General features: G+C 69.9%; 38 protein-coding genes (1 of these 38 running past the window's edge). 19 read left to right on the top strand and 19 right to left on the bottom strand.

Annotated elements, in window-relative coordinates:
• Nucleotides 1-353 carry the 3' portion of an HSP20 family small heat-shock protein gene (locus tag AB0B35_RS34750; protein WP_361053911.1) on the top strand. It extends 133 nt beyond the left edge of the window, so only the last 353 of its 486 coding nucleotides appear in the window; its start codon lies beyond the left edge, outside the window; its stop codon occupies nt 351-353.
• 76 nt (nt 354-429) lie between these two features.
• Nucleotides 430-783, top strand: a complete 354-nt coding sequence (locus tag AB0B35_RS34745; protein WP_361053909.1) for a MerR family transcriptional regulator — start codon at nt 430-432, stop codon at nt 781-783.
• A gap of 169 nt (nt 784-952) precedes the next feature.
• Here AB0B35_RS34745 and AB0B35_RS34740 read toward each other — a convergent pair whose 3' ends face one another.
• From AB0B35_RS34740 to AB0B35_RS34720, 5 genes are all read right to left on the bottom strand, one after another.
• Entirely contained in the window at nt 953-1,345 is a 393-nt protein-coding gene (locus tag AB0B35_RS34740) for an ATP-binding protein (RefSeq protein WP_361053906.1), read from the bottom strand.
• 52 nt (nt 1,346-1,397) lie between these two features.
• Entirely contained in the window at nt 1,398-2,267 is an 870-nt protein-coding gene (locus AB0B35_RS34735) for an MEDS domain-containing protein (protein ID WP_361053903.1), read from the bottom strand.
• A gap of 426 nt (nt 2,268-2,693) precedes the next feature.
• Nucleotides 2,694-2,960 carry a hypothetical protein gene (locus AB0B35_RS34730; protein ID WP_361053901.1) on the bottom strand — a complete coding sequence of 89 codons (267 nt, stop codon included), beginning with the start codon at nt 2,958-2,960 and terminating at the stop codon, nt 2,694-2,696.
• A 504-nt stretch (nt 2,961-3,464) separates the two neighbouring features.
• Entirely contained in the window at nt 3,465-4,547 is a 1,083-nt protein-coding gene (locus AB0B35_RS34725; RefSeq protein WP_361053898.1) for an ice-binding family protein, read from the bottom strand.
• 312 nt (nt 4,548-4,859) lie between these two features.
• Nucleotides 4,860-5,963, bottom strand: a complete 1,104-nt coding sequence (locus AB0B35_RS34720; protein ID WP_361053895.1) for a PKD domain containing protein — start codon at nt 5,961-5,963, stop codon at nt 4,860-4,862.
• Here AB0B35_RS34720 and AB0B35_RS34715 point away from each other — a divergent pair.
• Nucleotides 5,887-6,633, top strand: a complete 747-nt coding sequence (locus AB0B35_RS34715; protein ID WP_361053893.1) for a Na+/H+ antiporter NhaA — start codon at nt 5,887-5,889, stop codon at nt 6,631-6,633. The two genes, AB0B35_RS34720 and AB0B35_RS34715, sit on opposite strands and share 77 nt — an antisense overlap.
• A gap of 423 nt (nt 6,634-7,056) precedes the next feature.
• Complete coding sequence (locus tag AB0B35_RS34710; RefSeq protein WP_361053890.1) at nt 7,057-7,368, top strand: HPF/RaiA family ribosome-associated protein; 312 nt, start codon at nt 7,057-7,059, stop codon at nt 7,366-7,368.
• A gap of 309 nt (nt 7,369-7,677) precedes the next feature.
• Here AB0B35_RS34710 and AB0B35_RS34705 read toward each other — a convergent pair whose 3' ends face one another.
• From AB0B35_RS34705 to AB0B35_RS34685, 5 genes are all read right to left on the bottom strand, one after another.
• On the bottom strand, nt 7,678-8,625 hold the full coding sequence (locus AB0B35_RS34705; protein ID WP_361053985.1) for an ornithine cyclodeaminase family protein: 948 nt from the start codon (nt 8,623-8,625) through the stop codon (nt 7,678-7,680).
• Nucleotides 8,626-8,630: 5 nt separating this feature from the next.
• Nucleotides 8,631-9,761, bottom strand: a complete 1,131-nt coding sequence (locus AB0B35_RS34700) for a DSD1 family PLP-dependent enzyme (protein ID WP_361053887.1) — start codon at nt 9,759-9,761, stop codon at nt 8,631-8,633.
• The gene (locus tag AB0B35_RS34695) at nt 9,761-10,444 is read right to left on the bottom strand and encodes a helix-turn-helix transcriptional regulator (protein WP_361053885.1); all 684 of its coding nucleotides are present in this window, start codon (nt 10,442-10,444) and stop codon (nt 9,761-9,763) included. Before AB0B35_RS34695 ends, AB0B35_RS34700 begins: the two co-directional genes overlap by 1 nt.
• Before the next feature lie 485 nt (nt 10,445-10,929).
• Nucleotides 10,930-12,063 carry a lytic polysaccharide monooxygenase gene (locus tag AB0B35_RS34690; protein WP_361053882.1) on the bottom strand — a complete coding sequence of 378 codons (1,134 nt, stop codon included), beginning with the start codon at nt 12,061-12,063 and terminating at the stop codon, nt 10,930-10,932.
• A 246-nt stretch (nt 12,064-12,309) separates the two neighbouring features.
• The gene (locus AB0B35_RS34685) at nt 12,310-12,861 is read right to left on the bottom strand and encodes a hypothetical protein (protein WP_361053879.1); all 552 of its coding nucleotides are present in this window, start codon (nt 12,859-12,861) and stop codon (nt 12,310-12,312) included.
• Nucleotides 12,862-12,917: 56 nt separating this feature from the next.
• Here AB0B35_RS34685 and AB0B35_RS34680 point away from each other — a divergent pair, with 56 nt between their 5' ends.
• On the top strand, nt 12,918-13,079 hold the full coding sequence (locus AB0B35_RS34680) for a hypothetical protein (RefSeq protein ID WP_361053877.1): 162 nt from the start codon (nt 12,918-12,920) through the stop codon (nt 13,077-13,079).
• A gap of 100 nt (nt 13,080-13,179) precedes the next feature.
• Nucleotides 13,180-13,863: an HAD family hydrolase gene (locus tag AB0B35_RS34675; RefSeq protein ID WP_361053982.1), complete on the top strand. Its 684-nt coding sequence runs from the start codon at nt 13,180-13,182 to the stop codon at nt 13,861-13,863.
• A gap of 74 nt (nt 13,864-13,937) precedes the next feature.
• Here AB0B35_RS34675 and AB0B35_RS34670 read toward each other — a convergent pair whose 3' ends face one another.
• Nucleotides 13,938-14,204, bottom strand: coding sequence for a TraR/DksA family transcriptional regulator (locus AB0B35_RS34670; protein WP_361053874.1), 267 nt, complete (start codon nt 14,202-14,204; stop codon nt 13,938-13,940).
• Between the two features lie 204 nt (nt 14,205-14,408).
• A complete protein-coding gene (locus AB0B35_RS34665) occupies nt 14,409-14,933 on the bottom strand; it encodes a hypothetical protein (protein ID WP_361053871.1) in 525 nt (174 codons plus the stop codon).
• Nucleotides 14,934-15,182: 249 nt separating this feature from the next.
• Here AB0B35_RS34665 and AB0B35_RS34660 point away from each other — a divergent pair, with 249 nt between their 5' ends.
• From AB0B35_RS34660 to AB0B35_RS34630, 7 genes are all read left to right on the top strand, one after another.
• A complete protein-coding gene (locus tag AB0B35_RS34660) occupies nt 15,183-17,117 on the top strand; it encodes a dynamin family protein (protein WP_361053868.1) in 1,935 nt (644 codons plus the stop codon).
• Entirely contained in the window at nt 17,110-18,798 is a 1,689-nt protein-coding gene (locus AB0B35_RS34655) for a hypothetical protein (RefSeq protein ID WP_361053866.1), read from the top strand. The genes AB0B35_RS34660 and AB0B35_RS34655 overlap by 8 nt, the downstream gene beginning before the upstream one ends.
• Nucleotides 18,795-20,774: a dynamin family protein gene (locus AB0B35_RS34650; protein WP_361053863.1), complete on the top strand. Its 1,980-nt coding sequence runs from the start codon at nt 18,795-18,797 to the stop codon at nt 20,772-20,774. The genes AB0B35_RS34655 and AB0B35_RS34650 overlap by 4 nt, the downstream gene beginning before the upstream one ends.
• Nucleotides 20,775-21,062: 288 nt before the next feature.
• A complete protein-coding gene (locus AB0B35_RS34645; RefSeq protein ID WP_361053860.1) occupies nt 21,063-21,443 on the top strand; it encodes a hypothetical protein in 381 nt (126 codons plus the stop codon).
• Nucleotides 21,440-22,369: a hypothetical protein gene (locus AB0B35_RS34640; RefSeq protein WP_361053857.1), complete on the top strand. Its 930-nt coding sequence runs from the start codon at nt 21,440-21,442 to the stop codon at nt 22,367-22,369. Before AB0B35_RS34645 ends, AB0B35_RS34640 begins: the two co-directional genes overlap by 4 nt.
• Nucleotides 22,366-24,690, top strand: a complete 2,325-nt coding sequence (locus AB0B35_RS34635; RefSeq protein ID WP_361053854.1) for a tetratricopeptide repeat protein — start codon at nt 22,366-22,368, stop codon at nt 24,688-24,690. Before AB0B35_RS34640 ends, AB0B35_RS34635 begins: the two co-directional genes overlap by 4 nt.
• A gap of 27 nt (nt 24,691-24,717) precedes the next feature.
• Nucleotides 24,718-30,732 (top strand): CHAT domain-containing protein, encoded by a 6,015-nt coding sequence (locus tag AB0B35_RS34630; protein ID WP_361053851.1) that lies wholly within the window; start codon nt 24,718-24,720, stop codon nt 30,730-30,732.
• A 125-nt stretch (nt 30,733-30,857) separates the two neighbouring features.
• On the opposite strand, the gene AB0B35_RS34625 is transcribed toward AB0B35_RS34630, so the two are convergent.
• The 3 genes from AB0B35_RS34625 to AB0B35_RS34615 all read right to left on the bottom strand — a co-directional run bounded on the left by AB0B35_RS34625 (nt 30,858) and on the right by AB0B35_RS34615 (nt 45,985).
• Nucleotides 30,858-33,641, bottom strand: a complete 2,784-nt coding sequence (locus tag AB0B35_RS34625) for a BTAD domain-containing putative transcriptional regulator (RefSeq protein WP_361053848.1) — start codon at nt 33,639-33,641, stop codon at nt 30,858-30,860.
• Nucleotides 33,642-33,728: 87 nt separating this feature from the next.
• Entirely contained in the window at nt 33,729-39,377 is a 5,649-nt protein-coding gene (locus AB0B35_RS34620; RefSeq protein ID WP_361053844.1) for an RHS repeat-associated core domain-containing protein, read from the bottom strand.
• A 14-nt stretch (nt 39,378-39,391) separates the two neighbouring features.
• Nucleotides 39,392-45,985 (bottom strand): LamG domain-containing protein, encoded by a 6,594-nt coding sequence (locus AB0B35_RS34615; RefSeq protein ID WP_361053841.1) that lies wholly within the window; start codon nt 45,983-45,985, stop codon nt 39,392-39,394.
• 311 nt (nt 45,986-46,296) lie between these two features.
• Between AB0B35_RS34615 and AB0B35_RS34610 the strand changes: the two genes are divergently transcribed.
• Together AB0B35_RS34610 and AB0B35_RS34605 are read left to right on the top strand one after the other, a co-directional pair.
• Nucleotides 46,297-46,605, top strand: a complete 309-nt coding sequence (locus AB0B35_RS34610) for an STAS domain-containing protein (RefSeq protein ID WP_361053838.1) — start codon at nt 46,297-46,299, stop codon at nt 46,603-46,605.
• 6 nt (nt 46,606-46,611) lie between these two features.
• A complete protein-coding gene (locus AB0B35_RS34605) occupies nt 46,612-47,004 on the top strand; it encodes an ATP-binding protein (protein ID WP_361053835.1) in 393 nt (130 codons plus the stop codon).
• Nucleotides 47,005-47,033: 29 nt separating this feature from the next.
• Here the strand turns inward: AB0B35_RS34605 and AB0B35_RS34600 are convergent, their stop codons facing one another.
• The gene (locus AB0B35_RS34600; protein ID WP_361053832.1) at nt 47,034-48,611 is read right to left on the bottom strand and encodes a SpoIIE family protein phosphatase; all 1,578 of its coding nucleotides are present in this window, start codon (nt 48,609-48,611) and stop codon (nt 47,034-47,036) included.
• A 141-nt stretch (nt 48,612-48,752) separates the two neighbouring features.
• Here AB0B35_RS34600 and AB0B35_RS34595 point away from each other — a divergent pair, with 141 nt between their 5' ends.
• Entirely contained in the window at nt 48,753-50,762 is a 2,010-nt protein-coding gene (locus tag AB0B35_RS34595; protein WP_361053829.1) for a hypothetical protein, read from the top strand.
• Nucleotides 50,763-50,790: 28 nt separating this feature from the next.
• Nucleotides 50,791-51,186 carry a hypothetical protein gene (locus AB0B35_RS34590; protein WP_361053826.1) on the top strand — a complete coding sequence of 132 codons (396 nt, stop codon included), beginning with the start codon at nt 50,791-50,793 and terminating at the stop codon, nt 51,184-51,186.
• Between the two features lie 144 nt (nt 51,187-51,330).
• Here AB0B35_RS34590 and AB0B35_RS34585 read toward each other — a convergent pair whose 3' ends face one another.
• Nucleotides 51,331-52,455 carry a hypothetical protein gene (locus AB0B35_RS34585; RefSeq protein WP_361053823.1) on the bottom strand — a complete coding sequence of 375 codons (1,125 nt, stop codon included), beginning with the start codon at nt 52,453-52,455 and terminating at the stop codon, nt 51,331-51,333.
• A gap of 367 nt (nt 52,456-52,822) precedes the next feature.
• On the opposite strand from AB0B35_RS34585, the gene AB0B35_RS34580 reads away from it, so the two are divergent.
• Nucleotides 52,823-55,318, top strand: a complete 2,496-nt coding sequence (locus tag AB0B35_RS34580; RefSeq protein ID WP_361053820.1) for a tetratricopeptide repeat protein — start codon at nt 52,823-52,825, stop codon at nt 55,316-55,318.
• Nucleotides 55,319-55,351: 33 nt separating this feature from the next.
• Here the strand turns inward: AB0B35_RS34580 and AB0B35_RS34575 are convergent, their stop codons facing one another.
• Nucleotides 55,352-56,116: a methyltransferase domain-containing protein gene (locus tag AB0B35_RS34575; protein WP_361053817.1), complete on the bottom strand. Its 765-nt coding sequence runs from the start codon at nt 56,114-56,116 to the stop codon at nt 55,352-55,354.
• A 175-nt stretch (nt 56,117-56,291) separates the two neighbouring features.
• On the opposite strand from AB0B35_RS34575, the gene AB0B35_RS34570 reads away from it, so the two are divergent.
• On the top strand, nt 56,292-56,942 hold the full coding sequence (locus AB0B35_RS34570) for a hypothetical protein (protein WP_361053814.1): 651 nt from the start codon (nt 56,292-56,294) through the stop codon (nt 56,940-56,942).
• Nucleotides 56,943-56,999: 57 nt separating this feature from the next.
• On the opposite strand, the gene AB0B35_RS34565 is transcribed toward AB0B35_RS34570, so the two are convergent.
• Nucleotides 57,000-57,524 carry a YbhB/YbcL family Raf kinase inhibitor-like protein gene (locus AB0B35_RS34565; RefSeq protein ID WP_361053812.1) on the bottom strand — a complete coding sequence of 175 codons (525 nt, stop codon included), beginning with the start codon at nt 57,522-57,524 and terminating at the stop codon, nt 57,000-57,002.
• Nucleotides 57,525-57,671 lie beyond the last annotated feature (147 nt).

The raw sequence follows: 57,671 nt of genomic DNA, 5'->3' as shown, positions 1-57,671 counted from the left end.
TGCCGGGCATCGACGCCGACAGCCTGGACGTCTCCACCGAGAACAACACTCTGACCGTGCGCGGGGAACGCCACCGCCAGGACCCCGACGACGTCACGTACCTGGTCTCGGAACGGCCGTCGGGCACCTACCGCCGCCAGCTGGTACTCGGCGACGGACTGAACCTCGAGCGGGTACACGCCGACTACCACGACGGCGTCCTGACCCTGACCATCCCGGTCGCCGAAAAGGCCAAGCCCCGGAAGATCCAGATCACCCGAGGCGACGCGTCCACGGCGATCGGCACCCACGAGGGGCGCCGCATGATCGGCGGCGAGGCGGCCAGCCGCGAGCCGGCCACCGTCACCGCATGACACGCATCCCGGCGGTCGTGGTGCGGCGCGTCCTGCCGCACCACAACCGCCGGCCCAGCAGGCTACGGCGGCGGACATGACCGAACCCGCGCGTACCGCCACCAACACCGGCCCACTGGACGACGCCGCCTACCCCGCCTACGCCATGGGCCCGGCAGCGAAGGCCATCGGCGTGACACCGGGATTCCTACGAGCAGCCGAGACCGCAGGGCTGTTCGAATCACACCGCTCCGAGGGCGGCCACCGGCGCTACAGCCGCGACGACCTGCGCCGCGCGGACCGTGCCCGCCACCTGGTCGACGAAGGCCTGCGGATGGACGCCGTGGTACGCATCATCGACCTCGAATACCAGCTGGCCGCCGCCTCCGCCATGATCGAGATCCTGCGGCAACGTCTGGACCGCCGGCAGAGCAGCCCTCCGGCCGGCTGACGTTCTCGAATCGCGGCCTTTCGATGCCGGCACCGGTCGCGGCCAGGCCATCATGGTCGGCTCCCCCCTAGGCATGCACGGCCAACGACATGGCCGTGCATGCCTAACCGGCCGAGGCCGGCGTCCTTGCGACCTCGGGCTCGGCCGTGCCGGGCGTCCGAACGTGGAGTCAGCGCTGGAAGGGGATCATCGCGGTCACGGTGGCGCCCGCGGACCCGCCGTAGCCAGCGGCGATGTGCATGCTTTCGGCGAAGGTGCGCACCAGCCACAGGCCGCGGCTGCCGGGCGAACCGGGTTCGGGACGCACCTTGCCCTCCACACCCGCTGGGATGCCCGGACCGTCGTCGGAAATACGGCAGTAGACGACGTCAGCCGCCGCCCACAGCTGCAGGCGGCCCGAGCCACCGCCGTGACGTACGGCGTTGGTGGCCAGTTCATAGGCGACGAAAACGAGCGTGTCGACGCGGTCGGCGGGCATTCCGGCCTCGCTGGCGTGCGCCGCCACCGCCGAACGCAGACCGACAAGTTCGAATTCGGTGAAGGCAAGTTCCAGCAGTAGCACGGCGTCGACCGGCAGGCTGTCCGGTGGCGCCTGCTGCGACTGCCGGTGGGGCTCAGCCGTCATGGCGAACCGCTGTCATGGTCACCCCTGTCAGCTCACCCAGGCCGAGCGCGGCGAGGATCTCCCACGGCATGCCCGCGCAGCGGACATTCATACGCTGCCCGCCGGTCAGACCCAGCGCAGTCTGGACGATCACCCCAGCCGTCGCGGTGTCCATGAACCTCAAATGGACCAGATTCACGTCGATGTGGTCGTCGAGCGCGAGAGCTTCGGACAGTGCCCGGGTCAGCGGCTCGATCGTCCGGTAGTCGATCTCGCCGGCGACCCTGACGCCGGTCGGCACGTGCTGGCGGCAGATGCGCAGCAGCGCGTCGTGGTGGTAGGTGACTGCGGTGACGTTCATGCCGTGGCTGTCAGCTGCCGTGGCCAGGGTCAAGGTGTCGAAACACTGCCGGTCGTACTGGCACGCCGCGGTGGCGTTCTGCCCCGCGAGCATCCGGGTCAGCCGCGACTCATACGCCATCAGCTCTGCGACACCGTTGACCGGACGCAGCGCCCAGCACATGTCGCCGGTGACCCGCAGGCCGCTGTAGCCCTCACGGTTGGCCTGATCGATCTGGTCCTGCCACCGGCCGATGGTGGCCGCCGGGTCGAACGAGCCCTGCGGCGCGAAGAACAGCCCGCTCGGCCCGACCGCCAGCTGCCCGGAGCGGGCTGCTGTAGCGATGCCCAGGCCGCGCCCGGCCAGCTCCTCGGCCAGAGCCGCCTCGCTGACGGACTCGGTCAGACACAGCACCTTCTGCCCCAGCCCCAGACCGTCGCGGACGAACGCCGCGACGATGTCCAGCCGCTCGTCGTGGTCGGAGAACGTCAGACAGGCATGATCGCCTGGCTTCAGGTCCTCCACCGACGTACCGCCCACTGCCACTCCTTCACCCCGACACAGCGAGCACCACCGTAGCTTCCCCGAAGGGTTCAGCTCGCTCTACCCAAGCTCTGGCCCAGCAAACCTGTCAGCACGTTCGCCGCGGCTTTCGTGATCGGTACCGCCTTAGCGCATTTTGCGCTGATCGTCTTCTTTGCTACAGGACTTCGCTTACTCGGCATCGGGTTCACTGTGTTCACGGTGTGGCGGGCGTGCCGGTGGCGCGGGGATGCCGGCAACCGGGTGCGCTCTCGGGCCGGACGAGCAGCACGGCAGGGGATGATCGACGACGAAGCGGCGGCCGGGTCCCGGCTCACCGGGCCCAAGCGCCCCAAAGTTGACGCGAAGCACTCCAAGGGTTGCGGCGGCAATCGCATGAACCGTCGCATCCGAGCGCCAGCACATGGGTGAGGCCTTCGGACATCAGCTGCCGGTGAGGTCGCGGTACATCGCGTCCGCGTGGCGGGCGTGGTATTCGAGTTCGGGGTCGAAGAACGCGTCGACGGCTAGATACAAGTCAACCGCGTGCGCGGCGCACCGGGCCGCGCCAGCGGGGTCGCCGAACCGGCGGCAGCCCTCGGCCGCTGTCTTGTGAGCCTGTGCGCGCAGGACGATCGTGGCTTTGCTCGGCCCGCGGGCTGCCAGGCGGTCGGCCTGAGCGTAGGCCGACGCGACGTTGGCGGCGGCCACCACCCGATGGGCGGCGAAAGCGCATGGGCGGCACCGGCATCGCGGTCAGCGAGAGCCTGGAGATGGCGGCCCCGGCCAACGGTCGATCCCGGTGTATCAGCTGCACGCCGAGGTGGAACAGCGCCCACGCGAGCAGTTGGGCAGCGGCGGCCAACGGCACCCAAGCAACGAGCAGACCCTGCACCGGCCAGCCGGCCAGCCTGACCAGCAGAGCGCACGGCAGGGCGACCCGTACGCCCCACGCCACCGCCTGGGCGGCCGCTACGTTGGCGTCCGCCACGACATGTGCCGTACCTGACCGAGGCCGAGGCCACACTCTACCGATGCCTGACGTCACCGGATTGGGATCGATACCGGCGGGTGGGGCAGGAACGAATTCCATTGGATGTGGCCGTGGCACACGTACGCGATCACCTGTCGGCTGACCGGCTCAACGGGTGTAATGGCGTTCGGCCCCCTGCGGCAAGTTGCCGGAGGGGGCCGAGTGCTCAGGCTGCTCTGGGATCAGCAGCGGTCGCGTCCGCCGCAGTCTGGCGGTCCGTAGTACCCGGAGCTCGTAGGCCTCGGCCGCGGCTTACCGGTCTTGGTCGGGGTTGGCCGCGGTGTCGCGGTGCGGCTTGGCGTGGGCCGTGCGGTTGGTGAAGCCGTAGGGCTCGCGGTGGGCGATGCGGTCGGGCTCGCCGTCGGCGATGCCGTAGGGCTCGAGGTAGGCGATGCGGTCGGCGATGCGGTCGGCGATGCGGTCGGCGATGCGGTCGGGCTCGCGGTCGGCGATGCCGTTGGGCTCGAGGTAGGCGATGCAGTCGGGCTCGCGGTCGGCGAGGCCGTGGGAGTCGCGGTCGGTGTCGCGGTCGGCGTGGCCGTCGGTGTCGGCGGGAGGTTGCAGAACGGCCTCGTGATCACGTTGTTGATGAGGGTGACTGAGCCGTTGCGGGCCAGCAGCCGTCCCTGGACGGTGGTTCCGTTCAGCACCGAGATCGAGGCCAGGGCCATGATGGTGCCGACGAACGTGGTGTTGGTGTCCAGTGTTGCCGAGCTGCCGACCTGCCAGAACACGTTGCATGCCTGCGCACCGTTGATCAGCGCGACCGTGCTGTTCGGCGCGGTGATCAACGTCGAGCCCGCCTGGAAGATGAACACCGAATCGGGGCGGCCCTGCCCGTCCAGCACGAGCGTGCCGGTCAGACCCAAGGTGGGGTTGGTGTACACACCTTCGGGCAGGATCTGTCCGCCGAGCTCGACTCCCGTCACCGTGGCCGGTGTCCGGCCCGCCGCATCGTTGTACGCGGTCGTCAAGTCGATCTGAGCCTGCCCCGCAACGGCGTCGGTCACGTGCTGGACGCCGTTGATCACAATGCCCGGCGGAAAGCCGGTGACCGAGCTACCCGGGCTGACCCCCAGGTCACCCGAGACGATCGTGTTGCCCGTGTTGGTGACGGACTGGCCACCCAGCACCGCGAAGGATGTGGCCGTGCCCAGACCCACCGTGGGCAGCGCGGCCCACGCCGTTCCGGTGCCGATGAGCAGTGCTCCCGTGAGCATGGTGGCGGTGGTGGCGCTTACGGCCGCCACGGTCGCCGCGACCATGCGCCGACGCACGGGAGATAGACGTTTCAGCAATGTACAACCCTCTCTCACCGACGGCATCGGCATGACATGGCTGCAAGGCTGCGGCCGGTCAATGACGCCGAAAACATGTCAATAAGCCCGATGTGCTCAGCGAGCCTCGAACAACACGTTAACGCCCAAATACTAGTAAGTGACCCAAAACGTGCAAATTTAGCAAATCGCCCAACAGCGGCCTTCCACACAGGCTGGGTGGAAGGCCGCTGTCTTTCACGTGTGGGTTGCCAGGGGCGCAGCAGAGCACACTCCCCTCCGCGCGCGGCCGGCTCCAGGTCAAGCTGCGGGGAACAGGCCGATCCGGGCGTGGTACTCGTGGCCCAGCTCGTCGGTGTCGGAGCCGACCAGCAGGCCTTGCGGGCAGCGGACGAATGCCCGCACGCCCTGTCCCCGGCTGCGCGTGGGATTCCAGTCCAGCGCGCGTCCGGTCTCCGGGTCGAGGGCGGCGATGCCGGGGCGGTCCACCGCACCGGGTCCCTTGTGCTTTACCCCGTAGGGGTTGTCCTGCCAGCGCTGGTGCCCGCCGACGTAGACGGCCGATCCGGTCGCCTCGACGGCGTAGAGCGAGTGGCCGCCGGTGTGGTTGACCCAGGTCGGCGGGTGCACGCCGGAGCCGTGCGTCTCGAACCTGGCCGCTGCCGTGCACGGCAGCTCGGGCGAGCCGGAGTCGTGCCCGGTGGTGACCACCACGAAGTAGCCGCCGTCCGGCGCGAAGTCGATCCCCCGCAGGTAAGAGTCGAACCTGGAATCACAGCGGGTCCGGTAGAACTCGGTGTGCCAGTCGGAGACGACCGCCTGGGGACCCGTCACGTCCAGCATGACCAACTGATGGCGCTCCTGCCCGCGGGCCTGGGCGAAGTTGCCGATGGCGACCAGGCTCGTCCCGTCAGGCGACAGTGCCATCGACTCGACCCGCGGGCGGGTACGCACAGGCTTGGCCAGTTCGGCGTCGAAGTCGGGGTCTACCCGTCCGTCGATGAGGTCGAGGCGGGCCAGGCCGCCGCGGCGCAGGTCGCCGATCCTGTCGTACGACCCGCCCACATACAGGTCGCGGCCGTGCACCGCCAGGGAACGCACGTCGCCGTCGACCGGGGTACGTAGGTCCGGGGACACCTCGCCCGTGGCGACGTCGACGCGGGCCAGTGAGCGGCGCCTGTGCCCGTTCACGGTGGTGAAGTCGCCGCCGACTAACACGCTGCCGTCGGGGCCCTCAGCCAGCGCCCACACCGGACCATCGATGTTCACCCGCAGGTCGGTCACCTTGCCGTCGGACAGCCGGAACGCCATCAGGTTGCGCCTGGGGATGGCCGCGCGGCTGTGGGCGTGCGTCGTGCTGCTGAAGTCGCCGCCGACAAGTACGGTGTCGCCGATCAAGATCATGGTCCAGACCCTGCCGTCGGTGATGTGCGGTGTCCAGTTGACCGGGTTCTCGGAGACCTCGGCCCGGCCCCTGGCCTGCTCTCGGACATCACCCGGCGCGCCCGGCCACTCGTCGGCTCGCGCCGTGATGCGACTCAGGGAGCGGAGGACGTCCGCCGGCAACACGGCCGGCGCCGGTCTGGATGCTGGCGCGGCCGCCGCGATTGCCGCACCCGAAGGCATCAGCAATGACAGGGCAGCCGACAACGTGAGTATCGTGCGCATTGGCTCATATTTACCCAAAGGCGAAAGATTTGCACGAGATTGGGCAAATCCGTCTAGACCGCCCAGACGACGCCGTAGCCGACCGCAACGGGCCCGCAACCCACCACGGCGGTGCGCACGTTCCCGCACCCGCCCCCTGGGCGTAGCGCTGATCCCGCTGGCCTTCGCCGTCGCGGTCCAGCGCTGCCCCGGGCTGCCGATGCCGCCGGCCGCGGCAACCTGGGCGTTCGTCCACGCCTCCGGCATCCACGCCACCGTCGCCGGAGTCCTGTTCGCCTTCACCGCCCCGGTCCGGTCCCGCCCCGGCGGAGACAACCACGGCGACCACGACCTCGGCCCGGTCGGCCACTTCGACCGACGTCCACAATCGCCGTTCCGATCTCCTCACTGCTGTCAGCCGGAGTGACCATCGACGGCCTGACCGGCCTCGCCGACACACTCACCTCACGCGTCGCGGTAGGCATCACGGCACGCATGGTCATCGGGCGCACTGGCCGCCACCGTAATCGTCCGCCCGGTTCACCGCCGCTCTGAGGACATGCTGCGGTGAACCGGCGGCTGATGCCGGGTGGCTCGTCAGGCCGCCAGCCCGGAATCTCGACCCGATGCTGCCAGCCTCGAGCTGATGTGCAGTTCGCCGGTGTGATCTAGCGGAAGTTTGCGCCAGCCATCGTCTCGCCCTCTGGACGCACTTTCGCAAACATCCAGGCTCATTGTCGCGCCTGGACCGGGACCAATGGCACCTCGGGGCGTGACGCCGGGCCCTGTCGCGACGCAACTCGCCGCAGGAATGTGGTCTTGCAGAGTTTCGACCGAGTGGAGGTTCACCATGACCAGTCACGTCATCGCAGACCATCCGGTGCAGGTTCGTACTTACGGTCCGGTGCCGACCGAACTGATCGCGTACGCCGCACGCAAGGTCGACGTGGTGCTGCGGCACGCTCCAGCAGCGGTCCTGTTCGTGCGTATCAAAATCAGCCACGACCAGGGGTCGGCTCCGCTGGCCGCCATCGTTCGCGTTGACGTGGACGTAAACGGCATCGACGTGCACGCCCGGGCCGCCGCCCCGACCCTTACCGAGGCCGTGGATCTGGCACAGCGGCGGTTGCGAACCCGCATCCAACGCACCCATCAACATTGACCGCCTGCAGCACGTCCGGCCGCCTACCTTCGGGTCACAGGTCGCAGAAGTGAGTGCGCGGGGCTGCCGGTCATCTAACGGTCGGAGCGCCGACTGACAGGCAGCCAGGTCCAGGCTCGGCAGGCGAATAGTCTCACCAGCGGCACCTCTCGCCCGGTCCTGACCCTCCTGTCGCGGGGGAGACGCCGGCTCAACGCGTCCGAGACGATCCGACAACCCAACGGCCCCCGCACCGCCACGCTGGGTCGGTCAGCGGTTGGGTGCGTCCGCAGGCGGCGCAGTGCAGTGTCAAGGTGGATGACCGCGCGGTCATGGGGTGGCTCCCGGGTCGGCGGCGGCGCGCAGGAGGGCGTCGGCGATGAAGAGGTCTTGCAAAGCGATGCCGGAGCTGTCGAACACGGTGATGTCCTGCTCACTGCGGCGGCCATCGGCTCGCCCGTCCAGAACATCGCCGATCGCGGTCAGCGTGAGGGTGCTGTCGGCGATCAGGTCGGCCACGTGCTGGGATTCCCCGATACGCACCGCCTGTTCCGGCAGGTCGCAGAACAGCCGCGCTGCCTGGAGCAGTTCTCGGGGTAGTTCCTGCTTGCCGTGGGCGTCGGAGCCCATGCTGGCGACGTGGGTGCCGGGGCGCACCCAGGCGGCGTCGAACAGGGGCGCGGTGGCGGTGGTGGCCGTGACGATGATGTCGGCGGCACGGCACGCTTGTTCCGGCGCGGTGAGCCGGCCGGTGAGCCCGCGTGCGGCCAGGCGTTCCAGGAACGTCTCGCCGTGCTCCGGGGTGCGGGCGACGACGTGGATCGTGTCGATCGGTCGTACGCGGGAGACCGCGGCGCATTCGTGCAGGGCCTGATGGCCGGTACCGAAGATGGTCATGGTCGCGGCGTCCTCGCGGGCCAGCACGCTGGCAGCGACCGCGTCGGCGGCCGCGGTGCGGTAGGCGTTGACGACGCCGGCCTCGACCACCGCATCGATGCGGCCGAGGTCCTGGTCGAGGAGCAGGATCACCGAGTTGTGCCGGGGCACACCGAGGTCGGCGTTGCCGGGCCAGTAGCTTCCGATCTTGACGCCCGCGAGCTGCTGGGAGGCGCCGGACTTGACGGTGAACCGGTTGCGGGAGTCGGACCCGTGGCCCAAGACCGCGGGGAAGACCTCGGACTGAGGGCGGGTGGCGGCGATGAGCGCGTCGCGGGCGGCGGTGTAGGCGAGGTCCTCGGTGATGAGGGCGGCGGAGTCCGCCTCGGCCAGGTAGCGCATGTCGTTCACCAGCCCGTGACCCGGGTCCAGATGTCCTGCACGGTCCGGGATCCGGGTTCGATCACGTGGTAGCGGTCGTGCTGGGCGGCGGTGGCGCAGGCGTGGATGGGCAGGATCCGCACCCGAGCGCCGATCGGAATGTCGGGCAACGGTGCGGTGCTGCCGGGCCGGATCGACAGGATGCCGTGTTCCTGGCTCGCGTCGCTCATCAGCAGGTCGTCGTAGAGGACGCCGTCGAGGTCGGCGACCAGCCCGTACGCCTGGTCGACCCGCTGCCGGGCGGTGCCGCGGTCGCGGGAGGTCGCCATCCATCCGCCGTCGGTGAGGATCCAGCCCTTGTCCGGCCGCCGCCCGATCACCGTGGTCACCACACTCATCGCGAGATCATCGACGGTGCACACGCCGATGCCCGCCATCACCAGGTCGAGGAAGACGAAGTTGCCGGCCCGGACCTCGCTCACCCCGGTCAGGTCGGTAGCGAAGTGCGCCGTCGGCGTCGATCCGACACTCACCACCGGCACCCCGTGTCCGGCCGCCCGCAGGGTCTCGGCCGCCAGCACGGCGCAGCGGCGTTCATTTTCCGCGGCCGCGCGCAGTGCGTCGTCGCCGTCGGCGAAGTACGACTCTCCGGCATGTGTCAGTACCCCGCGCAGGTCGGCACCCCCGTCGCGCAGCGTCTGACCGATCGTGAGCAGGATCGGGTCGTTCGGCGCGACGCCGCCGCGGTGGCCGTCGCAGTCGACCTCGATCAGCGCCGGAATCCCGGCCATGCCGGTTCTGTCCGCGGCGAGCGCCGCCGCCTGCTCGACGCTGTCCAACAGGACGATCAGGTCCACGCCCCGCTGCCGCAGAGCCACCACCCGAGCCAGCTTGTGCGGTGCGATGCCTACCGCGTACAGGATGTCCCGGTAGCCGGCGTCGGCGAACGCCTCCGCCTCCGCCAGCGTGGACACCGTGATCGGCCCCGGCGTCCCGTTGTGGAGCAGCCTCGCCACCTCGACGGACTTCGCGGTCTTGACGTGTGGCCGCAGGCCGACACCGAGGCCGTCCAGACGGGCGCGCAACCGGCCTATGTTCGCCTGCACGACGCTACGATCGACGGTGAGGAATGGTGTCTCCACGTCTTCGAGATTCATCACGGTTTTTCCTTAATGCCGACCAGGTCATGCTCGGCGGATGTGTCTTTGCGGCTGTCGGCGAGATCGGCGTAGACGGCGGAACGGGACACGCCCAGCCGTTCGGCGATGCGCGGCACCGCGTTGCGGACGGTGAAGACGCCGCGCTGGTCCAGGACGCGTAGCAGGGCCAGCCGCTCCGGCCGGGTCAACGTGCCGACCGGTTGACCGCGGGCCATTTCCTCGGCGCGGATCAGTGAGTCGACCACATCGTGGAAGTCATCGCTGAACGTGGTCACCGGCAACTGCGCGGCCGGCGCCCCGGCCAGCGCGGTCAACAGGTCGCCGGCCTGGCGCAGAGCGGTGACGTCGACGTTGACGCACAGGGCGCCGAACACGTGGCCCATGCTGTCCCGCAGCGGCAAGGTCGACGACTTGACGATCCGTCCATCCGGTGTCCGGGTCACGTAGTTGATGTCGTTCGCCGCCGTGTCACCCTGCGCCAGCACCGCCAAGCCGATCTCGCTCAGCGCGCCGCCCACCTTGCGGCCGGTCACCGCGCCCGCCACAGCCACGACGGACTGCTCACCGCGGCGATAGTCGTGCAGCACCACCTCACACGTCGGCCCGAACGTCGCCGCCAGCCCATCGATCACCGGCAGCAGCGCAGACAGGATCGCGTCCGCACCCGTGTCAGTCACCATGGTTCGCCTTCCGCTCGTCTCCACCAACAGAACCTATAGTAACCGTCCAGCAGCTAGACGAAAAGTCCAGCAGATGGTCAGCAGATTTCGTACCGCTGTGGGTTTAATGTCCAGGTTGTCGCGCCCTGGCACGGCCGCCTGGTCATGGCAGGAAGGCCACAGCCCGGCGCGATGCACGACGCCCGCGCGTTCCACGAGTCCGGCCTGGCCGAGCCATTCGCTGGCCGGATGCGCGCCGACGGCGGACCCGGCGGGTTCGCCGACACCGCCTAATGAGGTCTGCCGAGTTTGGCGTGGTGTCAGACTCGGTTCCGGTAGCCGTCAGCAGGTGAGCACTCCACCAAAGAGGGCAACCTGCTGGCAAGACTAACCAACCTGGTCCTGGCCGCTGCCGTCAAAAGCTGGATGTACTGCCCTGATGCAGAACTCATGAGAAAGGCGGGTGCCCTGTGGTCCAAGGGCACCCGCCGTCCGACCACTCGTGGTTACGGACTGGAGCACGTGAGACTTGGCGGGGAGTTGCTTCCCGACCAGTTCCCGAGGAATCCGAGCGATCGCGTGCCGCCGGGATCGATGGTCGCGTTGTGGGCGGCGTTGCGGAAGGTCACCACGCTGCCGCTCTGGCTGTAGGTGCTGTCCCATGATTGCGTGACCGTCTGCCCATTGGCGAATGTCGCTCTGACGGTCCAACCGCTGATGCTAGCGCTGGAACTGTTGTTTCGCACCGCAATCGCGCCTTGGAATCCGTTGTTCCACTGACCGACCTGGGAGTACGTCGCCGAACATGCTCCGCCAGGCGAAGGGGACGACGGAGGCGGGCTCGAAGGCGGTGGAGACGACGGCGGTGGAGACGACGGCGGCGGGGACGACGGAGGCGGGCTTGAAGGTGGCGGTGAGCTCGGTGGCGGCTGCGTCTGGTTGGGACCGACGCCGGTCACCTGACCGTTGCCCCCATCGAAAGTGATGTCGGAGCAGCTGAAGAAGTTCTCGTTGCTATCCGAGCGCACCCACCGGATGTACAGCATCGCCCGGCCGCTGCGGCCGGACGGCAACTGTGCGTTCCAGTAGTAGTAGTTCAGCGCGCCCGGCCCGCCGTTCGACGGCGGGTTGGTGACACTCGCGAATTCTTGAAGGTCACTCCAGGCCAGTGGCGAACTGGGGCTCCAGCCTTGGCGGGTGATGGCCAAGTGGAACGTACCCGGGTGGTGTGCCCAGTTACTGTGCCGGAACTGGATGTTGGCCCCAGAGGTGAGGTGGGTCAACGGCCAGTCCGTGCGAGTCGCGTTGTATGCGGTGAAGTTGTACGGCCCGCCGGTTCCGCCGCTGCACAGCTGTCCATCCGGGATGAAGCCGCTGGTGCGACCCCCGGCGTCGGAGCGGAGCACAGCGAACCAGTTGTACAACGGCGTGGTGCCACTCGGATCGGAGGAGCTCTTGCTTCCCTCGATCGCGGCAGCACATGCCGGGTTGTAGGCGGCGATCGACCCGTTGCCGCGAAGCCCGTCCTGGTAGCACAGCCAGGTGCGGCTGCCCGGGAACATCGTCACGCCGTGGGCCTGCGCCGCAGAAGTATTGATCACCGCGAAGCCGATGCTCGCCGTGATCGCTGCTGCGGCCAAGCTTGCCAAGAGTTGGCGTCTGCGATTCACCCTGTCGTCCTTTCCTTTTTGGGCGGATAGGCCGACGCCTGTCGGAGGATGGAGCGCACAGGAACGTCGGCCTTCAGGGAGTTGCCGACGCATGCCATGCAAACTGGCGCGCACGAAATCGACCTCTGTGCGCCCGTTGCTCGGCTCCCGACCGGTCTGACAGAATCAGACATCGACAGCTTGACATGAGAACGCTCCCATGGCAATGCTGCGAACTCAATTTCCAGAGTTCAGCGGCAACACGGCTGCCTGTTCGTAGCGTGCACGCAGTCCGGCCAGACTGCCCCATTCATGGAGGCTGGCGGACGCTTTCTGCTCCAGACCGTCGGGGATCATCGCCCATACCCGATCCGGATCCACACCAGACCTAGCCGTCTGGACGCCCAGTGGGTCCGTCAGCGTGATGACCGCTGGCCCCGAGCTACGGCTCGCATAGTCCCACGCAGTGCCGGGCTGAACGATCGCACAGAAGTAGACAGCATAGATGACCCGAACGTCCTCGATGCGCCTGGCGGATGGAGGCTCCGTTCCGAATGACTCGGCGGCGCACAGGACCTTGCCCCCGTGGGCGGCGGCATGCCCGCCGGGCTCGTAGAGCTCAAGCTCGGCTGGTGAGAGCTGTTCCAGCGCCGTTTGCGCCCGGGCGGCCAGTTGATCCTCAAAGCGGTTGGGCTGCTCGATCAGCAGAGCAACCGCGAGGATCGCGACAATGACCAGTTCGGGTAGGAGCCACCAACCTTGGCGTCGCAAAAAGAGCACGAGGCACATGCTTGCATTGATGGACGGCACTGTGCAATGGAGCGGCAAGTGGCCACCGGCTCGCAGTGATCACCGAACGCGAAGTGGTGGCCCTGGTCGCCTCCGGTGTGAACAACGACGAGCTGGCGGAGATTCACTCCCGCAGGGCCGTAAGCCCGGCCGCCGCGCTGGCGACGGTGTTCACGCTCGTCGAGTCCGCCCACGGCCGCCGGCCGACCATCACCTGAGCCTCGCCCTGGTCCGCTCCAGCGCCCAGGTCAAGAACGGCGTCCCGGTCGAGCCCGAGGAGGCCGCCGCGGCGTGCGCAGCAAGGCCTATGCTGCGGCAATGATCAAGCCCATTGAACTCGTCATATTCGACTGCGACGGCGTACTGGTCGACATCGAGCCCATCGCCGCTCGTATCCAGGCCGCCCTCGGAGCCGAGCTGGGGTGGCCGCTGACAGAGGACGAGGTCGTGGACCGGTTCATGGGGCGCTCACCGGCCGCCATCCACGAGCAGATCGCCGCCCGGCTCGGCCCGGACACGGCCGTGATCTGGTTGGAGAGGTTCGAGCAGCTCCACCAGGAGGCCGTGGACGCCGGGCTCGCCCCGGTCGACGGCTTGCCGGAAGCACTCGACGCGCTCACTCTGCCGACATGTGTCGCCTCCAACGGCTCCCACGACAAGATGCGGCACACCCTGGGCCGCACCGGGCTTTACCAACGCTTCGCAGGCCGCATCTACAGTGCCACCGACGTCTCCCGCGGCAAGCCCGCACCCGACCTGTTCCTGCACGCCGCCCAGCAGATGGGCGTCGATCCCGAGGCCTGCGTTGTCGTCGAGGACAGCCAACCCGGCGCCCACGCCGCCCGCGCCGCCGGCATGCGAGCCTTCGGCTACGCCGGCGGACTCACCCCGGCCGAACGCCTCGAAGGCCACCACACCGTCGTCTTCCACGACATGCGCCAGCTACCAGACCTCATCACCGAACTGCAGCCATTCCTGGCACCGCCCACCCACAAGATTTGACAATTGGCTCTGAACCGCGACGTCAACTCAGCTTGAATCTCATGTTCGTCCAGCGCCGGCATGTGCCTCAAGATTCAGCGGTATCGGTCCACGATGCTCTGGCACGGCACGCAGTGGGTAGCCCACGGCATCACCTGCAGCCGGATCAGCGGGACCTGCTCACCGCATCGCCCGCACAGCCCGAGGGTGCCAGCGTCGAGGCGGTCCAGAGCCGCCTGCAGCCGAACCAGCTGCTCCTGCAACGCAGTGGTCACCATCGCCTGCGCAGCGGTCTCCAGCGCCACCGTGCCGGCGTCGGCGGCGTCACCGGAGCCGGCGAACAGGTTCTGCACCTTGCACACGTGGTGGCTATCCAGCAGGTATTGACCCCGGCAGCGCACACGTTCGACTGTCGGTGCGTGTCAGCGGGCGTGCACGCCGACCGGTACTTTTCGGCGGTGGTCAGCTCGCCCTCGGCCCGGCGCGCCCGCCAGGTGGTTTCATCTTGGTAGTCATGATTCGGGAACACCCATGGCGGCCTGGGCCCAAGCCCCGCCGCCCAATGGTCAGCCGAATTCGAGGTCGAACGGGGCCGAGACGACATCCTTGAACGCCTCGCCGCCGGTCTCGCACTCGTACTCGATCACCATCGTGCCCCGGGTCTTCCAGAGCCGCACGAAAAGGCGCTCGGACCGGCCGGCTCGCAGATTCCACAGCACGTTGTCGATGGAGATCTGCGGCATCTCGGCACCATCGGCAATACGCAGGAAATCGCCCAGGGAACGGTCCGCGATACGCAGCACGGCCTTGGTCACCGGAGGCCCGGACTCCTGCGTCACGACGAACACCGAATGGGGCCACCGATCGGTGGGAACGGCGCGTCGCGACGCCGGATCGAGGTCCGCGCCCGGCTCCCATGCCAGCGCGAACCGGGGCGTCTGGGCGATCTTCTTCTCCGCCGCGTCGCGGGCGATCTGCTCGCGCAGCAGCGCGGTCTGGTTCTGCGCGTACCTCGCCTGCGACAGGGCGACGATCGTGGCGACCGCCGCGATCAGGACACCGACCCAGGCAGCCCAGCTGCTCGCCTCCATGCACCCCTGCCCTGTCGACCGTTCCACACTGGACTGCGACCCTACGGAGGGTGAGCCCGCGCGGCCATCGACCGATCGGACGAACGCACAGTTACGGATCGACTACCGCCATCCGTCGCAAGCGGTGATGCCGCGCGTTCGATGTCCTGATTAGGCTCGCGGAGTCAGTCGGTTCGCCTATCGATGGGGAGATCGGTGCGTTCCCAAGAGTCCACCGATCACGATTCCGCGCCGCCCGGCGCCATCTCAATGAATGCGGCACGTGAACATCTCACGTTCGCCCGCGGACTGTGCGACCTCTTCTCCGCGAACGACCCACGGAAAGCGGCTCTGGCCGCGAAGATCTCTCAGATCGAATACCGGCTGGACGACCCGGGCTACCGCCTGGCGGTGATCGGGGAATTCTCCAGCGGAAAGACGACCTTCATCAACGCGCTCATCGAGTCCGACCTCTTTCCGACCTCCGCACTGCCGACCACCGCGGCGGCAGTCGAGATCAGATACGGACCGCGGCTCGCGGTCACCGCACGCTTCCGCGACGGGCAGGTGCACCGGCTGCGCTCGCGGCGCTGGTGGCACCTGTTCCGCCGTCGGCCGCAACTGCCCGGTCTGGGCCGCGTCGACGCCGACCTGCGCCGCACGCTGGGACAGCTGATCACCGACGAAACGGCCGCGCCGCTGATCGCGCACCTGGAGGTCGAGTATCCGGCGCCATTCCTCAGCGACGGCCTGATCATCGTCGACACCCCCGGCACCAACGCGGCGCAGGGACACTCGGCCGTCGCCCACGAGGCGGTGTCCGGCGCCGATGTCGCCGTCATCGTGCTGTCCGGGCTCGAGGTCTTGCCGCTGAGCCTCGTGAACTTCCTGCTGCAAACTCTGGATCCGCGTCTGCTGCAGCGATGCGCCTATGTGGTGACCCGGATGGACGACGTCCGGCCGGCCGAACGCGACGAACTGCTGCGCTTCGCCACCAACCGGGTGCGCGACGAGTTGGGCGTCGAGCGGCCGCCGGTGCTCGCCACCGCGCCCCAGGCTGTCATCCGGCGGCTGCGCCGCGAGTCGCCGCGAAACGACGAGCAGGACTGGCTCGACGGCTTCCAGCAGACCCGCGACTGGCTGCAGCGGACCGCCAAGCAGCAGCGGGAGATCGCCACCACCGACACGGTCCTGCGCCACATCGACGACACGATGCGGGAACTCAGCGTGGAGCTGGAGGCCACCAGCGCCCAGCTCGCCACGGAACGGGCGCGGCTGGAGGCCTCGCAGCTGTCGGACCTGCCGTCCTTCCTGGCCGGACACCGGCAGGCGGGCACGGCCGTGCTGCGCGACACGCGAACCTCGCTGGCCAACCGGATCGAGTACACGGTGGCGACCGCCCGGGCCGCGACCGTGCAGGCTGTGGCCGCCGAGATCGACGCGTGCGCGAACAAGCAGACGCTGGAGGCGGTGCTCGCCTCGACAGTGCCGACCCTGGTGGGCCAGGAAATGCACCGGTTGGGCACCGAATCGGCGCGGCTGGTCGAAACCGAACTCGAGCAGGCGCTGTCGGCCGCGGTCACCTCGGTCGCCGCGGCGTTCGCCGCCGAGTACGCCAAGCTCGAACGCCGCTCGGGCGGCCCGGCCGGCGCCGCGGTCGCGCAGCCCGTGGTCGACACCGCCGCGCTGGTCGACACTTCGAGCTTCACCGCGGCCACCGCGGTGTTCTCGCAGAACACGATGCGGGGCGCCGCCGGAGCGGCCGGCGGGGCCGCGGCGGGCGCCGCGCTCGGCAGCGTCGTGCCCGGGATCGGCACCCTCGTCGGCGGCCTCGTCGGCGGCCTGATCGGCATGTTCGCGGCGACCAAGGCCTTCGCGACCATGCGCGACCAGACCCGCGAGCAGGCCAAGAGCGCGACCGAGGCCGCGTTCGGGCAGCTGTCCGCCCGGCTCGGCGCCGGGGTCGACGCCGCGCTGACCGCCCACGAGCACGAGTTCACCCGCAGGCTCGACTGGTACCGCGTGACCTACCAGCGCCGTATCGACGAGGTGCGGGCCGAACACCAGCACGACCTCGCCCAGCTGACGGCGTACACGCAGCGGGTCAACGCCGCCCGGCGTGACGCCGCCGACCGCCGGGTGCGGGTGGACCACGAACGCAACGCGCTGGCCGAGGAATGGATGAGAGGAGAACGCAGTGTCTGATGCGCAGGTGACGTCATGGCTGGACCGTGCCGCGGCATTGGCCGACGAGGGCGGCCTGACCGGCGTCCGCGCGACGGTCGACGAGCTGCGCAACGGGCTGCATGCGCCAGGGCTGCGGGTGGTCGCCGTCGGCAACGGCCACACGGCGGCCGGTGTCGCCGTGAACCGGCTCCTCGGCCGGGACCTGATGCCCGAGACCGCGGCGAGCGCCGGGGTCCCCGCAGTCGTCGAGGTGACGCACTCCACGGTGGACTGCGTCGAACCGGCGGGAGCCGGCACGCCCCTGACCCCGGGCTGGTGGAAAGAGCTGGACCCGGCACCGGAGCACACCGTCCGGCTCGGCGTCGCCGAACCCCGGCTGGCCGGAGTGCACCTGGTGGCCGCGCCTGTGGCAGGGCCGGACGGCGCGCACGGGCGGACGATCCGCAGCGCCGACGCGGTGCTCCTGGTGACCGCCGCGACCACCCCGATGACGATGTCGGACCTGCGGCTGCTGCGGGAGGTGCTCGCCGACGTCGACGCGGCGTCAGTGCTCGTCGCGGTCTCGCACCTGGACAGGGTGCCCGAAGCCGACCACGGCGAGGTGATGGCGTACGTGACCGGGCGGGTCCGGGAGGCCTCCGGCACGGTCGCGGTCGTGACGCTCGCGCCGCACGCCGGCGAGCCCGATCCGGCGCTGTGGCAGTGGGTGTCGGAGCAGGCCGGCGCCGACCGGGCGGCGCGCGGTGCCGCGCGTACGGCCCTGCGGCTGCGGGCGAGCCTGACCGGGCTGGCCGACGCTGCCCGCGACGGTGAGCGGGCGGCCCGCGACGCGGCGGCCGAACGCGCCGCGGCGGCGCTCGCGGCGGCGACCGAGATCGCGTCGGAGTCCGCCGAGTTCGATCACTGGCGGCTGGAACTGCGCGACCGGCAGTCGGCCCTGTCCCGCCGGTTCCGCGACCACCTCGACGCGACCCGGGGCGCGCTGCTGGAACGTCTGCAGGGCGAGCTGCGCGCGGCTGACGACCCGCGCGGGTGGTGGCGCAAGGAACTGCCCGAGCAGCTGCGTACGGAGATGGCCCGGCTCGCCGGCGACTTCGGGGTGACGCTGCACCGCTCGGTCGAGGCCGACCTCAACTGGCTGGACGGCAACGTGTTCCGGCACACCGGCGAGCATCTGACGCTCGTGGGTGACGACGGGTCTCCGTTGACGGTGGTCTCCCCGACGACGAGCACGTCCGGGCTGGCCGACCTGCGCCAGCGCAGGATGCTGCTGCGCTTCGGCCCGGCGGGTGTCGCGCTGGTCGGGGCGATCATCGCGCCCGGGGTGGGCCTGCCGTTCGCGGTCGGCGCCGGCATCGCGGGTGCGCTGGTCGGCGAGGCGCTGTGGCGCAACATGGTCGACGCGCAGCGTCGGCGGGTCGCCGCACAACTGTCCGAGCTGGTCGACAACGCCGTCGAGGAGTTCGCGAGCGAGGCGGGCGGCCGGATGGCCGACCTGTACGACCGGATGGCCGACGAGGCGCTGCGGCTGCGGGATGTGTTCCGGGCGCGGCGCCGGGCGCAGGCGCAGCCGCCCGTCGAGGTGTCCGAGCCCCACTGGGCCGGGCTGGCCAAGCGGGCAGAGGAGTTGGAGCGAGAGATCTCCGCCGGTGTGGGACCGATCGCGGGGACACCGGAACCGAAGGGAGCGGGTCGATGAGGTCACAGGGGCACGAAACCGGTCTGGACGGGTTCACCGAACTGCGGGGCCGCCTCATCGGCCTGATCGGTGAGGCCGAACGGATCGCGCGTGAGCTGGACAGCAGCGTGCACGCGCAGAACCTGGTGGAGCTGCGCGAGCGGGTGGAGAGCGGCGGCTTCACGGTCCTGATCGCAGGAGAGTTCAACGCCGGCAAGAGCACGACGATCAACGCGATCCTCGGCCAGGACCTGCTCCCGTCGAAGATCACGCCGACCACGGCCGTGCTCACCGTCATCCGGTGGGGCGAGCAGAAACGCGCCTGCCTGTACGCCTACGACCCGCAGAGCCCGACCGGGCTGGCCGAGACGGCCAACGGCGTGAAGATCGAGGAGCTGCGCCACTACATCACGATCGACAACGACCACCGCGAGGAGTACAACCAGTGGGGGCTGGCGCAGATCGACTGGCCGCTGCCGCTGTGCCGCAACAGTGTGCAGCTGGTCGACTCCCCCGGGCTCAACGACGACACGCGCCGCAACGACATCACCAACGACTACCTGCGCCGGGCCGACGCGGTGGTCTATCTGCTCGACGCCCTGGCGCTGTTCAAGATGAACGAGCGTGAACTGCTCAAGCTCTATATCGACAGCCAGGGCAGCAGCCACATGTTCTTCGTCGCCAACAAGATCAACATGGTACGGGAGGCCGAACGCGAGGAGGTGAAGGCCTTCGCCCGCGGCATCCTGCACAACGACCTCGGCGCGACCGAGCACCGGCTGTTCTTCATCAACGCCCTCGGCGCGATGGACGCGCGCATCGGCGACGACTCGAAGGCGCTGGCCGCCTCGGGCCTGCCAGAGTTCGAGCAGGAGCTCGAACGCTTCCTGGCCTCCCGCCGCGCCGCCATCAAGATCGTTCCACCGGCGACGCTGCTGCGCCAGATCGCCGGGGAGCTCATCGCCAGCATCGAGGAGAAGACCCAGATGCTGGTCGGCGGCATCGACCGGCTCCGGGAGAACTCCGAACGCGCCCGGCAGCCGATGATCGCCCTGGAGAAGGACCGCAAGACGATCGTCAAGACCCTCACCTACCTGCTGGACAAGATCCGCGAGGACGTCGAGGTCTCCGCCCGCGACATGCTGCGAACCGCCGCCAACAACTACCCCGCCTGGGCACAGGGCCTGGACCGCAAGCACCACGTCGGGATGAACCCGATCGGGCTGCAGAAACGATCCGAAGCCGCCGCGAAGGAGATCGCCGAAGGGCTCGAGGCTCGACTGCGCTCCCACGTGGCGGCCTGGTCGGCGACCGAGCGCCAGCGCATCGTCGACGAGGGCACCAAGCGCATGGAGGACGAGCTCGACGGCACCCTGCACGAGTTCCTCGACCGAGTCGAAATGCTGCGCCAGACCTTCAGCCCTCAGCTCGCGGTCACCCCCAAGGGCGGCGAACCAGCGTCGGGCCTGCAGCGCACGCTCGCCGGCACGGTCGGCTACCTGGTCGCCCCGGGTGTCGCGATGCACGGCGCCCGGTTCGGCTTCAAGGGCATGGGCCGGGCGATCGTGCCGCAACTCGGGGTGGCCATCGTCGCCGGCGCGCTGGGCTTCGGGCCGCTGGGAATCTTCGCGCTGCTGGTGGCGGCGGGCGTGATCCAGCTGTTCGTCGGCAAGGACAAAACCGAGTCGCAGTTCACCTCCGACGTCGCCGGAGTGATCGCGCAGGAGTCGCGCAACAGCGCCACCGACCACGCCCGCAAGCTGGCCGCCGAGGTGCACGCCGCGCTGGAACCGGTGCAGGTGGCCGTCGACGAGGCCCTCGGACAGCAGCTCGACCGGCTGCGCGAGGACGTGGAGGCCGTCATGCGCGACCTGTCGGCCGGAACCGCGCAGGCCGAGGCCACCCGGGTCCGGCTGGCCGCCAACGAGGCGGCGCTGAGCACGGTCGTATACGGCTCGGCCGACATCATCAAGCAGTTCCCCCACGAGGAGCAATAGGCAATTGGCGCGACTACGCCCAGCCGTGCCCCGGGCAGCCCGACGCGGCCGCGGCCTCTTCATGAGTTCCGGCCGGCGTCGTGTCGGGCCCGCCCGTGGGCCGGCGGGTGGTCACACCATGGGCTGGCCGATGGTGACGGGGCGTATCACGCCTCGGCCGCAATACGGGCTCCGACACCCGAACGTGTCCTATCTGGAGTTGTCTGTCGTTGATACGTTCAGTGACGGGTTCGCATCTGTCGTGGCGCTGAGCTGGGCGCCTGTGACCGCTCGACGAATTGGGGTGCCGTGGGCGTCGAGGAACGCATAGAACGGCTGTGCCGCCGCAACGCCACCGGAGAGCTGAGGGCGTTCGTCGCCAGGGCCGGCGCCGGGCCGGCGCTGGAGCACGTGCTCGACGCCATCCGCGCCGGTGCAGACTCCGCGACCATCGAGGCAGGACTCGACGTCCTGGAGGAGGCCATGGTCGACGCCGGGCTCGACGGGTTGACCGACTCGGTCCGCGCGTTCGTCCCGCCGATCCCGACGTCCGGCCACGCGATCATCTTCACCTGGGTGTGCCCGCAACGCTCCTGCAGCCGGGTCGAGATCGCCACAACCGGTGCGGAGACCGCACCCGCCTGCGCCATCAGCGGGCAACCGCTCGAGCAGCTCCAGCTGCGCGCATGACCGAGTTCCTGACCGAGTTCGGCGGTCGGCTGGCCGACCGGTGGGCCACACTCATCGTGCTGCCGGGCCTGTTGTTCGTGGCGGCGGCGACCGCGGCGTACCGGCTCGGGCACCGGAGCGCCCTCGACACCGCCGCCCTGTTCGCCTGGCTCACCGACGTCACCACGAAACCCGCCAGCCGCAACACCGGCGCGATCCTACTCGTCGTGGCGGCAGTCCTCGCCGCGGCGATCGCCGCCGGGCTGCTTGCGGGCGCGGTCGGTCGCCTGTTGGAGACGGTGTGGCTGACGCCCGGCCGCCGGCGGCCGGCCCGGCTGCTGCTGGCCTGGCGGCGGCGGCGGTGGGCGGCCGCCGACGCCGCGGTCACCGCAGCGGCCGTCGCCGCTGCCCGCGCCACGGTGCGGTCGGGCGGACCGGCCGACACGACCGGCCTGGGTGCCGCGCTGGCCCGCCGCGAGGCGATCTGCCTGGTCGAACCGGACCGGCCGACCTGGGTGGCCGACCGGTTCCGTGCCGCCGACCTGCGCGTGCTGCGCACCTACGAGCTGGACCTGGGCTCGGCCTGGCCACGTCTGTGGACGCTCGCACCGCAGCAACTGCGAGATGACATCACCGCGGCCCAGGAGTCCTACGCCGACGCCGCGCGCCTGCACGGCTGGGGTGTGCTCTACCTGGCCCTGGCCGCCTGGTGGTGGCCCGCCGCCGTGATCGCGGCGTGCGTGGTGTGTGTCGGCTCCTTCAAGCTCCGCGCAGCCGCGGGCGTCCTGGCCGAACTCGTCGAGACCACCGTCGACCTCTACGGTCGCGACCTTGCCCAGCAACTGGGCATCGAGCACGACGGCCCGTTCACCGCGCAGGTCGGCCAGCTCATCACCCTGCGCCTACGCAAAGACCATCCCGCCTCGCCCCCGGCGACCGAGCCATGAGCACCACCGCGGAGTCCGTCGCGGACGAGGAGACAGGCCGAGCCGAACAGCGGCCCGACGACGCCCCCGCCGACGCCGGCCCCCGGCCGATCCGGCAGAGCAGCCGCGCCGAGGCGGCGCTCGCGCAGCTGGAGCACGCCATCCCGCCGGAGTCCACGGACGCGCTGGCCATCGCCGGGCGCGGAGAAACGCACCGGCAGGCCGGTCGCCACGAGCGGGCCCTTGCCGACTTCGACCGGGCGATCGCGCTCGATCCCAACGACACCTGGATCCTGGGCTGCCGCGCCCAGACCTATGCCCTGATGGGACGATACGCCGAAGCGGTCGCCGACTTCGGCAGGGTCCTCGCCGCCGACCCCGATGACGCGTGGGCGCTCATCCGCTGTGCTGAGGCCAATACGCAGCTGCGACGCCTGGACGAGGCGCTGGCGGAACTCAACCGGGCCGCCGCGTTGAATCCGCGCGACCGGGAGGTCTTCAGCCGCCGCGCCGAGGTCCACCGGCTCGCCGGACGATTCCACGAGGCGCTGGCCGACTTCGACCGGGCCATCGAACTCGTCCCCTCATACTCATGGGCGCTGGGCAACCGAGGCCAGACCTACCACTCCCTCGGCCGGTACACCGAAGCGCTCGCCGACTTCGACCGGGCGATACAGATCGCGCCGACCAGGGAGTGGGTCATCGCTGCGCGGGGCGAGACGCAAGCGCTGCTCGACGAGCCAGACGCGGCAGTGATCGACTTCTGCCGGGCCCTGGCGATGCGGCCCGACTACAGTTGGGCGCTGGCCCGCCGCGGTGACGTCCACCGCAAACGCGGCCGCCATCACGAGGCCCTGGCCGACTTCGACCGGGCCATCGAACTCGGCCCGGACCTGGCGTGGGTCCACTCCAGCCGCGGCCAGTCCCGCGCCGCCCTCGGCCGGCACACCGACGCGATCGCCGACTACGACCGGTCCCTGCAACTTCGGCCTGACCACGCATTGGCGCTGGCCCATCGCGGCGAGGCGTACCGGCTCGCCGGGCGGCACCACGAAGCCCTCGCCGACTTCGACCACTACCTCACGCTGCAGCCCGACGTCGCCTGGGTCATCGGCAGCCGCGGCCAATCCCACCACGCCCTGCGGGACTACCCCCAAGCCCTCGCCGACTACGACCGCTCACTGACCCTGCAACCCGACGTCGCCTGGGTCCTGGCCGCGCGCGGCGACACCCTCACCTCCCTCGGTCGGTACCCCGACGCCGTCGCCGACCTCGACCGGGCGCTGGAACTGCGTCCCGGGCACGCCTGGACGCTGGGGCTGCGCGGTAACGCACACTGGCTGGGCGGACGCCACACCGAAGCCCTCGCCGACCTCGACCGTGCGCTCTCCCTGGAGCCCACCGTCGTCTGGTTTCTCGGCGTGCGCTCCCAGACCTACCTCGCGTTGCAGCGCCTGCCCGAAGCGCTGGCCGATGTCGAGGAAGCGCAGCGGCTGTCCCCGGACACCCGATGGATCCTGCCCACCCTCGGCGAGACCCTGGTCCGCCTAGGCCGCCACGCCGACGCGCTGCCTCTCCTTGACCAGGTGCTACTGGAGTACCCCGACGCAGCTGGGGTGACAGGGCTGCGCGGAGAGGCACTGCGCATGACCGGCCGGCCCGCAGAGGCGCTCGCCGACCTCGATCGTGCGGTATCACTCGGTTTCACCACCCCCTGGATCTTCTACTCCCGCGGTCAAGCCCACCGCAGACTCGACCGCCTCGACGCGGCGCTGGCCGATTTCGACCGGGCGATCGTCCTCGATCCGCAGCTGATGGACGCCCGGCAGACCCGCGGCCGGCTGCACCTGTGGCTGGAGCACAACGCCGAGGCGCTGGCCGACTTCGAGCACTTGCTGGAACTGCAGCCGACCGAGCAGTGGTACCGGTTCGACCGGGCACGGACACGGCTGGCGAACGGGCTGGGCCGCGACGCGATGGCCGAATTCGACGCCTTGGTAGCGGCCGATCCCACGGTGCCCGAGTTCCACCTCGGACGGATCATGGCACTGGGTTGCCTGGGCGACCTCGCAGCCGCAGCCGCGGCGGCACGGGCGACCGACGCGATGTTTCGCGACCTGGCCGAAGACGATCCGCCCTGGTCGATGCTTGGCCGGCTCGTCTGCGCCGCCGTCCTGGGCGACCAGGCCGAGACCACCCGCATCGCCGCGGAGCTGCCAGCCGGACCGCCGACGCCCGACGAACTGCAGTGGATGATCGTCAGCCTGCGCCCGCTGGGCCGGACTGCCGAACTGCCGGCGGTACCCGACCTTATCGACCTGTTACAGAACATGCTCGGCTGACGAAGCGGGGGCGCAGGGGTGAACTCGATGGCACCGGAGGACCGCGCCGAGGCAGCAGCCGCACGCCTGGCACCGCAATTGCGCGAGCGGCTGCATACCTGGCTGGCAGACGACCCGTACATGGTCGGCCTGGCCGAGGTCCCCCTGCTTCGCGCGCACCTGTACGAATCGGTCGCACAGTCCGAGGCGCTGCCGCAGACGTCCAGCGACGCCTACCACCTCGCCATGCGGCGAGCAATCGACGAGCAGCACGGATTCACCGACGCCGCAGCCACCGACCGGGCCGTGGACCTGCTCGCCGCGGTGGCGACGGGCTTCGCGACCCAGCCGGAGGGCTGGGCGGACGCACTGACGGCCAAACAGATCACGGCCGTGCTCCAGGATGAGCAGGCGTCGGCGGACCAGGCCCGGCTCGAACCGCTGCTGGCCCAGGACCCGCAGCCGTCCGACGCAGTGCCGTGTTACACGCTGCCGCACCGCGCCGTCGCCGAGGTCCTGGTAGCCCACCACCTCGCCGGCCTGCCCCGTGACCGCTGGCTGGCGTTCGTCGACCGCCACCTGTGGTTCGACCCGGACTGGGGCCCCGTGCTGAACCTGCTCGGCGCCGCCTTCGGACGGCGCGGCCGATGGCCGGAGGCGGCCGCTCTTCTCACGCACCTGCTCGACCGCCCCGCCGACGCGGGGCACCAGGCCGTGTTCCGGGCCGCCCGGGTGCTGATCAAGCTCTCCGCGGCGGCGGCCGAGATCCCTGCGGCCCTGGTCACAGCGGTCGCCGACCGGATGGACGGCATGCTGGATTCGGTCGCCGACCATGCAGAGCTGGCACAGCTACTGTACTGGGAGGCCGCGAACCTGCCCGAGCAGGTGATCGACATGCTGCTCAGTCGACTGGCCGCCGGGCGGGGCTACCTGCCCGCCGCGATCCTGGCCCGCAGCGCCGATCCCCGCGCGACCGGCGCGCTCGTCACACGGCTCAACGGCACCTCGGACGCCGCCGACGACGCGTTCGCGGCGCTGCGCGGCACCGACGACGAGGTACAGCTTGATGCGCTGATGGCGAGTTTCGACGATCCGGACTTGATCGGCCAGGCTGCAGCCGGCCTGCGGCACTGCGCCTCGCCCCGGGTGGCCCGCAGGATGCTCGACCGATGCGGGCACCCCGACCCGGTGGTTCGCCTGCACGCTTTGGTCGCCCTGGGCGGCCGGAACGAGCCGGAGGTGCTGGACGCCGCGTTGCGGCTGGCCGAGGACCCGCATCCGGACGTGCGTATCGCTGCCATGTGCTGCCTGGCCCGCCGCCACGAGGCCAACGCCACGGACGCGCTCGTGCGCCACCTGCACGACGAGGACCGGTTCGTGCGGGTGGTCGCCCGCGCCATGGCGTTCCAGCCGGACCGGTTCACACCTCGACAACTGCGCGACTATTCCCTCGACCCGGACGCCGGCCTGCGGATGCACGCCTTGAGCGTGTATCCGGCCGAGGACCTCGCCCCCGACGACAAGCTGCCTGCCGCCGAACCAGACCGGCCAGACGAGTCGGCCGAAGCCGAACCCGACGTCGGCCTTGACGCCGAAACTGCGCAGGAGTCCGCTGACCTGAGCGAACCGGAGGCGACGCCCGCCAACCTGATCTCACCATCGACTTCGCCAGACGCGGCGGTCCCTGCCCAAGCGGCAGAGAAGCCGGCGCAGTCGACTGACCTGCAGCAGTTGCTGCACCTCTGCGACCTGGCCGACCTGCCCGCGCAGCCAGGTCTGGCCGAGGCGTACCGGACGGCGATCACCCTGGCCGGCAACATCTACCGAGCACTGCCGGATGCCGAACGCAGCCGCGTGCGGCAGGCGCTGGCGCACCTGGCCGAGGCCGTCGACGCCATGACCGATCCCGTCCCCGATCCCGCGGAACCCGCTCCAGCGCGGCTGCCCGCAGGAGAGGTACTGGTCGAATTGGCCGGGCCGAACGCCGCCGATGACCTGTTCTGGCAGTACCTGCTGCTGGATGCCCGCGGCAGCTGGTGCCTGGGCCTGGTCCGCGGCACCGACCTGTCCCACTGGGCCACCGACTTCGGCGAACTCATCGAAACCGGATACGGGCTGCCGGACCCCGACGTCGCCGAACGGGTGCGCCGTCACTACGGCCAGGTGGCGGCACCCGGTGCCACGGATGGGCAGGTCGCTTTGGCGTACGCCGTCGCGCAACGGCCGGGATGGCACGTTCCGGCCCCTTGGGCGCAATACCGGCCCGCACAGGCGGAGCTGGAACCGGCCGCACATCGCGCGTCTCATCTGGAGCTCACCCGCCGCGCCGGGGAACTCATCGACCTCTACGACCAGAGCGGCGACCTGACCAAACTGAAGCAGGCAGTTGAACTGCGGCGGCAGGCTGCCGCAGCGACACCGCCCCGTCACCCCCGTGCGGGCACACGCCACCTCGATCTGAGCAACAGCCTGACACGCCTGTTCGACCGGGAGGCGGACCTGGCGCTGCTGCACGAAGCTATCGCCGCCGACCGCGCCGCCGTCGCGGCCACTCCCACCACGGACCCCGATCACGCCGTCGGTCAGGACTACCTCGCCTGGGACCTGATGGTGCTGAGCCGGGAGACCACGGATACGACAGTCGTGCCGGAGGTGGTCCAGGCACGTCGAGCGGCCCTGGCCGCGACCCCGGCGGAGGACCTCCAGCACCCGCAGCGGCGTCGCAACCTCGCGGACGCGCTGCTGTGGGCCTTCGAGCACACCAACGACCTGGCCGACGGCTGGGAATCCGCCACGATCCTGCGCGAACTCGTGGCCGCCGGGTCCGACGACGACGCCGAGCAGCGTGAACGGACGCACGTGCTCGGCGCGATGCTCACGACCCTGTTCAACCGGACCGGTGACCTGGAGACCCTGGCTTCTGCCATCGACAACCTGCGGACGGCTGCGGACCTGGCGCCTCCAGACTCCCCGGACCGGGGACGATACCTGACCGGCCTGGGGACCGCGCTGCGGCTGCGTGCCGAGCGCCAGGGCGACCTGGCATCGCTGCATGAGGCGGCGGCGGTCGGCCGTGCCGGGGCGAGCATCGACTCTCCGTTGCGAGCGCTGGTGCTGACGGACCTGTCCACGATCCTGGTCTCGCTCTACGACAAGACCTGGGACATGGCGGTCCTCCAGGAGGCGGTGGAAGCCGGCCGGGCGGCGCTGGCGGCCACCCGGGACGGCACGTACGACCAGGTCCTGGTCCTGGTGAATCTCAGCCTGGTGCTGCGGATCCTGTACACCCGCACCGGTGACGAGTCATCTCAACGCGAGGCGGTCGACGCCGCGCGACGTGCGGCTGCACTGCTGCCGCCGGAACACCCCCACCTTGCCCAAGTCCGATACAACCTCGCCCTGGGGTTGCTCGGCCTGCATCGCGCCACCGGTGACGACGACATGCTGCACGAGGCTGTCCAACACGGCCGTGCCGTGGTCGACTCAGCCGGCCCGGACCACGGCCACCGGGCGATGCAACTGCACCTACTCTCCTCGATCCTGCGCAGGTTGCACCTGCATACCGGCGATGTCGCGTCGCTGCACGAGGCAGTGGAAACCGCTCGCAGCGCGGTGGCCGCAACACCGCAGGGACACGGCCAGCTCGCCGCGCACCTGGACAACCTGAGCCTGTGCCTGCTCAACCTGTACCACGTGACCGGAGATCGCGGCACCCTGCACGACGCCGTGGCGGTCAGCCGCAGCGTCACCGCGGCCGTGGCCGACGGCGACGCCAACCGGATGCACTACCTGGTCAGTTTCAGCAACAGCCTGCACAACCTCTACATTCAGACGGCCGAGCCTGATCTGCTCCGCGAGGCGGTCTCGGCGGCGCGTGCCGCCCTGTCGACGATCCCACCCGACCACCCCCTGCGGCACCGGGCGCTGGCGGTGTTGAGCACCGCCCTACGGCAGCTGTCCGAGGCCACCGGCGGCCGGGACGCCCTGGACGAGGCGGTCGCCGTCGCGCGACAGGTGCTGTCGGCCGCCGGGCCGACACGGGCGGACCGGCTGACGGGGCTGGAAAGCCTCGGCAACGCCCTGACCTCCCTCTACCGGTGGAACGATGATCCGGACACCGCTCGCGAAGCCGTCCACATCTGGCGTACCGCCGTCAGGTCGGCGCCGACCGACCACCGCAGCCTCCGCGGATACCAGGGCAGCCTCGCATCCATGCTGGCCTTGTACGCCAAGCGCACCGGCGACGCGGCCGCGCTCGCCGAGGGAACCGACCTGTACCGCACCATCGCCGCCGAACTGCCCGAGGTGCACCCCCATCGCGCGCCGTACCTGTCCGACCTGGCAGACAGCCTGTTCCTGGCGTACGAGTGGCATGGTGACCGGACCGCACTGCGGCAGGCGCAAGACGCATACCGCCAGGCCGCGGCGTCGCCGTCGGCGGGGATACGCCTGCGGATCCTCAACGAGCGGAGCAAGGCCCGCGCGGACGCCGCGAGCGGCGACCACGAGACGGCTCTCGCCTCGATCGAACGCGCGCTGGAGCTGCTGCCGCTACTGGCCTCCCGCCATCTGGCACGGGCCGACCGTGCGCACCGCCTCGGCCAGGTGGCCGGTGTGGCCGCGCAGGCTGCCGCCGTCGCAGTGGCCGCCGGACGACCCGATCGCGCGGTGGAGCTGCTGGAACAGGCCCGCGGGCAACTGCTCGCGGAGGCCATGGGCAACTCGGAGGATCTGCGGCGGCTGCGCAGTTCGCTGCCGGAGTTGGCCGACCGATTCACGCGCACACGCGCGCGGCTGGCTGCCGTGGAGACCGACCCGGATACACCCGCCGGCTCCGGCCAGGCGGCTGCCCCGGCGGTCGAGACCGCGGCGCTGCGCCGGGCAGCCGCCGACGAACTGCAGGCACTGCTCGCGCGCATCCGCGCCGAGCCCGGATTCGCCGGATTCCTCGCCCCCGCGCCGGTCGAACAGCTGCGGCTGCACGCGGGCGAAGGCCCCATCGTGATGGTCACCACCGATCCGCTGCGATGCGACGCACTGATCCTGACCGCCGATCCGCACCGTCCCGTCCTGCATGTGCCCCTGCCCGACCTGACCCACGAGGATGTGCTGAACAAAGCCGCACGCTTCCGCGGGGCGCTGGCGGCGGTCCACGATGACCGGCACAGCATCTCCACGCAGGCACGCGCCCAGCAGACGGTGCGCGACATTCTCGCCTGGTTGTGGGACACCACCACCGCCCCGGTCCTGACGGCCCTGGGCCACACCCGGACATCGCCCGACGATTCGTGGCCGCGGGTGTGGTGGTGTCCGGTAGGTGTCCTGGCCCACCTACCTCTGCACGCCGCCGGGTACCACGACGACGTCAGAGCCGGCGCGGCCGAGCCCCGGACAGTGCTTGACCGCGTGGTGTCGTCATACACCGCCACCATCCACGCACTGGCCCACGCGCGGCAGCGGCCCAGCGGCGCAGCAGCAGACCGGCCGGCGCTGATCGTGTCGATGCCGCAGACGCCGGGGGCCCCGGACCTGCCGGGCGCCGCCCGGGAGACGGACCTGATCGCCTCACTGCTGCCGGGGGCCCGAATCCTGCAGGGCGCCGAAGCCACCCGCGACGCGGTGGTGTCCGCGCTCGGCCAACACCCGATGGCGCACTTCGCCTGCCACGGCAGTACCGACTGGAACGCCCCCGACCACAGCCGCCTGTACCTGCACGATCACGCGGACCATCCGCTGACCGTCGCCGCGCTGTCACGTCTGCGGTTACCCGACGCGGACCTGGCCTACCTGTCCGCGTGCGAGACCACCGAGACGCAACTCCGGCTCGCCGACGAGGCGATCCACATCACCGCGGCATTCCAGGTGGCCGGGTACCGAAGCGTCGTCGGAACGCTGTGGCAGGTCAGCGACCAGGCGTCGACAACCCTCGCAAGCCACTTCTACACGAACCTGACCGAGGGCGCGCCCAGCGCGCAGGCACTGCACCACGCCACCCGGGAGCTGCGCCGTCGCTCGCTTCGCGCACCCTCCCGATGGGCGGCGTACATCCACACCGGGATCTGACCCGCTCAGCCGGATCCGGTGCCACGGCCACGGCTCCCCCGGCACAGACCGCCAGTCCCGCGCCCTGGCCTCAGCACGCCGCGCCGAGGACCGGAGTGAAGTCACCGTCCCCTCGGTCCGGCCTTTCACGAATCCGCCGCATGCCCCTCGTCGAGCGCGGCCAGTTTACCCTGGACCATCGCCGCGTCCGGGTGCCGCAACTCGTCGAAGATCGCCGACGCGGCCAGATATGTGCTTCGAGCCGTTGCCGGATCACCCGCGGCCACATGCGCGTCGGCGAGGTTGACCAGCGTCGTCGCTTCGTCGAACCGGTCGCCGAGGTCCCGGAAGATGTCGATGGCCTGCCGGTAGCCGGCGTACGCATCCTCGTATCGACCCAGGCTGCGCTGGATGTAACCGAGGCTGTCCCACACGTCCGCCTGCCCGTGCCGGTGATCGAGCTGCAGATGGATGTCGAGCGACTGCCGACAGTACGTCAACGCCTGCTCGAACTCGCCCAACTGCGCATGGTCCCATCCGACGGCATTGAGCGCGTCAGCCTGCCCGGCCAGATGCCCCTCCGCGCGATACAGGCTCAGCGCCGCAAGACTGTGCGTGAGCCCCTTCGCGTGCTCGCCCTGCCGGTCCAGGACGATGCCGATGTTGAGGTGGGTGCGCGCCTGCCCCACCTGGTCACCGCGCTCGCGGAACAGGTCCAGCGCCTGGCCGAGATGACGATGCGCGTCGGCGAAGCGCCCCATCCGGACGTACGCGTGCCCCAGCGAGCGGTGCCCGATCGCCTGCCACGGCCAGTCGGTGTCCTGCGGCGCGATGTGCAACGTCGCGTGGATCGCCGCGGCCCGCTCATCCCAGTAGCCGGCCATGTCCAGGAAACCCGAGATGGCCCATGCGATCCGCCACGCGAATTCGTCGGCACGCGCGTGCACGGCGCGCTGGATCGACGCGACGAGCGCGGGCCGTTCCGTGGCGAACCACTTCACCGCCTCGCGATGGTCGGCGACGGTCTCGACGGTCACCCCGTCGCGGGGCTGGCCGATCGGGATCGGCACCCGGTACGGGTCCAGCGCGACCGATGCCGCGTTCGCCGTCTGGAGGTAGTGGTCGAGCACCCGCAGCAGCGCCTCGTACCGCTGCTGCTCGGTGTCTGTCTGCTGTGCCTGCTCGGCGCTGTAGGCCCGCAGGAGGTCGTGGAACGCGAAGCGGTCCCCGGCCGACTCGGTGATCATGTGGGTGGCGTGCAGCTCGCTCAGCAGCCGGCGCGTGTGCGCAATCGGCAGGCCCCCGGCCGCGGCCGCCGCCGCCACCGACACCTCCGGGCCTGGATGGACGCTCAGCAGCCGAAACAACCGGGCAGCCGCGCCGGTGAGGGTGCGGTAGCTCCACGAGAACACCGCCCGCACATCGGTCATCGGATCGTTGAGGGCGAATGCGTCCAGTTCGGAGCGGGTGTTGGCCAACTCCAGCGCGAGCGCCCGCATCGGCGTGTCCGGACGCCGCGCCGCGCGGGCCGCCATGACGGACAGCGCCAGCGGCAGCCGGGCGCACCGCTCGATCACCTCGTCGGTCGCGGACGGGTCGCTGTGCGCCCGTTGCGCCCCGAGCCGCTGTTCCAGGAGCTGCCAGCCTTCCTGTGGGGTCAGCACGTCCAGCGGTAGCGGGCGAGCGCCCTCGGCGACGATCAGGCCGGTCAGGTCGTCGCGGCTGGTGACCACCACGTGGCTGCCGGGCGAGCTGGGCAGCAGCGGACGCACCTGCTCGGCGTCGCGGGCGTTGTCGAGCACGATCAGCATGCGTCGTCGGGACAGCAGGCTGCGGTAGAGCCCGACCTGGGCGTCGAGCCCGTGCGGCACCTGTTGCCCGTTGGGCTGCAGCGCGGCGAGGAACCCGCGCAGCACCTCCTGTGGTGTGCGGGGTGTGCCGGAGGGGTCGAATCCGCGCAGGTTGGCGTGCAGCTGTCCGTCCGGGAACCATGGCGCGACGCGATGTGCCCAGCGGATGGCCAGGGCCGTCTTGCCCACTCCGGCCGCACCGCCGATCACCGTGATGACCGTCGGTGAGTTCGCGTCGCCCAGCCGGCTGTCCATGGCGGCCAGGGCCTTGTCCCGGCCCACGAAGCCGGCGTGGTCCGTCGGCAGCTGACGAGGCACGATCACCTGCGGCGCGGGTGTCGCCGCAGGCACTGTGGACGGCACAGCACCGAGGAGCTTCACATGGATCTCGCGCAGCTGCGGACCTGGATCGGCGCCCAGCTCCTCGGCCAGACGCCGCCGGATCGTCTCGTACTGCTCCAGCGCCTCGGCGCGGCGGCCCGCTGCGTCGAGTGTGTCCAGGAGCCTGGCCCACAACGATTCCCGCAACGGGTGCCTGGCGATCAGATCACGCAGCTCACTGACGAGCCCGTCGTGGCGGCCGGCGGCCAGGTCCAGGTCGATGCGGCGTTCGGCCGCGCCCAGATAGCGCTCGACCAGGCGCGGGGTCTCCGTCTCGGCGAGCCAGACCGAGCGCATACCCTCGAACGGGTCGCCGCGCCACAGCGCGAGGGCGTCGGTGAGCGTTCGTGACTCGGTGCCGCGGTCCGGGGCGGACGCGGCAAGGTCGACCAGCTCCAGGAACCGCAGCGCGTCGACCTGCTCGGGCGGAATCCGCAACAGGTAGCCGACGGCCGTGGTCTCGACGAACTGCGCACCGATCAGCTGGCGCAGGCGCGTCATGTTCGTCTGCACGCTTGCCCGCGGATTGCCGGGCAGGTCATCGCCCCACACCGCCGTCGCCAGACGCTCGGCCGACACGACGGATCCAGCTGACATCGCCAGCACCGCGAACAGGCCGCTCGGCCTGCCGGTCAGGCGGACGGGCACCCCGTCGACCGAGACTTCCAGCGGACCGAGTAACCGCGCCTGCAACCGCACGCGGACAGCGTGCCATGTGACGGCGACAAATGCCCCGGACGGTGAGGCAGCCCACGTCACGAGGGTGACGCGGGCTGCCTCCGTCCATCATGGAGTGATCGTCATGTCACCCGACGGGCTGAATGTCACGGTGCCGTTGGGGTGAGCGACGTGGACGGTTTCGTCGATACTCCTGATCCGGGTGGACGTGCCGTAGACGGTGCCGTTGATGACGTTGGTGACGTTGAGGTTGCCGGAGACGCGGCCGATCGCGCCGATCTGCAGAACCGTGCCGTACACGTCGCCGTTGATGATGTTGATGACGTTGAGGTTGCCGTTGTGGCGGCCGACCGAGCCGATCTGCACGACCGTGCCGTAGACGTCGCCGTCGACGAGGTTGACGACGGTGTCGTCGCCGATGCTGGGGGCGCCGAGTCTGGTCGTTGCGCTCAACGATCTCGCTGCGACCATGCCGGCGCCGCCGACGAGCACCCCGGCTGCCCCGACGGCGCACTGCCCCCAGCTCCCGCCGCCGAAGGCGGCGTCACCGCATGACACGGCGGCCGAGACGGCACTCATCGCCAGTCCGATGACACCGCATACGGGGCAGAATATTCCGGCGATGCTCAGCGCACCGGCCACGTACCCGAACGCCGAGCTGGTGGCTACCGACTTGGCCACGCGGCCGGCTCGGCACCAGAAGCTGGCCTTGCACGATTCCTCCTGCTGGCGGGCTTGCTCGGCGGCGCGTTGCTCCGCGGCGACGCGTTCGTTGATCTTCTCGCTTTCGGCGAAGACCGTCGGACGCTCGGCCGCGGTGTACTGGGGCTGGTTCCAGGCACTGGCGGTGTTGTTCTTGACCGAGTAGTACTCGCAGCTGTCGCAGAACGATGTCCGCTGGACCTCCGGGCTCCAGACGCTGGACTCGCCGTTCTTGTGGTGGTAGTAGTCGCAGCTGTCGCAGTACAGGCCGGTCGGGTCGCTGAACGTGACCGGGCTGTTGTTGCTGTACGTGTAGGCGTTCATCAGCTGGGGCTCGTTGCCCATCACCGGGTCCACGGAGATGAACCTGCCGAGGACGGGATCATATTCACGTGCGCCCAGGTGGACGAGCGCCGTGGTCGCATCCCGGGTGCCGCCCACGAAATCTTTCTCACCGGGCAGACTCGAGGAGGTGCCGCGGGTCCCGCCGAACGGTGTCCGCCGCTGCTGCCGGACCGCCATCGTGTCCGCGTCGACCGCCAACTGCGAGGTGCCCTGATGGTCGCCGAGCAGCCAGTACAGCTTGCCGCCGGTGCGCACGGCGACGGTCTTGCCCGCGTGCGCGTAGTACCGCGTCGGCGTCAACGTGCCCGCACTCCGGTTGAGCGTGAGCTCCTGCCCGTCGAGGTAGAGCGTGGTGCTCTGCGGTGTGCGCCGGATGAGCCGCGACCCGTTCGCGTCGTAGACGAAGCTCGTCGCCCCGGTCGCCGTCGTGATCGTGGAGACCCGGCCCTCGGCGTCCCACTGCAGCTCCTGGCCTGGCCGCACGGTCGTGTTGCCGGTCGCGTCGTACTCGTATGAACCCCCTGGGCTCACCGACTGCACCGCGTGCGGGCGGGGTGACCCGGCGGCCGGGTAGGTGTAGGTCGCGGCGCCCGCCTCGGTGGACGCCGTGAGCCGGTTGCCGGCCTTGTCATAGGTGAACGCCAGCCGGTAGGCCGCGGGCCCGCCGAGCGTGGTCGTGTCACATCCCTGCGCCGGAGTCCATGCCTCGGTCAGGCGTCGCAGGTAGTCGTAGCGGAAACACTGCGTGTCGGGGGTGCGGTTCAGCGGCGCGTCCACGATCGAGGTGATGTTGCCGGCCGGGTCGTAGGCGTAGCGCTGATCGGCCTGCATCGGCGCGGGTGCCTCCACATCGGCGATCGTCCGGTCCAGTCTGCGGGTGTGCGCGTCGTAGTAGTACGACTGCCATGCCCGTTTGGCGCCCTCGCCGAACTGCACGCGCGCCGTTTCGCCGAGCCGCGTGTAGAGGGTGTCGGTCACGTAGTGCAACGTCTGGCCGTCGAATCCGCCCCGGGTGATGGTCGGCATACCCAGCTCGGAGCGTTCATGGACCACCCCCTCCGCGGCCAACGAGCCGATGGCGGGCATGGTCTGCGAGGCGAGCACGCCGTCGTAGTCGTAGCGAAGCTCGGTGGTGTAGTTCCCGGCCAGGGTCTGCTCCTGCTCGGGGATCGTCACCGTCATCGACAAGGGTTTGCTGAGCTGGTTGTACGAGCCGACCGAGGTCTTGTACGCCGCCGACCCGACGTGGCGGATCGAGGTGGCGGGCAGGCCCTTGCCCCCGGGCGCGGTGTCGTAGGACCACGACGCGAGCGTGACGCCGGCCTGGGACAGGCTGGTCCGGCGGCCCAGCGCGTCGTAGCCGGTGTGCAGGGTGACCGCGCGGGCGTCGGTCGTGGCGGTCAGCCGCCGGGCGTTGTCGTAGGCCATGGTGACCACGCCCTTGTCCGGGTCCTCCGACCGGACCAGGTTGCCCCGCTGGTCGTAGGCGTAGCGCCACGTGTTGCCCATCGCGTCGACGATGGACGCCAGTTGACCGCTGTCGGTGTAGGTGTATCGCGTGACGTCGGGCGTGCTGCCCTGCTGGAGCTCGACGGTGCGGCCACGGGCGTCGCTGACCTTCACGAAGGGTGTGCCGCCCTGCGGCGGGGTGACGCGGACCCGGTCGCCGTCGTGCGCCTGGGTGGTGCGCCACTTCTCGACGCCGCCGCCGCGGAACGCCGACGCGGCGACCCGGCCGGCCCCGTCGAACGTCGTCATCGTCGCGCCGAGCTTGTCGACCTCGGATGCCACCCACAGCTTGTCGTCGAGCGCCGAGTTGTGGAAGTACGGTGAGCTGGCGAAGTACGCCCGGCCGTGCGAGTCGAAGCGGGTGTCGGTCAGCAGGCGGCCGCCGCCCGGGGCGGGTGTCTGCACCTGGCGCAGCCGCATCAGCGGGTCGTAGATCTCCTTCTTGGTCGTGTAGCCGCCGCGGGCGTTGATGGTGTCGGTGGTGATGACCGTTGGGCCGTTGTCGCGGATCAGGTAGCCGAACGTCATGCTCGCCGATTCGAGCTGCGAGCGTTTGCGGTTGGGCAGCCAGATCGCGGTCGCCCGGCCGAGCGCGTCGTACGTCGTCTCGGTGCGGCGCAGGTTCGCGTCGATCAGCAGCGTGGCCTGCCCCCAGGCGGGAGCGAACGTGGTGCTGGTGACGTGGCCCAGCGCGTTGGTCACCACGGTTTTGGTCATCGGCCCGCCGACCGCCGGGGTGTAGGCCGTGCGGGTCTCGTTGCCCAGCGCGTCCTTGCTGCTCGTGACGCGGCCGTGCACGTCGAAGGCGGCGGTCGCCGTCACGAGGTACCCCGACTCGGTGAGCTCCTCGGTGCGCGTGAGATCACCCGCCGTCGGCGCGGTGCCGACCGGCAGCCCGTCGTAGCCCCGGCGGGCGTCGGCGATCGTGTCGGTCGGCTCCTCGGAGCAGCGCACACCGACCGTCCATACCCGGTACGGCACCGAGATGATCCACTTGTCGTCGTTGCGGGCGTACGACGTGCGGGTGCACTGGTCGTCGTCGGACTTGCCCACGTCGCCGGCGTCGTCGACCTCGATCTCCTGGCCGCGGTCGTCGTATTTCGTAGCGACCCGGGTGGTGCGCCACTGGCCGCCGGTCAAGGCCACGTGCTCGGTGACCGTCCCGGGGCGCACCAGGTAGGACCTCACCGCGCCGCGTGTCGCGTTGGGGCCCTGCACGACCGGCACGGTGATCGCGGTCCGGACCGTCGCGCCGCCGACGCCGTTGAACGTCGCCGTCTCGAACTCGGTGCCCGCCAGCCAGTCGGAATCGGCGTACTCCCCGCCGCGCGAATCGGTCACCTTGATCGAGCGTTGCTGGCCGCCCGGCAGGCGGTCGCCGTCCATGCCACGGTAGAACCGCTGCTCGACCTCGCTGATCGGGCCCGCCGGGTCACTCTGGGCACCCTTGCGCACCCGCACCCGGCCGAAGCCGCGGAACTCGCCGTACGTCTTGCGGTCCTCGTTGCTGAACTCCGACGTCTCCCAGTGCCAGGCGGCGCCGTCGAGGTAGTCGTAGGCGGTGCGCTGCTCGCTCGTGCCGTCGTAGCGGTCGGACTCGACGATCTCGGCGACGACGTACTTGTGGAAGTACTCGGTGCGCTCGTTGCCGCCCGGGGGCGTCCATTTCACCGGGTAGCACCGCTTCGTGTTCGTCTCGGGGCTGCCGGGCATCGACACGCCCTCCACGCAGTCGGGGGCCGCGTAGACGACGGCGATGGTGCCGCCGGTCTCCGAGACGATGCCGGTGATCCGGTATCGGTTCAGTGGACCGACGCCGGTGGTGACGGCGACCCGGTTCGGTTTGGCGGTGCCCTCGAACGTCACGGCGGGCAGCGCCGCATTCCCGTCGACATGCCCGGCATGGACGATCGACTTCAGCCAGAGCCCGGCCTTCTCCCGGTCGCCCGGGTCGGGGAACGAGTGCTGCAGCGTCCACGAGTCCACGTCTGCCAGACCGCCAGCACCACGCACCCGGGTGACGATCTTGGTCAGGCGCTTGGTGTTCCAGAACGTCGGGGCGTAGTTGCCGACACACGTGGCACCGTCGCAGTTGCTCGTCCACGGCACGTCCGGCCAGTTGTCCGGCTTGCCGGGAGTGCAGTCACTGCCAGGCACACACCGGCCCGCGGTGGTGAACTCGACCTGCCCGCTGAGGGCCACCGAGCCGTCGGCCCGCAGACCGTAGTCGATGGTGCGCAGGTAACCGCCCCGGACGTAGCCGACCGCGTCGTCCTTGAGGTTCAGCCCGTACTTGTTGGTCTCGACGTCATAGCTGTAGATCATCATGTTGCCGCGGGCGTCCACGACCTTGTCGAGGTTCCACCGCCACGCCTGCGTGCACCGCGAGCTGTCGTACGTGCCGCCGTGGCACGGCTCCCCCACGTCGTCACCGAAGACCGGCACGGTCCAGGTCGACTTCGACTCCGGACGCGAGCCGTAGAAGTACTGCGTGCCGTCGGGGGTGATGATCCGCCAGTGCTCGCCGTCGTCGTCGCCGTTGGCCACACCGGTCAGCCGGTCGATCCGGGAGCCGTCGTCGCTCTTGGCCCGCCACCGCTGCCCCGACTCGTTGATCAACAGACCGGCCCGGCTCGCCGTCGCGTTGTCGTTGCGCCAGCACAGATCACCGGTCTTCGGCGGCACGGTGCCACCGGCGTCGTCGTCGGCACATCCGCCATAGGTCCGCTCGATGTAACCGGGCTCGAGACCCCAGCCGTCGCCGATCCAGGACGACTGGTTGTTGGTCGTGCTCGTACGGCCATCGACCGTGGAGGAGGAATAGGACAGGCTCAGGACGGGCTCCAGGCCGCCGGCTGCCGGCGGCACCCGCAGTGGATACGACCAGGTGAAGTCGCCCGTATGCGGTGACACGTCCCAACTGGCCGACGGCGACAGCGACGTGGCCGTCGCCGTGCCGCCTCCCCCCGGTGGCGCGGTGCTCGCGGGCTGGTCGCCGTACAGCTCCGACGCGGACGCCTGATCGGGTGGGCGTGGCGCGTCCACGGTCGGCGTGGTGATCGCGGTGGACGGGGTGTCGGGCAGGTCGACCGACGGGCCACCCGCCACAGCGGCCCGCGGCGCGACGACGGTGACGAGGGTGAGGACCATCAGGCCCGACAGTGCCGCGGCGATGAGGCGGTGAGCTCGTGGCAATCGCACGTTGCTATGCCCTTTCACGAGAAGACAGGGATCGGGTTGGGCGCGCCGAGGATCACGAATCCGAGCTGCCCGTCGACGGTGTAGCCGGCACAGGTGGGACTGAAGTCGACGAAGCGCTGCCCGTTGATCCGGCAGGAGAACAGAGGCCTGCTCTCCACCGCGGGCGGCGCCGTCGGCCAGATCTCGGCGATCGCGCCGACCACGGTCTTGCCACCGCAGGCGCCATCGGTGGACAGGAACTGGTCCGTGCCGTCGTAGCAGCTGATCAGCGGGACCGTGCCTGGTTGGCTGAGCAGCGGCACCCAGCCGGCCCCGCCCTCGAAGCGGTGGCCGTACGGCGCACCGTCGACGCCCTGCCAGTGGTCGCCGTCGGTGATCGACCGCCCCAGGTGGGCATACGCCAGGGTGTAGCCGAGCAGTTGCCCGTTGGCCGCGCCCGCACAGTCCGACCTGCGCGACTCGAACCGGTCTCGGCCGTCGTTGCAGCGGTAGATCGCCATCGTGGCCACGTTGGTCGGCTGGCGTGTGTAGGCCTTGCCGATCTCGCCGACCACCGTGGAACCCTCGCAGGCGGGGTCGGTCGAGGTGAAAGCGTCGTTGCCCGACGTGCAGGCATACAGCGAGCGGGTGTCCGGCCGGTCGCCGCTTACCAGCGTGCCGAGGGTGGCCTCGAAGTGGTAACCCGGCCGGGTCGCGGTGCTGCTCGACCCGCTGTAGTGGTCGCCGGCGGCGTTCACATATCGGCCCAGCTGCCCGCCTGCGGCGTCCGCCCAGCCCATGCGGGCGATGTCGGTCCCGTTCTGGATCCCCAGATAGGTGGTGACCTCATCGATCGTGCCGGGGAAGAACTCCGACGCCTGCCCGTTCACCTGAGAGCGGCCGACCGTGAACTTGCCGTTGCCGACCCACAGCGCCACGTTCTGCTTGGTGCCCACGAGTTGCCCGTCCACGTACAGGCGCAGTTGCCGGGCCGCGTAGTCGTAGACCCCGGTCACGTAGGTCCACTGGCCTACGACCGGCGGCTGCACCGACTGCGCGTACTCCACGCCCGACGCGTCGGCGTCCTGCAGGTGGTGGCCGAACACCCAGCGGTCGGGCCCCGGGCGGTACTGCAGGAAGAACGACGAGTTGCGGCTGCCGTCCTGACCGACGACGGTCGCGATCTGATCTTTTCGGGCCAGGTTGACCCAGGCGTTGACCGTGAAGCTGTCACGGGTGGAGATACCGAGCCAGGTGGTGGCCACCCGGCCCGACTGGCCGTCCAGGACCAGCCCCCGGCCCGAGAAGCCCTGGCCGTACGACACTCCTGAGGTGTGCGCCGTCGCGTGGTTGCCCCGCCACGACGAATCGTTGGGTGTGTCGCCGTTGAAGGTGTAACGGCCCATGGCGCCGGCGTACGCGTCGTCGTGGACAGCACGCACCTCGCCCGCGCTCAGCACCCGGCCGAACACCTGGACGTCGTCGATGGCGTGGTTGTAGTAGTCCCCGAGGACTCCGTTCCACTTCGCTCGCCCGATCGTCAGCGGACCGGTGGACGGGATCGTGCCCACCTCGGCCCGCATCGCCGACAGCACGCCGTTGACGTAGAGCTTGAGCTGCTTGAGCCCGCTGTGGTAGGTGACGGCGAGGTGGGTCCAGTCGCTGACCGGCGCCGCCTCGGCGGAGGTGAGCACCACCGCCGGCGGGTCGTCGGCGTCCGACGACGGCACGATCACCGCCCACTTGCCCGCCTGCTTGTTGTATTGCAGGAGAAACGCGCTCACCCGGTTGCCGTCCTGCGCCACGAGCGTGCGGTTGCCGTAGTCGGCGCCCTCCAGGTAGGCCCATGCAGCCACCGAGAAACTGCCCGTGGTGTCGACGACGGCACCCGCCGTCTTGGCGTAGGCCGAGGTGCCGTCCAGCTTGAACCCGCCGTTCTTGCGCCCGCCGACCCAACCGGCGCCGCCGGCCATCGTCACCGGGCGGTTGCTCCCGCTCCTGTCGGCCGAGGTGGTGCCGGTCATCTCGTCGAACGTCCAGTGACCGAGCCGGTCGGTCGGCACGGCGGCCGTGGCGGCCTCGCTCGGGTAGGACGCCTTGAGCGCCGCGACGCGGGTCTTGTCGAGCACGCCCGTGTACAGCCGCACGTCGTCGACCATTCCGGGGAAGTGGTTGGCGGACTGCCCCACCGCCTTGCCCCGCCCGACCGCCAGGCCGCCGGTCGCCTGCCACGAGGTGTCCAGCACGCCGTCCTTCTGGCGCACGGCGTTGACGTAGAGCCAGATCGTCTTGGACGGCGCGTCGTAGACGCCGACCAGGTGCACCCAGGCGTTGATCTCGCCGGGCGCGACCGAGACCGCGGCCCGTGCGACGGCCGGAGTCGTGTCGCTCTCCGGCATCTCGAAGATCCACGAGCCGGACAGGTTGTCGCCGTCGTCGACCAGGTGGCCCAGCCGGAACTTGCTGGTCTGCGCACCGTCGACGGTCACAGCGTCGCGCCGGCAGCCGGCGTACGGGTCCGCGCAGTCCGCCGGATCCATGTGCACCCACGCCGAGACCGTGAAGCTGCGGTCGGTGCGCAGATCGACCTTGGCGGTGGTCGCGGTGGCGTTGGAGCCGTTGAGGCGCAGGGCGTTTCCGGATCGCCCGACCGCACGCTGGTAGCCGCCGGACAGCGAGGCCGTGCGGCTGCCCACCGCGTCGGCGGCGTTGGCGCCGCCGGGCTCGTCGAACGTCCACTGGTGCGCCAGGCTCAGATCCCGTCCGGCCTGGGTGCGCACCTCGTCGGCGAACAGCACGCGGTTGTAGACCGCGACGTCGTCGATCGCCCCCGGGAACCGGTCGACGCGAGTGCCGTTCCACTTCGCGGCACCGATCTGCAACTGACCGGTCGCGTGGTTCCACATGGCCGGAGCGGTGCCGGTGCCCGCGAGGACCCCGTTGACGTACAGGTGTTCCTGGCGCGTCGCCGCGTCGTACACGGCGGCCAGGTGGGTCCACGCGCCTACCTGAACAGACGGGCCCACGAGCCGGTGATGCACGTCGCCGCCGTCGGCCCGGTCATGGCTGAACATCGTGAACGCCCAGTGGCCGTCCGGTGTGGCCTGCAACTGAAACGCGCTCACATACGTTCCGTCCTGCGACACGACCGCTGGATGGCCGCCGACGCGGTCCAGCCGCGCCCAGGCGGAGACCGCGAAGCTGCGACTGGTGTCCAGCGCCTTCGGGGCCGAGACATAGCCGTTGCCGTCCAGCGCCAGCGCCAGGTCGGCCGGGTCAGGGCTCGTCGTCTGCCCGCCGGCGAAGCCGATCGTCTCGGCCTTGCCGGCATCGCGGCCCTTGCCCGACGTGTCGGCCAGGCCCCCGTCCAACCGCCACAGGCCCTCGGTGACGTTGTTCTGGCTCACCAGGCCCTGGATCTCGGCCTGACCGAGCGGACGGCTGTAGGCGCGCACCTCGTCGATGCGCCCCGGGAAGAAGTCGGTGTTGACATCGTTCCATCGCCCCCGTCCGACGGTGAACGCCCCGGCGGCGCGGAAGCCGCCGACCCGCGTCGTCTCTCCGGCCGACTGCCCGTCCACGTAGAGCCGCACCAGCTTGGTGTTCGCGTCATAGACCGCGGCGACGTGGGCCCGCTGGCCCACCTTCGCCGGGACCGAGCTACCGACCATGGTGCTCGCGGTCGGCGTCGGCTCGTCGCTGTTCGGCAGCAGCATCCACCAGCGGCCGCTGTCGGCGCTGCCGGGGTCAGGGCGGTAGTGCAGGGCGAAGGCGCTGCAGTGCTGGCCGTCCTGCGACAACATCGTCACCGCGGTGTTCTGCGGGGCCTGCCTGCTGAGCTCCACCCACGCCGCGACAGTGAAGCTGCGGTCGGTGTCCACGAGCGGCCCGCCCATGCTCACCGCGCCGGTGGAGCCGTCGAGCCGCAGCGAGCCGTCCACCATGCCCGGGGTGGTGAACGACGCCCCACCGGTGAGCACGCCCGCGGCGCCGCCGCTGACGTTGTTCGCGGCCGTCAGACCGTTGGGCTCATCGAAGCGCCAGTGGCCGACCTGGACGTTGTCCCGGCTGACGGCGGTGCGCACCTCGGTGTCGGACAGGGCCCGATCCCAGATGGCGACCTCGTCGATCGAGCCCGGGAAGTGGTCGACGCCGGGGTTGCCGTCCCACATGGTCCGCCCGATCTGGACCTCACCCGTCGCGTTCCACGCGGGCAGCGTGCGGTCGATCTCGCCGCTCTTCACGCCGTTGACGTAGATGCGCATCTTGCGCGACTGCGCGTCGTGGACACCGGTGACATGCGTCCACACGCCGGTCTGAACGGTCTCGGCGGCGACGGCGAACTCGCCGGAGTTCTGGGCGCCGGGCATACCGAAGACCCAGCGGGAACCACCGGCTGCCGTGTCGCCGCGGTGCCAGAGGACGAATCCCGGGAAACGGTCACCGCCCTGGCTCACGATCGCCCGGGCACCGACCGCCGTGTCCAGCTTCACCCACGCCGAGACGCTGAAACCGGCCGTCGTGTTGACCGCGTTGGGTGCCTTGACGTGCGCCATCGTCGCCGGGTCGAACGTCATGGCATTGCCCACAGCGCCAGGGGTGTAGGCCGTGCCACCCGAAGGTGTGCCGTCGCGGAAGCCGAGGAACGCGGTGTCCTTGGTATCGCCCTCGAACGACCACTGGGCGAGCGGGCCGTTACCGGCGCGCACATAGAAGTGGTGGATCGTCACCGGGCTCAGCCGGCCGGCCCGGTCCGCGGCGTAGACAAAGAGGTCTCGCGGCCCGTCCCCGGGCGGTGTGAGCGGGATCGACGCGGACGCGTTGAGCGCACTCGCGTCGAGTCTCTCGACAGCCGAGGCGTCCCAGCCGTACCGGTAATGGTCGATGTCGCGCAGTTCGTCTGCGGCGAAGTCGGGCGTGAACGTGAAGACGCCGGGAACCGTCGTGCCCCCATGCCAGCGGTTGTCGGCGGGATACACGTCGCTGGTGACCGTCGGTCCTTTCACCGGGCTCTTGCGGTCGACCACGAAGGAAGGCCCGACCTCGTACTGGCTCCAGTGCGCGTCGACGGCGTGCACATCCCAGCCGATGGTGGTCTGATCGCCTTGCGTGCGCGCGTCGAAGGTCCTGACCGCCAGGTCGCCGGAGTTGACCGCGCCGCCCCAGATGCCGACGCCGTTGATCTGCCAGTAGGGGCTCATCTGGTCGCCGTCGGGATCGGTGAGCCGGGCGCGCAGGTCGATCAGGTCGTCGCCGAGGTACACCTTGCCGCCGCAGTTCTTGCACGCCACACGCGACGGCGAGACCGACAGCTCGGTGGGCTTGTTCGGCTTGGTGTTGTATTCGACGTACAGCACCGTGCGGCCCGGATCGTACTTGCGCCAGTAGCTCGAGTTGCCCTCGTCGGCCGCGCCGAGAAAGTAGCTGGAGAAGTCGCCGAACCGGATGTGGCCCTTGGTGTCGAAGCCGACATGGTGCTCACCAGGGTCGGCGCAGCCGGAACGCGCGCCCGCGACCGCCTTGGTGTCGATCACCCAGTGGCCCGGCTGATTGTTCCAGGTCGTGCCCGCGCCGTACTGACCGTCGGCCCAGTAGAGGTGCTGGTTGACGACCCCGCAGTCGGGCCGGTAGACCGCGACGGTGTTGACGAACGCCTTGATGAACTCCTTGCCGCCCAGCCAACGCGTGTCGTACTGGAAATAGGTGCGGGCGACGCCGACGACCGCGTTGCAGTTGGACCAGTTGCACAGACCCACCTGCGCGGTGCCGGCCGGGTCGGCGGTGCTGTTGTAGTACGCGCGGCCGGCGTTGCCCGAGTAGACCCCGCCCCACGCGAACTTGCCGAGCTGCGCCGGGGCCGGGTCGATGGTGACCGGGAACGTCGTGTCGGGATCGTCGAGCAGCTTGCGATCTGCCGTGATCACCAGTGACCTGTCCCGGATCGCGACGGTGGCCAGCGCCTCCTTGCGGTGGGATGCCGAGTCCCACATGAGCGACGGCGGCGACCGGAAGATCGGCTGCCCCTGCAGATCCCGGCCCTCGATCGACCCGTCGGGTCCGACGCCGACCTTCACCCGCTCGGTCGTCATGCCCAGCCGCACCTGCCGCGCCGAAGCGACCGCCTGACGCGTCTTGACCACGATGTGCTGGGTGTAACCGGCGTTGTCGGCCTTCAACACCAGGTCGATGCCGGGCATCACCTCGCGATAGGTCGCCGTGTCGCCGCTGAGCACCGGCCTGGGCAGCGCCTTCGGCCAGAAGAAGCCGACCCGCGACGCGCCAACGCCGTAGCGCACCATCGCCGCGTCACCCCCGCCCGAGAACGCGACCTCGGTCGCCGCGACCCGCGGACCGACCGAGCCGTCCGGCTTGACCTCAAGGGTGGTGTCGATCGGCAGCCAACTGCCGTTGCGCCGCACCCGCACCGGCACCGTCGTCATCTCCGCCGCCATGCGCCCGTCCGGCTTCGCCTGCACCAACCGCGTCTCGGTCGTCAGATCCGCCACCCGCACCGGCGTCTGCTGCCGCTTCGCCGCCACCAGCGCCGAAGCACTGTCCGGCGCCTCCTGCACGCTCACGTGCGAGATCGGCTCGACGCCCCGCGGTGCCGCCGGCCGACCGGTGCTCACCGGTCCTGCCCCGCCGACCGTCAACACGAGGCAGGCCACAGCGGCCCGCGCCATCCGTCGCGCGTCCCGGAAACCTCGTCCCACAACACCCTCCCCCCATCAGCCAGCACACAGGCTGATACCGGACGGAGTATCGTCGCGGCCCCTTTCAGATCGCTTTCAGTCTCCAAACAGGAGCGTGTCCCGGGCCAGGCCCCACTGCCATCGGCCTGAGCCGTCAATTACCGGACCAGGCACCTACGGTGCGATGATGGCGAACGGTCCGTTCATCGTCGACAGATGGGTGCTGTTGCAGTATGGGAGTGCTGACGGTGTCCATCGCCGAGACGGCTGACCGCATCGTGGTAAGCGTCGGCGGTGAGTGCGACATGAGTTCCAGCGACGGGCTCGCTTCGGCACTGGATGCCGCGATGGAGTCCGCTCTGCCGGTCGAGGTGGATCTCGCCGAACTGCGGTTCCTCGATTCCAGCGGCATCCACGTCCTCGTCACGGCTTACCGCACAGCGCAGTCGCGACGCACGACCGTTCATGTGACACGGGCGACAGGCATGGTGGCCACAGTGCTGGAGCTGACGGGGGTCGGTGCGCTGCTGGCCCCCCAGCCGCAGGGCGAGTGGTGATCGGCGATGGAGCCTGACAGCACCCTGGCCACCCCTGCGGACGAGGCGGCGTTCACGGTCGCCGATGACCTCGCGGGGATACGCGGATTCGTGCGCGATCGAGCGGTGGCGGCCGGGCTCCCTACGGCGCGTGCCGAGATGCTGATGCTCGCGGTCAGTGAACTGATGTCGAACACGATCGAGCACACCGGCGGTGGAGGTGTGGTGCGCGTGTGGACGGACGCGGGCGCGGTGGTGTGCGAGGTGCGCGACCAGCGGCCGGGCGGGTCGCGTCCCGCGTCGGCGGTGATGCCGGCGGCCGATGCGATCCGGGGACGCGGGATGGCGATCGTCTCACGGGTGTGTGACTCGGTGTCCCTGGACAGCGACGGGTCGGTTCAGCTGCGCATGATGTGCTGACGCCGGCCGAGCCGCCGCGCGGGCGCAGGTCATGGCCGTACCGACACGGCCAGCAGGCAGGTGTCGTCGTCGGGGCTGGCGTCGCCCAGCAGCGCCGCGAGGTGGGCCAGGGGTCTGCCGTCGGGGTGCGCGGCGGCGGCGGCCATCGTGCGGGCGACTCTGTCGACGGTGTCGCTCGTGTCGCGTCCGCGGCGTTCGACAAGTCCGTCGGTGTAGAACAAAAGCAGGTCGCCGGCGTGCAGCCGGCATCGGGTCTCGGGGTACTCGGAGGTGGCGAGGGCGCCGAGGATCAGTCCGTCGACCCGGGTCAGCGGCCGGGTGCGCCCGGCGTGATGGTGCAGCGGCAGCGGGTGTCCCGCCCGTGCCCAGCGCAGGGTACGGTCGCTCGGCTGGTACACGGCGATCGCGGCGGTGCTGGTAGTGCCGAGGCGCAGACACAGGTGGTTGAGGTGCGACAGCAACCGCCCCGGGTCGGCTTCCTCCACGGCGGTCCACCCGACCAGGGCGTAGCGCAGGTGTGCCATCGCGGTGGCGGCGGTCAGGCCGTGACCGACGACGTCGCCGATGGCCAGGATGACCCGCCCATCGGGCAGCGCCATGGCGTGGTACCAGTCCCCGCCCACCCGGGCCCTGTCCTCGGCAGGCAGGTACTGCACCCACAACTCGAGGTCGGCGAGGGCGAACGGGGCGTCGGGCAGCGGCTGGATGATCTGCTGGAGCTGCCCGGTGAGCCGGTGCTCGGCGACCATCGTCAGTTCCCGTGTCCGCAACTCCTCCTGGAGCCTTTCGACGTCGGTGCGTGACGTCTCGCGAGCCGTGACGTCCTGCACGACCCCGTACAGCTTCACCGGCTTGCCGGCGGCGTCACGGGCGGTGTCGGCGAGCAGCCGCATGTGTTTGACCTTCTCGCCGACTCGGATGCGGAACGTCAGGTCCGACACCAGGCCGCTGTCGAGCATCTGCCACGCCGTCTCGCGCAGCGGCTGATCGTCGGCGATGATGTGCGCCGTCTGCTCGGCGGTGCTCATCGGGCCGAGCGCGGGATCGCGTTCGAAGATCCGGTACATTCCCGGCGACCAGCTGACCTGCCCGGTCAGCAGGTCGGTCTCACCCCAGCCGAGATTGCCGAGCAGCTCGGTCTGCTCGCGGCGGCGCTCACGTTCGTCCAGGCGGTTCCACCACACCATCAGGCCGCCGCAGACGCGGTGCACCGACACGTCGAACAGCGACGTGGCGATCACACCCTCCCCCTCGGCGTGGTATTGGAAGTCCGGCAGATGCCGCGGCGAGCCGTCGGCGTACACCTGGCGGTACAGTTCCCACAGCGGGCCGCCGACCATTGCCGGATACAGGGCGCCGAGGCGGTGGCCGAGCCGCTGGTCGCCATCGCGGCCGGCGACGTCGTGCGATTTCGTGCCGACGGCGGCGATCTCGAAGTCGGCCACCTCACCGTGTTCTGCGGTGACGGGCAGCAGCCAGGTGCAGCTTGCCGGGACAGCGGACAGCAGTTCCCGTACCACCGGAAGCATCGACCGGCCGACTGCCAGCAGGTCCGCCGGGCTGGGCGCGAGCGCCGGCCGGTCTGGGGATCGGGTGTCGCCATCCACGGCTCACAGCGTAGAGCGCCATCGCAGAGGCAGGAACCGGGGCGTTCCGCTGACCCGCCGGTGACCCTGCGGACGACCGGAAATGCGTTTCTCCGATGGCTTGTGCCCCCTAGGATCTCCGGTGATCAAGGGAGATGACAAGTGGTCGATTTCGAGCAGTTCGTGACGGATGTAACCACCCGTCTATCGGTGATGTCCGAGGGAGAGCTGTACGTCGTCGGCGACAGTCTCGACCGGGATTCACTCTGGCTCACCTTCCTCGATTCCTTCCCCGCCGGCACCAATCTCCGGTTCCGTGAGCGGTCCGAGTACGACTGTTCGACCTGCCGCGGGTTCGTCAAGAACTTCGGCAACGTGGTCCAGATCGACGACGGCCGGATCCGCACCGTCTGGTCCGGGGTGTCTTCATCCGACCCGGTCTTCGCCGTCGTCGCCGCCGCGATGGACGAATTCGTCGGCACGCTGCCGTTGTCCGGCATCTTCCGGTCCACCGAGGCGCAGTACGGGACCAAGACGACCCGATCCCTGCGCGACGGCCAGGTCGAGGTGTGGCACCACCTGCACGGCCGGGTGGAGAAGCGGCACCGCACCAGGGACGCCGGCGCCGAACGGGGTGCCTTCGACGCCGCGGTGCAGGTGTTCCAGCGTGGCCTGGCCGAGCTTACCCAGCATGCGCTGGACACCGTCGTCGACCTCATCGACGACAATGCCCTCTACCGCGGCACGGAGCACCGTCGGGCGGTGACCGAGTTCCGGTCGCTGCAGAACCGGTGGACGCAGGCGGCCGATGGACGGGCCTTCATCTTCGCCAACGCCATGAACCCGGCGGCCCGGTTCCGCAACACGGTGATCGGCACCCTCGTCCAGGATCTCTCCGCGGGCGTCGACCTGGAGCAGGCGGTCCGGTCGTTCGAGACGAAGGTGGCACCGCAGAACTACCAGCGCCCCACGGCGTTGATCACCCCGGCCATGGTCAAGGCCGCGATGAAGACCATCGACGAGTTGGGCATCGAGGAGTCGTTGCAGCGCCGGTTCGCGCGGTTGTCCGACGTGTCGGTCACCAACGTGCTGTGGGTCGACAACGACACGCAGGCGCGGATGAAGGACGGCATCGAAGGGCTGCTCATGCAGGCGGCCGCCACCGGTTCCGCAGGTGCGCGCCTTCGTGACGCGAAGCCGGAGGAGGTTCCCGTGGTCGCCTTCATGAAGGACATCCTGCCCGGCGCCGCGAGCATCGACCTGTGGGTCGCCAACAGCCACGAACCGCACTTCGTCAGTCTCACCACCGGCCGGCACCCGTCGGCCCCGCGACTGTTCACCTGGGACAACGACTTCGGCTGGTCCTACCGCGGCAACGTCGCCGACTCGATCAAGGAGAAGGTCAAGCGGGCCGGCGGCAACGTCACCGGCAGGCTGCGGGTGAGCCTGTCCTGGTTCAACCACGACGACCTCGACCTGCACGTCTTCGAGCCCGACGGCACCCACATCTGGTACCAGGACAAGCGCAACAAGCTGGACGTCGACATGAACGCGGGCGGAGCGTACTCGCGCGAGCCGGTGGAGAACGTCACCTGGACCGACCACCTCCCCGACGGCGAGTACCGGATCGAGGTGAACCAGTTCAACATGCGGGAAAGCACCGGGGTCGGCTTCGTGATCGAGACCGAGAGCAACGGAAAGACCGAACAATACAGCCACGACCGGGCGGTCGGTCACAAGAAGACCGTCGAGGTCGGCCGAATGACGGTCGCCGGCGGGGTGATCACCGCGTTCCGGCCGGGTAAGGACATGCAGCCAGGCAGCGCGAGCAAAGACCTCTGGGGTATCGCCACAGAACAGTTCGTGCCGGTGTCCACCATCATGTACTCGCCGAACCACTTCGACGACAGCGAGGTCGGCAACCGCCACTACTTCTTCATCCTGAAAGGGTGCGTGAACGACCAGCCGACCCGAGGGATCTACAACGAGTTCCTCCGCGGCGACCTGCAACCGCACCGCAAGGTGTTCGAGGTTCTCGGCGACCGCACCAAGTGCGAGCCGTCCCCGGATCAGCTGTCCGGCCTCGGCTTCAGCTCCACGGTCCGCAACCGCGTGCTCGCCAAGGTGGCCATGGCCGCCGGTCGGCGCCGCCTCATCAGCATTCAGTTCTGAGTACCCACCCTGACATCGAGAGGCCACCATGACCATCTTTGAGGCAGCCACCCGGGAGAAGTTCCGTTACCCGTCGGCGAAGGGCCTGCTGACCACGGAACAGCTGTGGGAGCTTCCGCTGACCGCCAAGTCCGGCTTCAGCCTCGATGACGTGGCCAAGGCCGTCAACGCCGAGCTCAAGGCCGTCGACACGGAGTCGTTCGTGGCCACCGAGGCCAATCCGGCCAAGGCGACCTTGGAGACCAAGTTGGCGGTCGTCAAGCGTGTCATCGCCTTCCGCCTCGCGGAGGACCAGGCGGCGAAGGCGGCGGCAGCCAAGAAGCTGGAGAAGGAGAAGCTGCTTGCCGTCCTCGGGCGCAAGCAGGACGCGGTCCTGGAGAACCTGACCGAGGCAGAACTGGTCGCCCGAATCAACAACCTGTAGCCCGCCGACGATCAACGTCGGCCGGCAGGCAGGCAGGCACATCGCGAGTCGAGCAGATCCGACGATCATGGTGGGCAGTGACGATGCTGTGGGAGTCATGCGACTCCCACAGCATCGTCATGGAGATCCGCGGCCGCGGACAGCTCACATGTTCTTGGTGAAGTCGTACAGGTCCAGGGCCGTCTGGTCGAAGTACGGCGACGCCACGATCGTGGGGTTGGGCAGCTTGTCGACGCGGCTGTTGATCCCGTTGACCAGGCCCCAGTTGCCGTCCCAGTTCAGCAGCCAGCCGCCGCCGCTCGCGCCCTTGTTGAAGTTGCAGGGGATCTTGATCGTCTCGGTCCAGACGTTGGCGTTCTCCTGCGAGGAGTAGCCACTGCAGCGCAGCAGGTTGCCGCCGTCGAACGGAGCCTGGGCGGGGTAGCCGAACGCGTTCTGCAGGTTCTGCGTGCCGGCGAACGTCCACAGTCCCTGGCCGCCGAGGTAGCTGACGATGTGGTTGCCGTTCAGCGTGCCCATGATCGCCACGCCCATGTCCTCAGCCGGGGCCGACGAGTTGATCCACGCGTTCATGGTCCAGATGCTGACGGCGTACCAGGTGCCATACGGGCGCGGGTTGGCCAGGTCGTCGTCGTAGGCCGGCACGAACGCCCAGCTGGAGGCGGCCTGGCCGCCCGCGCCGCTGTGGATGCAGTGTCCGGCCGTCCACACCGTGTCGGCGCCCGCAGAGTTCACCACGGTGCCGGAGCACTGGTAGGAGAGCCCGCCGAGCACGAAGAACGCCTTGCCGCTGGTGCGCGCGGTCGGGTGGGACGAGGCGAAGTTCGGGTTGACGGCCAGTGTCGACGCGCCACTGCCCTTGGGGGTGCCCAGGGCCCCTTCATAGGGTGGGATCACCGTAGGTTTGCGGGCGGCGGTGGCCGCCTGCGGCGCCGCGGTCTTCGCCGCCGCGCTGCCCGCGGCCATGGCGCGGGCGTACTCGGGCGACTCCTCGATCGGCCTGGCCGCGCGCATGCGCTCCGGCGTCCAGAACGCGTCGACCGCCTGGGCCGCGGTGACGTTTCGCCCGTACTTCGCGCGTCCGGCTGCCCACGCCTCGGCGTGGACCGCCACCGCGCCTCCGGTCACGCCGGCCTTCGCGGAAAGGCCCGCATCGCCGGGGGCGGCCGCGGCGGACTGGGGCGCAGCCAGGGCTACCCCGGCCGCCAACGCGACGGCCGCGAGGATCCGGGCCGTGGAGACCTGTCGCCCGGTCGTTGTGACTGCCATTCATGTTCTCCCAACCTGTGGCGGAGCCCGTGCGGCATCCGCTCAGACGGTTACTGTTATCGATGGAACGACTGTCCAATGGGGATGTTGGACACGTTGGACACCTGGACCTGTGGCACAGGCCTCCGCACCGGCGCGGCGGATCGCCACGGGCGGCGGTACGGGCCCGTCGAGCATTGCCGCGGTGGTCCACACGCGACCTGTGGATCTCGACCTCAGCCATGGGCGGCCTTCGGCATGCCCAGCTGCGCGGCATTAATGCCTTATGTATCGAATAAAACGGCCATGTTCCAGTGATGCCAGAAAGACTGAGCCATCCGCGGTGTCAGCGCATGAGACTGCCGGGTGGCCGGCAGGGGGAGACAGAATGCACGACCAAACAGTGCGTCCCGGCGCACGGCAGGCGTCCCACCAGACACCCGACGCACCCCACTCCGCGCTCGCGGTGGATCGCGAACTGCAGACGGTGCGGGACCTGGCCCTGCTTTTGCGCAAGCTGCGGCACCGCCACGCCCGCCAGCACGGCGGCAGCTTGTTGACGTACCGGCAACTGGCAGCGAAGACCGGCTGGTCCCACGGAATCATCGGGGAGTACTTCGCGGGAAACGTCCTGCCCCCCACCGAGCGGTTCGACATCCTGACCCGGCTGCTCGGGGCCACCAGCGCTGAGCAAGGCGTATTGGCGACCGCACGCGACCAGGTCGAGGAAGGTCGACGTCGCATGAACCCGCCCGGCGGGCACACCGCAGCCGGTGCCGCGCGGGCTCAGACGAACGGCCTGGCGGCAGGTGCTCCCGTGCCGCAGCAGTTGCCACCGGCCCTGGCCGCCTTCGTAGGCCGCGCGGAGCTGCTCGCCCAGCTCGACGCCACCACAGTCGACGGGACAGGCAGCTCAGCCGAGCCGGCCGCGACAAGCGTGGTGCTGTCGGGCACCGCCGGGGTCGGCAAGACAACTCTCGCGGTGCACTGGGCCCACCGCGCCGCAGAGCGTTACCCGGACGGCCAGCTGTACGTCAACATGCGCGGGTTCGACCCCAGCGGCTCCATGATGCCGCCCGCCGAGGCCCTACGCGGATTCCTGGAGGCACTGGACGTGCCGCCCGAACGCCTCCCGACGCACCTGCCCGCGCAGGTGGGGCTGTACCGAAGCCTGCTCGCCGACCGGCAGATGCTCATAGTGCTGGACAACGCCCGCGACGTCGAGCAGGTGCGCCACCTGCTACCCGGCAGCCCGAGCTGCCAGGTACTGGTGACCAGCCGCAACCGCCTCGACGGCCTGGTCGCCGCCGAGGGCGCCGTCCCGATCACCGTCGACCTGCTCGCCTTCGACGAGGCGTGGCAGTTCCTGGCACGGCGCCTCGGCGCAGACCGGCTGGCCCCAGAACCGCAGGCCGTGGACGAGATGATCGAACGGTGCGCGCGACTGCCGCTGGCGCTGGCGGTGGTCGCCGCCCGAGGGGCGGCACATCCGTCGTTCCCGTTGTCGACTCTCGCCGCCGAGCTGCGGGAGACCAGGCGGCTACCCGACGGGTTCGGCGGCGGCGGTGACGCCAGCACCGACGTGCAGACGGTCTTCTCCTGGTCGTACCAGCATCTGAGCCCGCCCGCCGCGCGCCTGTTCCGGCTGCTGGCCTGCCATCCGGGGCCGGACACCGCGATCCCCGCCGCTGCCAGCCTGGCCGGCCTGCCCCGAGTCCAGGTGCGCCGGCTACTGGCCGAACTGGCCCATGCGCACCTGGTCACCGAACACCTGCCAGGCAGGTTCAGCCTCCACGACCTGCTGCGGGCGTACGCGGCCAACCTGGCGGAAAGCATCGAAACCCTCGACACCCAGCGGACGGCGACCCAGCGCGGCCTGGACCACTACCTTCACACGGCACACGCGGCCGCACTGCTGTTGCAGGCCGGCTGGGATCCGATCAGCCTGCCCGACGCCCCACCCGGGGTGGCACCCGAGCAGATCGCCGATCACGACCACGCGCTGAGCTGGTTCACCGCCGAGTACCGCGTGCTCCTGGCTGCGGTAGACCACGCCGAACGCGCCCATTTCGAAGAGCACGCCTGGCGGCTGGCACGGACCCTGGTGGACTTCCTGCAACGCCAAGGCCACTGGTCGGACCTGGTCGCCGCGCAGCGCACCGCCCTTGCCGCGGCGCAGCAGGTGGGCGAGCGGCCCGGGCAGGCCAGCGCTCACCGCGATCTCGCCCGGGCGCTTGCCCGAGTCGGCGAACGGGAGGAGGCGGAGGGCCACTACCGCGCGGCGCTGAACCTCTTCAGCGAACTCGGCGACCACACCGGGCAGGCACGGACCCACCGGGCGTTCGGCGCGCTGCTGGACCGGCTCGGCCGTCATGCTGATTCCCTGCACCACGCGCAGCAAGGCCTGGAGCTGTACCGGGTCGCCGGTCACCTGTCCGGAGAGGCCAGCGCACACAACGGGGTGGGGTGGGCGTACGCCAGACTCGGCCAGTACGGGCCGGCGCTGGACCACTGCCGGCGAGCGCTGGTGCTGCTGCGCCAGACCGACGACCGGCACGGCGAGGCGAACACCTGGGACAGCCTCGGCTTCATCCACGACCGTCTCGGCCGCTACCGCCGGGCGGTCTCGTGCTACCACCGGGCCCTGATCCTCATCACGCAGATCGGTGACCGCTACGACGAAGCGGAGACCCTGAACCGGCTCGGTGACAGCCGATGGTCCTTGGGCGACCGAGCAGGCGCCATACGAACCTGGCAGCGGGCCCTACGGATCTTCGACGACCTCGGCCATCCCGATGCCGAGGGGGTGCGCCACCGGTTGGTCCGCGCCACCGCGCCTGCGGGCAGGGCACCGAGTGCTGGTCCGAACCCTGCAGGAGCATGAACTCAGGCCCGTACAGTCGAAGATCAGGCGGGGTCATTGCGGGCGGCGTGCCCAGACGACGGGCATCAGGGCAAGGATGTCGAGGTGGCCGGGCCGCCCGAACCAGGCCCTGCTCGCTTCGACCTGTTCGACGGTCAGCCGCCCGGTGGCCGTCATCGTGTCGAAAGCCTGCTCGAACGTCGCCCGCATGACCCTCTCCCCCGCCCCGCCGTCACCGACCAGCAGCGGATGCACCGCCATCCGGATGTCGGTCATGCCGTACGCCGCGAGCAGCGGCGGTAGACGCCTGCCGAATGTCGGCTCGGTGCCCATCTGCGCACGGAACACCTCCAGCAGTGCTCCGGTCACCGCCCGCAGTTCCGGATGCGGCGTCATGGCCGACACCGTCATGTCGACCCCGACAACCACGAGGTGGCCGCCGGGGCGCAGCCACTCGACCAGCCGCCCGACGGCAGCCTCGGGATCACGGAGCGTCTCGAACAGGAAGCGTGCGTGGACGAGGTCGAACGGACCGCCTGGCACCGGGTCGGCGGTCGCGTCGTGAGCCAGCACGGTCAGCCGTTCGCCGGGGGTCAGGAAGCGGGTGTCCAGGTCGGTCGCCACCACGGTGGCTGTCTCTGCCAGCCACCGTGCCACCGAGCCCGCTCCTGCACCGACGTCCGCGCAGAGCCAGCCGGGTGCCAGGCCGAGACTTCCGATGAGTCCCTTGGAGATCGGATCGCACAGCTCTTCCAGCGCCCGCAGGCGAGCCAACTCGGTCGGGATGTCCTTACCCAGGACTCCATCGGCGTACTTCATTGTCCAACGATAGGCCGGGGCCAGTCACGAGGGTCCGTTCATTCGTCGTCCAGCCAGTCGCGTCCCCGGACCGGGTTGCCAGGCGGACAGTAGCGGGGCGGTCCGTCCCGGCTGGACGCCGCCAGGCGCGGCTCGATAGGCTGCCGCGCTCGCCGATCAACTCCTGGAGGACCCGGTGTCGGACACCTTCCTGCTGGCGGCCCGCGTCCCGATGTCGCGGGAGGGCTTCGACCGATGGCTCGACACACCCGCGCCCGGCCACGCCGCCATCGCCAATCCGGCGGCGATGTTCGACGGCCGGTACTGGGACGGCCAAAGCGTCGACGGTGTATGGGACGCCGCGGGCGCGACGCCCCGCGAGTTCTTCGGCGGCCTGGTCGAGCAGGCGTGCGACGGCGGCCCGCAGTCGACGGTGCTGCTGCACCGCGACGGTGCGCTGGAGGCCTACCTGCTCCGGTTCGGCTTCGCGGAGGACCACGTGCGCACGGCACTGCTCATGTTCGCCGGCGCCGGTCCGGTCATGGCCGGACCAGGCGACGGCACGGTGCTCTTCTGGGCCGAGACCGGGGCGAACATGCTTGCCGCCGACGACGACGGCTGGCTGTCGGTGCTGTCGATCGGCGCGGCCGGGTCCCGGTTCGTCGCCTCAGCAGATCTGGCCGCCCCGGTAGCCGCGCTACGCCCGGTCGAGAACCTGCTCTTCGCGCTGATCGAACGGCTCGGCGACGAGGAGGACGAGTGGGACGCCGACGCTGGACCGTACCGTACGGAAACCCCGCGTGATCCGGCGTTCGTCGACCCTGCCGTGCTGACCCAGAAGTCCTAAGGAAGCCAGTCAGAGGGCGCGGCTACTTCGCGGCTACTTCGTAGCCAGGCCCATGGTCTATCTCTCGTGGAGGCCGTGGATCACGGCTCGCGCGATGCCGTGGGTGAACAGCATGAATCCGAGGTATGCGGGCGTTGCGCCGTCGGGAAGGTCGAGTGTGGGCACGTCCACCGCGTGTACCGCGATGAAATAGCGGTGCGGGCCGTGTCCGGGCGGAGGTGCCGCGCCGACATACCGCGCCAGGCCGTCGTCGTTGCGCAGGGTCACCGCCGCGCCGGGTAGTCGGCGCCCGTCGCCGGCCCCTGCCGCGAGTTCGGTGACCGTGGCGGGCAGGTCGGCCACGGCCCAGTGCCAGAAACCCGAGGCCGTCGGCGCGTCCGGGTCCAGCACCGTCACCGCGAAGCTGCGGGTCTGTTCAGGAAACCCCGACCAGCTCAACTGCGGGGAGATGTCCGAGCCGCCGGCCCCCATGATGCCGCCGGTCTGGTCCCGGCCCAGGGGTTGCCCGTCTGTCACCGATTGCGATGTCAACGTGAACGTGCCCACCTGGGGAAGGAAGTCGTACGGATCGTAGGGAAGCATTGCCGTGTGCCTTCCGGATCATCAGGCGCCGATGGGTGGCCATCGGCACCGTTTAGGCCACATCTCATTTGGTGAGGTGGTTGTAGCAGGTCAGGGTGCAGGCGATGTCGGCAAATGCGAGGAAGTGTTCAGGGGTTCGCTCGTAGC

This window comes from Catellatospora sp. NPDC049133 (genome assembly GCF_040648455.1).
In the GTDB taxonomy this organism is placed as follows: domain Bacteria; phylum Actinomycetota; class Actinomycetes; order Mycobacteriales; family Micromonosporaceae; genus Catellatospora; species Catellatospora aurea.
This window is presented reverse-complemented; position numbering and strand designations above follow the sequence as displayed.

Bases quoted from the DNA above. Each gene is read 5' to 3' on its own strand.
- AB0B35_RS34705 (WP_361053985.1), bottom strand. From the start codon at position 8,625: ATGCGCTACCTGGCCGAGGCGGACTCCGCCGCCCTCATCACCGAGGAC.
- AB0B35_RS34565 (WP_361053812.1), bottom strand. From the start codon at position 57,524: ATGCTTCCCTACGATCCGTACGACTTCCTTCCCCAGGTGGGCACGTTC.
- AB0B35_RS34605 (WP_361053835.1), top strand. From the start codon at position 46,612: ATGGAGCCTGACAGCACCCTGGCCACCCCTGCGGACGAGGCGGCGTTC.
- AB0B35_RS34580 (WP_361053820.1), top strand. From the start codon at position 52,823: ATGCACGACCAAACAGTGCGTCCCGGCGCACGGCAGGCGTCCCACCAG.
- AB0B35_RS34585 (WP_361053823.1), bottom strand. From the start codon at position 52,455: ATGGCAGTCACAACGACCGGGCGACAGGTCTCCACGGCCCGGATCCTC.
- AB0B35_RS34745 (WP_361053909.1), top strand. From the start codon at position 430: ATGACCGAACCCGCGCGTACCGCCACCAACACCGGCCCACTGGACGAC.
- AB0B35_RS34715 (WP_361053893.1), top strand. From the start codon at position 5,887: ATGGCCGCGCGGCTGTGGGCGTGCGTCGTGCTGCTGAAGTCGCCGCCG.
- AB0B35_RS34640 (WP_361053857.1), top strand. From the start codon at position 21,440: ATGACCGAGTTCCTGACCGAGTTCGGCGGTCGGCTGGCCGACCGGTGG.
- AB0B35_RS34575 (WP_361053817.1), bottom strand. From the start codon at position 56,116: ATGAAGTACGCCGATGGAGTCCTGGGTAAGGACATCCCGACCGAGTTG.
- AB0B35_RS34695 (WP_361053885.1), bottom strand. From the start codon at position 10,444: ATGGTGACTGACACGGGTGCGGACGCGATCCTGTCTGCGCTGCTGCCG.
- AB0B35_RS34710 (WP_361053890.1), top strand. From the start codon at position 7,057: ATGACCAGTCACGTCATCGCAGACCATCCGGTGCAGGTTCGTACTTAC.
- AB0B35_RS34700 (WP_361053887.1), bottom strand. From the start codon at position 9,761: ATGAATCTCGAAGACGTGGAGACACCATTCCTCACCGTCGATCGTAGC.
- AB0B35_RS34665 (WP_361053871.1), bottom strand. From the start codon at position 14,933: ATGGAGGCGAGCAGCTGGGCTGCCTGGGTCGGTGTCCTGATCGCGGCG.
- AB0B35_RS34725 (WP_361053898.1), bottom strand. From the start codon at position 4,547: ATGGTCGCGGCGACCGTGGCGGCCGTAAGCGCCACCACCGCCACCATG.
- AB0B35_RS34685 (WP_361053879.1), bottom strand. From the start codon at position 12,861: ATGTGCCTCGTGCTCTTTTTGCGACGCCAAGGTTGGTGGCTCCTACCC.
- AB0B35_RS34590 (WP_361053826.1), top strand. From the start codon at position 50,791: ATGACCATCTTTGAGGCAGCCACCCGGGAGAAGTTCCGTTACCCGTCG.
- AB0B35_RS34635 (WP_361053854.1), top strand. From the start codon at position 22,366: ATGAGCACCACCGCGGAGTCCGTCGCGGACGAGGAGACAGGCCGAGCC.
- AB0B35_RS34720 (WP_361053895.1), bottom strand. From the start codon at position 5,963: ATGATCTTGATCGGCGACACCGTACTTGTCGGCGGCGACTTCAGCAGC.
- AB0B35_RS34660 (WP_361053868.1), top strand. From the start codon at position 15,183: ATGAATGCGGCACGTGAACATCTCACGTTCGCCCGCGGACTGTGCGAC.
- AB0B35_RS34675 (WP_361053982.1), top strand. From the start codon at position 13,180: ATGATCAAGCCCATTGAACTCGTCATATTCGACTGCGACGGCGTACTG.
- AB0B35_RS34650 (WP_361053863.1), top strand. From the start codon at position 18,795: ATGAGGTCACAGGGGCACGAAACCGGTCTGGACGGGTTCACCGAACTG.
- AB0B35_RS34630 (WP_361053851.1), top strand. From the start codon at position 24,718: ATGGCACCGGAGGACCGCGCCGAGGCAGCAGCCGCACGCCTGGCACCG.